Source organism: Paraburkholderia sp. IW21, assembly GCF_041321145.1.
Taxonomy (GTDB): Bacteria; Pseudomonadota; Gammaproteobacteria; order Burkholderiales; family Burkholderiaceae; genus Paraburkholderia.
Map to the genome: position 1 here is coordinate 55625 of NZ_JBGGWA010000014.1, position 56676 is coordinate 112300.

A 56676-nucleotide genomic window follows, 5' to 3' on the forward strand; every position below is an offset into this window, starting at 1 on the left:
TGTGCGACTTGCCGGAAAAGCGCGCGCTGAACTCGATCCATTCGTTGCCCATCTGCAACTGGCTGGTCGCCTCGAAGCTGATGTTCAACACGATCTCGTTATCGCGCACGAACTGACGCGGCACGCGCGTCTGATTGTCGACCCGGACCGCAATATGCGGCGTGTAGCCATTATCCGTGCACCATTCGTACAGCGCGCGCAACAGATAGGGCTTGGTGGAAATCTCTTGCATCTACAGTCCTCTTACCAGGTATGGGCGCGCGCGGATAACAGCCGCGTCGCGGCGCCCTTACCCCAAAAGCCAAACTCAACGACGCATCACCTTTTCCGAAGGCGTCAGCGCTTCGATATAAGCCGGGCGGCTGAAAATGCGCTCGGCGTACTTCATCAGCGGTGCTGCGTTCTTCGACAGTTCAATGCCGTAATGATCCAGACGCCACAGCAACGGCGCGATCGCGACGTCGAGCATCGAGAACTCTTCGCCGAGCATGTACTTGTTCTTCAGGAAGATCGGTGCGAGCTGCGTCAGGCGGTCGCGAATCGCGAGACGCGCCTTTTCGTGATTCTTCTCGGCGGCCTTGCCCTTTTCGTTTTCGAGCGTGCCGACGTGGACGAACAGTTCCTTTTCGAAGTTGAGCAGGAACAGGCGGGCGCGGGCGCGCTGCACCGGGTCGGCCGGCATCAGTTGCGGGTGCGGGAAGCGCTCGTCGATATATTCGTTGATGATGTTCGATTCGTACAGAATCAGGTCCCGTTCGACAAGAATCGGCACTTGACCATACGGATTCATCACAGCGATGTCTTCCGGCTTGTTAAACAGGTCGACGTCGCGGATCTCGAAGTCCATGCCCTTTTCGAACAACACCAGCCGGCAGCGCTGGGAGAACGGGCAAGTTGTGCCGGAATACAGAACCATCATGTTTACGTTTCCTCAAAAAGCTGAAAGGCCAGCGCGCGGAAAAACCGTACCGCGGGTTTTTCCTGGCGCCGGCCCCACGCCGGTGACAGCGTGATTATTTGATATGTTTCCAGTACGCGGCGTTCAATCGCCAGGCGAAAAAGCTCAGGATGCCGAGGAACAGCAGCACCCACACGCCAAGCTGTTTACGGGTTTTCTGCGTCGGTTCGGACATCCATGACAGGTACGACACGAGGTCGGCCACAGCAGAATCATAATCTACCGGCGACATTGTCCCCGGCGTGACCTGTTGGTAGCCGAGAAATTTGTGCACCGTTTCTCCTGTTCTTTCGTCGGTGTCGTCACCGAACTTCGCGGTACGTTGCCCCTGAAGCTGCCACAGCACGTGAGGCATGCTCACGTTTTCATACACCAGATTGTTCCAGCCGGTCGGCCGCGTCTTGTCGCGATAGAAGCTGCGCAGATACGTGTACAGCCAGTCCTTGCTACGCGCCCGCGCTTCGACCGACAAATCCGGCGGACTTGCCCCGAACCACGCTTTCGCGTCGTCCGGACGCATTGCCACGGTCATCGTATTGCCGATCTTGTCGGTGGTGAACAGCAGGTTCGACTGAATTTCGTTTGGCGTAATGCCGAGGTCGGTTAGCCGGTTGTAGCGCATCAGATTCGCACTGTGGCAATTCAGGCAATAGTTTACAAACAATTGCGCGCCATGCTGCAAAGACGCGAAATTCTCCGCGTTATCGGGCGCGCGGTCGAGAGGGAAATTCTCGTCCGCGTGCGCCGGGCCTGCGAGCAGCGCGAGCAGTGTCGCGCCGATCAGCGCGCACGTCGAAAGCAGTTTTTTCATTTCGTGTTCTCCTGGCTCGCGATTAGTGGGGCTTGAACCGCACCCGCTCGGGCGGTTGCTTGAACGTGCCAAGCCGCGTCCAGAACGGCATACCGAGGAAAAACGCGAAATAGATCAGCGCGCACACCTGTGCAATCAGCGTCGACGCCGGCGACGGCGGTTTGGTGCCGAGGAAGCCCAACGTCAGAAAAGCGAGCACGAAGATCCCGTAGAACACCTTGTGAAAAAACGGCCGGTAGCGGATCGACTTCACCGGCGAACGGTCGAGCCACGGCAGGAAGAACAGCGAGATCACCGCCCCGCCCATCACCACCACGCCCCAGAATTTCGATTCGGTGAACGCCATTGCCAGAATGACCAGCACCGCGAGCACCGGCAGGCCGAACTTCCACTTGCCGCGCGCGCGCACCAGCGCGAACAGGCCGAGCAACGCGATGATGATCATCAACACGATCTTGAACGGATCGGTGGTGGCGCGCAACATCGCATAGAAGGCCGTGAAGTACCACACCGGCGCAATTTCCTGCGGCGTTTGCAGCGGATTGGCGGGTATGAAGTTGTTCGCTTCAAGGAAGTACCCACCCATTTCCGGCGCGAAAAAGATGATCGCGGCGAAAATCATCAGGAACACCGTCACGCCCATGAAATCGTGCACCGAGTAGTACGGGTGGAACGGAATGCCGTCGAGCGGAATGCCGTCCGGGTCCTTCTTCGCCTTGATCTCGATGCCGTCGGGGTTGTTCGACCCCACCTCGTGCAGCGCCACCAGGTGAGCGACCACCAGCCCGATCAGTACCAGCGGAATCGCGATCACGTGAAACGCGAAAAAACGGTTCAGCGTGACGTCCGAAACGACATAGTCGCCGCGAATCCACAACGACAGATCCGGCCCGATGAACGGAATCGCCGAGAACAGGTTCACGATCACCTGCGCGCCCCAGAAAGACATCTGGCCCCACGGCAACAGGTAGCCGAAGAACGCCTCGGCCATCAGGCACAGAAAGATCGCGCAGCCGAAGATCCACACCAGTTCGCGCGGCTTGCGGTACGAGCCGTACATCAGCCCGCGGAACATATGCAGATAGACGACCACGAAGAACATCGAGGCGCCCGTGGAGTGCATATAGCGGATCAGCCAGCCCCACGGCACCTCGCGCATGATGTACTCGACCGACGAGAACGCGAGGGTCGCGTCGGGCTTGTAGTTCATGGTGAGGAAGATGCCGGTGACGATCTGATTGACCAGCACCAGCAGCGCGAGCGAACCGAAGAAGTACCAGAAGTTGAAGTTCTTCGGCGCGTAGTACTCGGAAACGTGCTTTTTCCAGGTGGACGTCATTGGAAAGCGGCGGTCGATCCAGCCGACCAGCCCGGTCGTCTCTACTTCGTGTTCGATCGCCATTACGCTTCTCCTTTCTCGTCCTTGCCGATCACGAGGCCGGTGGCCGACGTGAACATGTAAGGCGGGATGTCGAGGTTCTGCGGCGCAGGTTTGTTCTTGAAGACGCGGCCGGCCATGTCATAGGTCGAGCCGTGGCAAGGGCACAGAAAGCCGCCTGGCCAGTCGTCCGGAAGATTGGGCTGCGCCCCCTCCTGGAAGCGCGGCGTCGGTGTACAGCCCAGATGGGTACACACGGCGACGGCGACGAAAAGATTCTTGTGGTCGGTGCGCGAACGGAATTCGTTGTTGCAGTACTCCGGCAACGGCATCGAAAAAGGATTCTTGGTGTGGGGATCCGCTACTTCGTTATCGGCTTTCTGGACATCCGCGAGCATCCTGTCGGTGCGGTTGATGATCCACACCGGCTTACCGCGCCACGCAACGGTCTTCATGTCGCCAGGCTTGAGATCACTGATATCGACTTCGACCGGGGCGCCTGCCGCCTTGGCCTTTTCAGATGGTGCAAACGAACTAACAAAGGGTACGACAGTGGCAACGCCTCCTATGCCACCTGCTACGGTCGTCGCTATCAGCCACGTACGGCGGCCGCCATCGACGCGTTCATCTTCCTTGTCTCGCATTACACGCCCCACTTCTGAGTTGGATTTTTCCTTCACGTCGCTTCTACCGCCGCTAGTTTGCGCGAATGGAGTCGGCATTTACAAGGCCCTATTGCCAAAAACCGTGCGAAGCCCTTGATAAGTCAGGGTTTCTCCGTACGAATCGCAAACTTTTTCGCACCTCCTTTTAAGTGCTCCCTTCGCTATTCGTGCCTTTTTCCTTATCTAACGCCGAGTTTCAATTCAAACGGGATTAGGGATGTCGATAAACAGGTGTTCGATATCGAACGACTCGGACAGATGCTTGCCCACCGCCTGCACGCCGAAGCGCTCAGTGGCGTGATGGCCGGCCGCGAGAAACGCCACGCCGCTTTCCGCCGACGTATGCATCACCGACTCCGAGACTTCGCCGGTCAGGTAGACATCCGCGCCGGCATTGATGGCGGCATCGAACATGCCTTGCGCGGCGCCCGTGCACCAACCCACGCGGCGCAGTTCGCGGTCCGCGTCGCCGAACACGAGCGGCGTGCGGCCGAGGGTCTGCTCGATCTGCGCGGTGAAATGCGCGAGGGTGATCGGCATCGGAAAGGTGGCGAGCCAGCCGAGGTCGTTCTCGCCGAAGCGCGCGTCGCTGATCCAGCCCATCTTCGCGCCGATTTGCGCGTTGTTGCCGAACTCGGGGTGGTCGTCGAGCGGCAGGTGATAGGCGAACAGGTTGAGCTCATTGGCGATCAGCAGCTTCAGGCGCGCGTATTTGCGGCCGGTGATCTGCGGCGCCTCGTTGCGCCAGAAATAGCCGTGATGGACCAGCACGGCGTCCGCGCCCCAGTCGAGCGCCGCCTCGAGGAAGGCCACCGAAGCGGTCACGCCGGTCGCGAGCTTATTGATCCGGCGGCGCCCCTCCACCTGCAATCCGTTGGGGCAATAGTCCTTGAAGCGCGCGGTTTCAAGAACATTGTTCAAGTACAATTCAAGTTCGATCCGATCCATATAAACCTCTAGTCTTCAGATGCTTAGACGCTTTTGGCTGTTCTTTGCCCAAGCGGTGACCGTGCTGTTGGCGCTGATGTTCATCATTGCGACCCTCAAGCCGCAGTGGCTCCAGCGTCAAGGGCAATTCGGCAAGCAACTTGCCGAACCGATCGTCGCCCTACGGGAAGTGGCGCCAGGCATCGGCAGCGGCCCTGCACAGGCGTCCTATGCAGACGCCGCGCAAAAAGCCATGCCCGCGGTCGTCAATGTATTCTCCAGCAAGGATGGCTCGCTGCCACCCGATCCGCGCGCGAAAGATCCGCTGTTCCGCTACTTCTTCGGCGACAAGAACAAAGGCAAGCAGCAGGAGCAACCCGCGTCCAATCTCGGCTCGGGTGTGATCGTGAGTTCGGAAGGCTACATTCTAACGAACCAGCACGTCGTGGACGGCGCCGATCAGATCGAAATCGCGCTCGCCGACGGCCGCACCACCAATGCGAAGGTGATCGGCGTCGATCCCGAGACCGATCTGGCCGTGCTGAAAGTCAACATGACCAATCTGCCCACCATCACGCTCGGCCGCATGGACCAGACGCGCGTGGGCGACGTGGTGCTGGCGATCGGCAATCCGTTCGGCGTCGGCCAGACGGTGACCATGGGTATCGTCAGCGCGCTTGGGCGCAACCATCTCGGCATCAATACCTTCGAGAACTTCATTCAGACCGACGCGGCCATCAACCCGGGTAACTCGGGCGGCGCACTGGTCGACGTGAACGGCAACCTGCTCGGCATCAATACCGCCATCTATTCGCGCTCGGGCGGCTCGCTCGGCATCGGCTTCGCGATCCCTGTCTCGACCGCGCGCAGCGTGCTGGAGAGCATCATCACAACAGGTTCGGTCACGCGGGGCTGGATCGGCGTTGAGCCGCAGGACGTGACACCGGAGATCGCCGAATCGTTCGGGCTCGAGCAGAAGTCGGGCGCGATCGTCGCAGGCGTGTTGAAGAACGGGCCGGCTGATCGTGCGGGTATCAAGCCGGGCGACATCCTGGTGAGCGTGAACGGCCAGCAGATCACCGACACCACGCGTCTGCTGAACGTCATCGCACAGATCAAGCCGGGCACGGCCGCGAAAGTTCATCTCGTGCGCAAGGGCCACGACATGGATCTGGACGTGACCATCGGCAAGCGCCCGCCGCCGCCGAAGCAACCGGCAGACGACAACGGCGGCGGCGATCAGCAGGACGACGACGGCGGTTGATACAACTGCAACAGCAGCACGGCGGGCGCTAACCCGGAGCTGCGGCTTGGACAGGGACACCGTTAGCTTGAAAAGCCAGCGACATGGCAAGCCAAACGGCACCGCCGCCGCAAAGCAAAAAGGGCAGTCCATCGCGGATTGCCCTTTTTGTTTGCCCGACCCGCCCGAGCCCGACTAGCGTGACTGGCGCGTGCGGTGCGTATCGTTCAATCAGGCGGCCCGTCGTCGACGACAACCGGCTGCTGCTTGCCGACAATCAGGCGCGCCGCGATGATGCCCGCCTCGTACAACACGATTAGCGGAATCGCCAGAATCAGCTGCGAGAACACGTCCGGCGGCGTCACCACAGCCGAAATCACGAACGCGCCGACGATCACATACGGCCGGATTTCCTTGAGTTTCTTGATAGTCAGCACGTTCATGCGGACCAGCAGCACCACGACAATCGGCACTTCGAACGTCACGCCGAACGCAAGGAACATGGTCAGCACGAAGCTCAGGTAATTGTCGATATCGGTGGTCATCTCCGCGCCAAGCGGCGCGTTGTAGTGCGCCATCACGCGGAAGATGGTAGGAAACACCACAAAGTACGCGAACGCCATGCCGCACAGGAACAGCGTGTAGCTGCTGCCCACGAGCGGCCCGACCAGCTTCTTCTCGTGCTGATAAAGACCTGGCGCCACGAACGCCCAGATCTGGTACAGCACGATCGGCAGCGCGATCACGAAGGCGACCAGCATGGTCACCTTCATCGGCACGAAGAACGAGCCCGTCACATCCGTGACGATCATCTTGCCGTCCTTCGGCAGATTCTGCATCAAGGGCCGTGCTAGCAGCCGGAAAATGTCCGGCGCCCAATACACAAGGCCGACAAACACCACGATGACCGCAAGGCCGGCGCGAATGATGCGGTCGCGCAATTCAACGAGGTGGGAAATGAAGGTCTCTTCAGTGCCTTCGCCCTGGGTTTGCTGGGGGTCGCTCACACCGGCCCTCGGTTAGGGATTGTCGTTCTGATCATCAGAAAAACCGCGTCGGGCGACGCATGGTGGCCGGCGTATGCCGCGCCACGCGCGCAGCGCCCGACTGCACGCGCGTGCGGCGCGTGGTGGCGCGCTTGTACCAGGTGGGCATGGCCGTCTGCTTGACGCGCCAGTTCTTGCGTTTGGTGCCCGCAGCCGGCGTGCTGGTCTGCCAGGACGAATTGCCGACATCTTCGAGCGCGCCGCCGGCAATACTCGGCGACACCGGCGCACCGCTACTCCACGCGTCGTTCAGTTCGGATTCATGCTTGCGCAGATTGTCCTGAACGGTGTTTTCGATGCCGCTGGCCGCCGATTCGAACTCCGTTTTCATCCGACGCAATTCGTCGAGTTCGATTTCGCGCGTGACTTCGGACTTGACGTCGTTGATATATCGCTGCGCGCGGCCGAACAGCGCGCCAGCGGTGCGAGCGACGCGCGGCAGGCGCTCAGGGCCGAGTACGACCAGCGCGACGACGCCGATCAGCGCCATCTTGGTTAGACCGAGGTCCAGCATGAAGTGGAGTGTCCGTCAGTAACGCGGTTGGACCGCGGCTTAGCGGTAATCGCCGGAACGCGGCGTCTTTTCCTTCGCTTCCACATCCACTGCGCCGTTGCGCGGCAGCTCGCGTTGCTGCTGCTGCGCCTCGGCCGACGTTTCGGCTTCTTTGATGCCTTCCTTGAAGCCCTTCACCGCGCCACCCAGATCGGTGCCGATATTGCGCAGCTTCTTCGTGCCGAACACGAGCGCCACGATCAGCAACACGATCAGCCAATGCCAAATGCTCAACGAACCCATGACTACTCTCCTTAACCCCGACACCGCATTGTGATGCGGCAAAACTCGTGCGCCTTACGGCGTGAATCGAAGCACGTATGCTTCATCTATACGTTACCGCGGGCTGTTCCGATTCAACCCGCGACACGGTGTGTCATTGTGACCCGACGATTCGGTCGGCGTCGTTACAGTGCAGCAAAAACAACGACCGCGTTATTATCGTCGGCCAAAACTCGCCGCGCGCCTCGCGGCGGAAGCTTATTTGTCAGCCCATCCGCTGCCAGGGGCGCGGCCCTGCGAGGATATGCGCGTGCAAGTGATACACCTCTTGCCCGCCGCCCGGACCGGTATTGATTACCGTGCGAAAACCGGTTTCGCCACCGGTGTAGGCCGCGCCAAGCTGGTCGGCCAGACGCGCCACCAAAACAAGCATTCTACCAAGCAGAGGTGCATCGCTTTCGGTGCAATTCGACAGCGTGGCGATGTGCTTGCGCGGAATGACCAGCACATGCGTTTCAGCCGCCGGACGGATGTCGCGGAAGGCAAAAAACTCTTCGTCTTCGTGGACTTTGGTCGACGGAATCTCGCCGGCGGCAATCTTGCAGAAAAGGCAATTGGGGTCGTGGCTCATCGTATTCCTGACGCAGTGTGGCTAGAGCGCGAAGCGCGTTGCGGCAAGGTTCATGTCAAGCCCGGTCACGACCGGACGAAACTCAAAACCAGCTCCGCGGGTTCGCAAGCGGCTTGTTATCGTACAGATACAGCCAGCCTTTGATAATACGGTACAACATCCAGATGCTGACGGCCCACAGAACCGGAATGCCGATCACGACGAACAGCAGCACGCCACCGATCGCATAACCCAGCAAGGCCATCCAGAACGAGCGGATCTGCCACTCGAAATGCGCTTCGTAAGGCGTGCCCGCCACATCGGACCGCTTCACGTAGTTGATGATGATCGCGATCAGAATCGTCAGACCGCCCGTTAGCCAGTGGACCGCATACAGCGCGTACAGCACATGCGTGAGCGTGCGCAGACTGCGTTCGCGCTCCGGCTCGATCGCGTTGCGGTAAACCGGCGGCGTATAACTTTCGTGCGACTGTTCCATGCTTGCGTCCTCCCGAGGATGCGATCCTATGCGTTCAGTGCAATGTGGGTGCCGACATTCGCCTCTTCAAGACGCGGTGACAATCAATCGCCGTTCTGCTCGCGCTCGCGGCTCTTGCGCAGCGCCTTTTCCTCAATGCCCGACAGGCCTTCGCGGCGCTCGAGTTCGGCAAGCACGTCAGCCGGACTCAGGTCGAAGTGCGACAGCATCACGAGACAATGGAACCACAGGTCCGCGACTTCGCCGACCAGGGCTTTCGGTGCGCCGCCGTGGCGCGCGTCTTTGGCGGCCAGCACGACTTCGGTGGCTTCTTCGCCGATCTTCTTGAGAACCGCGTCATCGCCCTTATGGAACAGGCGCGACACGTACGAAACGTCCGGATCGCCGCCCTTGCGGCTGTCGATGATGGCCGCGAGGCGCAGCAGCGTGTCGTTGGCGGGCGGCGTGGATTGCGTGGTTTGCGTCATTTGTAGATGTGTTCGGGGTCTTTCAACACGGGATCGACGGCGGCCCAGCCGCCATCTTCCACCGTGCCTTCGAATTTCTGGAAAAAGCACGAGTGGCGGCCGGTATGGCACGCGATGCCCGAGACCTGCTCGACCTTCAGCAGCACGACGTCTTCGTCGCAATCGAGCCGCACTTCATGCACATGCTGCACGTGGCCGGACTCTTCGCCCTTGAACCACAGGCGTTGGCGCGAGCGCGAGAAATACACCGCGCGGCCGGTTTCCACGGTTTTCGCCAAGGCTTCGCGGTTCATCCATGCGAACATCAGCACGTCGTTCGACGACGCTTCCTGCGCGATAACCGGCACGAGGCCGTTCGCGTCCCACTTGACCTTGTCGAGCCAATCTACCGCTGAGGGATTCACCACGTCACAACCTCACCGAAATGCCTTGATCGGCCATGAAGCGCTTGGCCTCGCCCACGGTGTGTTCGCCGTAGTGGAAGATGCTCGCGGCCAGTACCGCGTCCGCGTGACCATTCTTGATGCCGTCGGCCAGATGCTGCAGCGAGCCGACGCCGCCCGACGCGATCACCGGAATCGACACCGCATCGGACACCGCGCGCGTGAGCGCGAGATCGAAGCCGCTCTTGGTGCCGTCGCGGTCCATGCTGGTCAACAGGATTTCGCCGGCGCCGAGTTCGGCCATCTTGCGCGCCCATTCGACCGCTTCGAGGCCGGTGGCCTTGCGGCCGCCATGCGTGAAGACTTCCCAGCGGGGCGGCTCACCCTCCGCGGACACGCGCTTCGCGTCGATTGCGACGACGATGCATTGCGAGCCGTATTTGTCCGTCGCGTCGCGCACGAGTTGGGGATTCGCGACCGCCGACGAGTTCATGCTGATCTTGTCCGCGCCCGCGTTCAACAGGCGCCGCACGTCTTCGACAGCGCGCACGCCGCCGCCGACCGTCAGCGGAATGAACACCTGCGAGGCGACTGCCTCGATGATCGGCAAGATCAGATCGCGCTGGTCGGACGTGGCGGTGATGTCGAGGAAGGTGAGTTCGTCGGCGCCCTGATCGTCGTAGCGGCGGGCGATTTCGACCGGGTCGCCCGCATCGCGCAGTTCGACGAAGTTGACGCCCTTGACCACGCGTCCAGCCGTGACGTCGAGACAGGGGATGATGCGTTTAGCTAGAGCCATGATCTTGCAATTCTGCCAATACCGCTGATGAGGCCGCTCGCCTGAACCTTCGACGAGCGGCACAGAGCCGGCGCGGCGAGCCGCGTCAGGCCGAAAGTGTGCCGAAGACATGCATGCGGCTCGACGCGCATTCAGGACGCGCCGTTGCGTCCGCTTATGGGCCGATGATGAGGCGACCGCGACGCTTGAAGCGTGCTTAAGCGTCGTCCGATTCGCGCAGCCGGTCCGCGAGAGTCTGCGCGGCCGCGAAGTCCAGATCGCCCGAGTAGATTGCCCGGCCGCAGATCACACCTTCGATGCCTTCGTCCTCGACTTCGCACAGCGACTCGATGTCCGCGAGGTTCGACAAACCGCCGCTCGCGATCACCGGAATCTTCACTGCGCGCGCGAGACGCACCGTCGCTTCGATGTTGATACCTTGCAGCATGCCGTCGCGGCCGATGTCGGTGTAGATGATCGACTCGCAGCCGTAATCCTCGAACTTGCGCGCCAGATCGGCGACTTCATGGCCGGTCAGCTTGCTCCAGCCGTCGGTGGCGACCTTGCCGTCTTTCGCATCCAGACCGACGATGATATGGCCGCCGAACGCCGTGCACGCGTCCTGCAGGAAGCCCGGATTCTTCACCGCAGCCGTGCCGATGATGACGTACGACAAACCGTCATCCAGATAACGCTCGATCGTGTTCAGGTCGCGGATACCGCCACCTAGCTGGACGGGAATCTGACCACCGACTTCCTCGATGATCGCGCGGATCGCGTCTTCGTTTTTCGGTTTGCCGGCGAATGCGCCATTCAAATCGACGAGATGCAGACGACGGGCGCCGCGGTCGACCCAATGTCGGGCCATCGCCGCCGGTTCCTCGGAAAATATCGTCGCCTGGTCCATATCGCCCTGTTTGAGGCGAACACACTGACCATCTTTCAGGTCGATGGCGGGAATCAGCAGCATAGCAATCGGGTGTTGTCTGGGAGGGGGTTGAAGGTCGGCGGCAGCGGCTGGCAGGCCAGCTCACCACGACGCCGTTTCGCTAGTTTAGTACAACTCTTTCGGCACGCTTGCGGAGCGCCGTGCAGGAGCGAATTCGTCTTGCTGCGATTGTCGCGTGCGGCAAACGTTCCGCTTGTGGCGGAACGGCGCATGGCAACAGGATGAAGAAGGGCGCTCACGGGTTCCAGTGCACGAAGTTGCGATACACACGCAGCCCAGCATCGGCGCTCTTCTCCGGGTGGAATTGAGTCGCGAAGATGTTATCCCGCGCCACCGCCGAGGTAAAGGGCACACCGTATACTGTTTCCCCCGAAGTATGGGCGGCGTTGTCCGGCACAACGTAATAGCTGTGCACGAAATAGAAGAACGCATTGTCCGCAACGCCGTCCCACAGCGGATGCGGTTGCGCCTGGCGCACGCGGTTCCAACCCATTTGCGGGACTTTGAAGCGCGAACCGTCATCCTGCACCTGGCCTTCCAGGTCGAAGCGCAGCACTTTGCCGGGTAACAGGCCCAAGCCGGGCGTGTCGCCTTCGGCGCTCCAGTCGAACAGCATCTGCTCGCCGACGCACACGCCCATCAGCGGTTTGGTGCGCGACGCTTCAACGACCGCTTCCTGCAGGCCGGATTCGGCGAGGCTGCGCATGCAGTCGGGCATCGCGCCCTGGCCGGGCAACACCACGCGGTCGGCCGAGCGGATCGCTTCCGGCTGATCGACGATCGCCACGTCCGCTTCCGGCGCGGCTTTGCGCAATGCCTGGGCAACCGAGCGCAGGTTGCCCATTCCGTAATCCACAATCGCTATCGAAGTTTTCATTTCAAGTTAGGCAGCAATGCCTTCAATCCATCGACGATGAATTCCACCGCCAGCGCCGATAACATCAAACCCATAAGCCGCGTGCCGATGTTGATACCCGTGCGACCTACCCAGCGGGCAATCGGTTCAGCGAGCCGCAGCGAAAAAAAACAGATCGCCGCCAGCACCGCACCGATCGCAACGAGGCTCAGCCGGTCGTACCAGTGCGCCGAGCCGGCCGCGTAAATGATCGTGGTGCTGATCGCGCCCGGGCCGGTCAAAAGCGGAATCGCCAGCGGCACGACCGCGATGTTGTCCTTCTGCTCGGCTTCATGGCGCTCCTCCGCCGTCGAACGGCTGTTGCCGATCTGCGCGTTCAGCATGTTGATCGCCATCAGCAGCATGATGATTCCGCCGCCCACTTCGAGCGAACCGACCGAAATGCCGAAGAAACTGATGATCTGCTGTCCGAGCAGCGTGGTCACCGCAATCACGCAGAACACTGAAATCGCCGCGATGCGGATGGTTCTGCGCCGCTCCACGTCGCTCTGATGCGCCGTCAGGCTCATGAAGAACGGGATGGCGCCGACCGGGTTGATCAACGCCAGCAACGAAATAAACGACTTCAGAATGTCCATCGCTCACCGGGCACGCGCGAGCGCAGCCGGTCCTGGTTCTGTTCTTGATAAATGAGCTGGTAAATAGGCGCTTAAAGGCTGCCCTTGGTCGACGGAATCTGCCCCGCCGCGCGTTCGTCCAGTTCGACGGCCATGCGCAATGCACGTCCGAACGCCTTGAACACTGTTTCCATCTGATGATGGGCGTTCAGGCCGCGCAGGTTGTCGATATGCAACGTGACGCCGGCGTGGTTCACGAAGCCGCGGAAAAATTCGATGGAAAGATCGACGTCGAACGTGCCGATGCGCGCGCGGGTGAACGGCACATGGAATTCGAGGCCCGGACGGCCGGAAAAGTCGATCACGACGCGCGACAACGCTTCGTCGAGCGGCACATAAGAATGACCGTAGCGGCGGATGCCCTTGCGGTCGCCGATCGCCTTGGCGACAGCCTGACCCAGCGTGATGCCGGTGTCTTCGACCGTGTGGTGGTCGTCGATATGCAGGTCGCCATGCGCTTCGATGTCGAGATCGAACAATCCATGCCGCGCGATCTGGTCGAGCATGTGATCCAGAAACGGCACGCCAGTGGCCAGCTTCTGCTGACCGGTGCCGTCCAGATTGATCTTCACACGGATCTGCGTTTCGCTGGTGTTGCGAACGACTTCCGCAAGGCGCATGGTAATTCCTCGAATCTAAGCTAGAAAGCGATGGTGGTTTGGGATGGGAAAACGGCGGGCCGCACGTACTTTTCGCTGTAAGCGAAAAGCGCTCACGCGGCCATTCGGCACGCCGTTCAGTGCAGCACGAGTTTCAGTCCGGCGATCAATTGGGCGTTTTCTTCCGGCGAACCGACGGTCAAACGCACACAATTGGCCAGCAATGGATGCATTTTACTCACGTTTTTGATCAAAACCCGCGCCGCCAGCAGCGTTTCGAACATAACGGATGCATCGGGCACCCGCACCAGCAGAAAGTTGCCGGCACTCGGGAACACTTCGGCGCCCGGCAATTCAGCCACGGCCTGCGCGAGTTTCGTGCGTTCCGCGCGCAGTTGTTCGGCCTGAGCGTCGAGCACGTCTACATGGTCGAGCAGGAAATCGGCGGCGGCTTGCGTCAGCACGTTGACGTTGTACGGCGGGCGCACCTTGTCGAATTCGGTGAGCCAGGCGGGTTTTCCAGCCAGATAGCCGAGGCGAATCCCAGCCAGGCCGAGCTTGGACACCGTACGCATCACGACGACGTTGTCGAATGCGTCGGCGCGCGGCAGCCAGCTTTGCTGCGCGAACGGCTGGTACGCCTCGTCGATCACCACGAGGCTCCTGTTCGCCGCGGCGATGATGCGTTCCATGTCCGCCTCGTCGTACAGCGTGCCGGTCGGATTGTTCGGATAGGCCAGATAGACGATCGCCGGCTCATGCTCGGCGATCGCGGCCAGCATGGCCTCGCTGTCGAGTGTGAAATCGGCCTTCAGCGGCACGCCGATGAATTCCATGTTCGCCAGCCTGGCCGACATCTGATACATCACGAAACCCGGCGCCGGCGCGAGCACCTTGGCGCTCGGCTTCGCGCACGCCATCGACACCATGCTGATGATTTCATCCGAACCGTTGCCGAGCAGCACGTCGCAGCCGGCCGGCACGTCCATCACGCGCTTGATCTTTTCGATCAGCGCTTCCGGACGCGGCGCGGGGTAACGGTTCAGCGCGACACCGGCCAGATGCTCGCCCAGATGCGCGGCGAGGACCGGCGGCAGCGGGAACGGATTTTCCATCGCATCGAGCTTGATATAGCCCGTGGCGTCCGGAACCGGATAGCTTGTCATCGCGAGCACGTCGCGGCGGATGATGTCTTGAGGTGTCGTCATAAGTCAGTGGATCGGGCCGCAAGGGCGACGCCGGCCAGGCATCGGCGGCGTGCGGACTGCTCCGGGTCGGTCTGTATTGTCGTTATTTAACGGGAAACCGCGCGAAATCCGTCGGTGGAGTTCGCGGGCATCGGCTCGATGCCCGCCTGCTCCTTTGTCAGGACCGCCACGTTCCGCCGCGCTGGCCGCTGTTAGCCGCGCTCGCTGTTTTGCCGCATCCGGTATTCCGCACTGCGGGCATGCGCCTGCAGGCCTTCGCCGTAAGCGAGTTCGGCGGCGATCTCGCCGAGCGTCTGCGCGCCTTCCGCGCTGACCTCGATCACGCTCGAACGCTTGAAGAAATCATAGACGCCCAAAGGTGACGAGAACCGTGCGGTACGAGACGTAGGCAACACGTGGTTCGGCCCCGCGCAGTAGTCGCCGAGGCTTTCGCTGGTGTAGCGGCCGAGGAAAATCGCACCGGCATGGCGGATCAGTTGGCCCCATTGGTGCGGTTCCAGCGCGGAGATTTCGAGGTGTTCCGGTGCGATGTCGTTGGCAATCGCGCAGGCTTCAGCCATATCGCGCACCTTGATCAACGCGCCGCGCCCTTCGAGCGATGCCTGAATCACGTCCCGGCGCGGCATGGTGGGCAACAATTCGTTGATCGCCTCATGCACGCGGCCGATGAACGCGTCGTCCGGACACAGCAAGATGGATTGTGCGAGTTCGTCGTGCTCGGCTTGCGAAAACAGGTCCATCGCGACCCAACGCGGATCGGTCGTACCGTCGCACAGCACGAGAATTTCCGAGGGCCCGGCGATCATGTCGATGCCGACTGTGCCAAACACACGGCGCTTGGCCGATGCGACATACGCGTTGCCAGGGCCGCAGATCTTGTCGACGGCGGGCACGGTTTGCGTGCCGTATGCCAATGCGCCCACCGCCTGCGCGCCGCCGATCGTAAACACGCGGTCCACGCCGCCCAGCAAGGCAGCCGCCAGCACCAGCGGATTCTTCACGCCGTCAGGTGTCGGCACGACCATGACGATTTCGCGCACGCCGGCCACGCGCGCCGGAATCGCGTTCATCAGCACCGACGACGGATACGCCGCCTTGCCGCCCGGCACGTAAATACCCGCGCGGTCCAGCGGCGTGACCTTCTGGCCGAGCACGGTGCCGTCGGCTTCCGTGTACTGCCAGCTATGGCTGCCGCACTCGATCTTCTGCTTCTCGTGGTAGCCGCGCACGCGCGCCGCCGCCGCTTCGAGCGCCGCGCGGCGCTTCGGTTCGAGGCCTTCGAGCGCTGCTTCGAGTTCCGCCATCGGCAACTCGAGCGCGTCGACGCTCTTCGCCTCGACACGGTCGAAGCGGTTCGTGTACTCGAGCACCGCAGCGTCGCCGCGCGCCTTCACGTCGTTCAGAATCTGCGCGACCGAGCGCTCGATTGCTTCGTCTTCGCTCGCCTCGAACGCGAGCACCGCGTGCAGCGACGTGTGAAAGTCGGGCGCACTGGAATCGAGTTTGCGAATCTTGATAGACATACGGGTATCCGTTTCGGTAAGGCGCGCGTTAATAGCTCGACCACGCGCGTGGTCAAACTGTTCAGGCCGCCGCAGCACCGGCCTTCGAGGCGCGTTCGAACGCATCGAGAATCGGCCGCAGCGCGGCGCGCTTGAGCTTCAGCGCCGCCTGGTTCACAACGAGGCGCGACGAAATCTGCATGATCTCCTCCACCTCGACAAGATTGTTCGCGCGCAAGGTATTGCCCGAGCTCACCAGGTCGACGATCGCGTCGGCGAGGCCAACCAGCGGCGCCAATTCCATCGAACCGTATAGCTTGATGAGGTCGACATGCACGCCCTTGGCGGCAAAATGCTCACGCGCGGTTTCCACATACTTGGTCGCCACGCGCAGGCGCGCGCCTTGACGCACCGCGTTCGCGTAGTCGAAACCGGCCGCCACCGCGACCGACATCCGGCAGCGCGCGATATCCAGGTCGACCGGCTGATACAGCCCGCTGCCGCCGTGTTCGAGCAGCACGTCTTTGCCTGCCACGCCGAAGTCGGCTGCGCCGTATTCGACATAGGTGGGCACGTCGGTCGCGCGCACGATGATCACGCGGACGTTCGCGTCGGTAGTCGGCAGAATCAGCTTGCGCGAGGTTTCCGGGTCTTCGGCGACTTCAATGCCGGCCGCGGCGAGCAGCGGCAGCGTCTCTTCGAAGATACGCCCTTTCGACAAAGCCAGCGTAAGCGGTGCGCTCACGGCCGGCGACGACGACGTTTGCGGCATCGAACTCATGCCTGGCTCCCGGGGATGCGGCGCACCCTGGCGCCGATGGCGTTGAGCTTGGTCTCCATCCGGTCGTAACCGCGATCCAGGTGATAGATACGGTCGATCAGCGTTTCGCCTTCGGCGCGCAACGCGGCGATCACGAGACTCGCCGACGCGCGCAGATCAGTCGCCATCACTTTCGCGCCGGAGAGCTTTTCGACGCCGGTCACGAGCGCGGTGTTGCCGTCGATCGTGATGTTCGCGCCCAGGCGGTTCAATTCCTGCACGTGCATGAAGCGGTTCTCGAAGATCGTCTCGACAACTTGCGAGGTGCCGTCCGCGAGCGTATTCAGCGCCATGAACTGCGCCTGCATGTCGGTCGGGAACGCCGGGTATTCCGAGGTGCGGAAGGTGACGGCGCTCGGACGCTTGTCCATGCGCACGCGCATCCAGTCGTCACCTTCTTCGATCATGACGCCGGCTTCGCGCAGCTTTTCGGTCACGGCTTCGAGGATCAGCGGACGCACCTTACGCAGCGTGACATCGCCACCGGCGGCAGCGACCGCGCACAGGAACGTGCCGGCTTCGATCCGATCCGGGATCACCGTGTGCTTCGCGCCATGCAGCTTGTCGACACCCTGGATCACCAGACGATCCGTGCCGATGCCTTCGATCTTCGCGCCCATCTCGACCAGCAGATGCGCAAGGTCGCCGACTTCCGGCTCGCGTGCCGCGTTCTCGATCACCGTCTCGCCTTCGGCCAACACCGCTGCCATCAGCAGGTTTTCCGTGCCGGTGACGGTGATCATGTCGGTCACGATGCGCGCGCCCTTCAGACGCTTCGCGCGGGCTTCGATAAAGCCGTGCTCGATCGTGATCTCGGCGCCCATCGCCTGCAAACCCTTGATGTGCTGATCCACCGGACGCGCGCCGATCGCGCAGCCGCCCGGCAGCGATACGCGAGCGTGACCGAAGCGCGCGACCAGCGGGCCGAGCACAAGGATCGACGCACGCATCGTCTTCACCATTTCGTACGGTGCGACGAGATTGTCGACGTTCGATGCGTCCAGCGTCACGCGCCCCTCGCCGCTCTCGATGCGCACGCCCATCTGGCCAAGCAGCTTGAGCATCGTGCGTACGTCCTGCAGATCGGGCACGTTGTCCAGATGCACCGGCTCCGCGCTGAGCAGACCCGCGCACAGGATCGGCAACGCCGCATTCTTCGCACCTGAGACGACAACTTCACCCGACAGCGGGTAGCCACCTTCAATGACGAGTTTATCCATGCCTGTCAGTTCCTGATTGACCCGGACTTCGGCCGGGTCTGCTTTGCTTGTGTTCGACGCGCCGCTACCGGCGTCGCGCCCTTCTTGAGTAATTCGCACTAAATTTCCAGATTACGCGGTCTGCCATTCGGCGGGCGTCAGCGTCTTCATGCTGAGCGCGTGGATTTCTTCGCGCATGCGGTCGCCGAGCGCCGCGTACACGAGTTGATGGCGCTGAATCAGCCGCTTGCCTTCGAAGCTCGGCGAAACGATGGTCGCAAAGAAATGCTGACCGTCGCCTTCGACTTCGAGATGCTGGCAAGCGAGCCCAGCCGCAATGTATTGCTTGACCTGTTCGGGAGTCGGCAACATGAGAGAAGCTCCTGATCAGTGGCGCAGTTTGTAGCCGGAGGCGAGCATGCGCATCGCCACCACGGCCAGCACCACAAAGAAACCGGCAACGATCGCGAGGCTCACGAGCGGATTGATATCCGACATCCCGAAGAAACCGTAGCGAAAGCCGTCGATCATGTAGAAGAAAGGATTGAGCCGCGACACTTCGCGCCACACCGGTGGCAGCGTATGCGTCGAGTAGAACACGCCCGAAAGGAACGTGAGCGGCATAATCAGAAAGTTTTGAAACGCAGCAAGCTGATCGAACTTTTCGGCCCAGATCCCGGCGATCAAACCGAGCGTGCCGAGGATCGCCGCGCCGAAAATCGCGAACACGATGATGTACAGCGGCCCGCTGAAGCTGATCGGCACGAACCAGATTGTCACGATGAACACGCCGAAGCCGACCGCCAACCCGCGAGCGACAGCAGCGAGCACATAGGCGCCGAACATCTCATAGTGCGACAGCGGCGGCAGCAGCACGAACACCAGGTTTCCAGTGATCTTGGACTGAATCAGCGACGACGAACTATTCGCAAACGCATTCTGCAACACGCTCATCATCACGAGACCCGGAATCAGGAAACTTGTGTATTCGACGCCCGGATAGACCTCCACGTGACCGCGCAACGCGTGGCCGAAAATCGTCAAATAAAGCAGCGCGGTGATGACCGGCGCCAGCACGGTCTGGAACGACACCTTCCAGAAACGCAGGATTTCCTTGTAAAACAGCGTGCTGAAACCACTGTAGCCGCTCATGCGAGCCCCTCGATCACTTCCGGACCGTTCATCACCTGAACGAACACATCTTCGAGGTCGGCTTTGCGGACCTCGATTTCTTCGAATGTACAGCCCGCTGAACGGCACTGCGCAAGAATCCGCTCGACGTCGTCATAGCTAGCAAGCCGTAACAGATGCTGCCGGCCACTGCCGTTGCCCACGCCGCTTTCCACTTCGAGCGGACGCAACTCAACCGGCAACACGCCTTGCGTGAAGCGCAGGAACAACTGCGTGCCGGCAAAGCGCTGCAGCAGCGTGCTGGTGCGCTCGAGCGCGACCACTTCGCCTCGCCGCAACATCGCAATGCGGTCGCACAGCGATTCGGCTTCTTCCAGATAATGCGTGGTCAGTACGATCGTGTGGCCTTCGCGATTCAGGCGCGAGATGAATTTCCACAAGGTTTGACGCAACTCGACGTCGACGCCGGCAGTCGGTTCGTCCAGCACGATCACCGGCGGCCGGTGCACCAGCGCCTGCGCGACCAGCACGCGGCGCTTCATGCCGCCCGACAGCGCGCGCATGTTGGCGTCGGCTTTGTCGGTGAGGTCGAGATTGGCCATGATTTCGTCGATCCACGCGTCGTTATTGCGCAGGCCGTAGTAGCCGGATTGAATACGCAGGGTTTCGCGCACGGTGAAGAACGGATCGAACACGAGCTCTTGCGGCACCACGCCGAGCGCGCGGCGCGCGTCGCGGAAATCGCTGACTACGTCATGTCCGCGCACCGCGATGCTGCCTTCATCGGCGCGCGCGAGACCGGCGAGGATGCTGATGAGCGTAGTCTTGCCCGCGCCGTTCGGACCGAGCAGTCCGAAGAACTCGCCTTCTTCCACTGCGAGGCTGACGCCCTTGAGCGCCTGCAAGTCCTTGTAGCGCTTCTTGACGTTACGAATTTCTATGGCTGACATGACTGTGGGCCGCGTGCAGCGGCGCCTAAAGGAGCCCTGAGGGGGCGCAACAAGCTGGGAGAAACGGAATTGGGGCCGGTTATGGTGCCCCAAAAAACGTTTGATTATAGGGCAAAAATCCGCGGCCCCGAGTCTGCCGGGGGGATTGGAAGCGACGCTACTGGAGCGTCAATGTCGCGCCGGCAGAAGGGTGTCGACGCCGTAGGCTTGCGCGAGGCTGGCGAGGCCAGCTGGCAGGTTGACGATCTCAAACGTGACGCCGCGTGCCCGGGCGGCACGCACCCACGCGAGCAGGACGGCTAGCGCGGACGAATCGAATTGCGCGAGCGGTGCGCAATCCACACCGTTCGCGCCCGCAGCGATACGCTGCAAACCCGCCGCGAGCGCGGTTTTTGCGCTCGCGTGGGTCAGTGTCGCGCCGCTTTCGAAGCAGCTTGCGACGGCGTTCAGCACTTCGCTCACGACTGCTTGCCCGCAGCCAGTTGCTGATTGCGCTGCGTGAGGAACTGGATCAGTCCTTCCACGCCCTTCTGCTGGATCTGCTCGTTGAACTGCTGCTGATATGCCTGAATCAGCCATGCGCCGAGCACGTTGATGTCATACACGCGCCAGCCTTGCGCCGTCTTGTACAGACGATAGTCGAGTTCGATCGGCGAACCGTTGTTCATCACCACCGAGCGCACTACCGTATCGGTATCGCCCGGATTCATGCGGAACGGCTTGTACTGGATCTGCTGGTCGCGCACTTGCGCAAGTGCGCCCGAGTACGTGCGAATCAGCAGCATCTTGAACTGGTCGACCACCTGGTTTTGCTGCTCAGGCGTCGCGGTGCGCCAGTTGCGGCCCATCGCGAGTTGCGTGGTACGACGGAAATCGGTGTACGGCAGGATCTTTTCGTTGACGAGCGCCGTGATGTGCGAGAGGTCGCCTTGCTGGATCGACTTATCGGCGCGCACCGCGTCGATCACCTGCTGGGTAACCGTCTTGATCAAGGTGTCCGGCGAACTGCTGTCCACCGTTTGTGCCGACGCACCGGCACTGAGGAACGAAAACAACGCAGCGAACAACGGAATCAGGAAGAATTTTTTCATATCGAGCCTTGCCTTAAAATTAGTGCAACCGTTTGAGCCGACATTAGCACGCGAGTTCAGCAACAATCCATGCGCAAACTGCGAGAGTCGTTTCGAGGTGTTACGGCTGTACGATCAACGCAATTTGAATGAGGGGAAGTTGAAACGCGACGGTGGGACCAGTTGGCCAGCCGGAATCTGCGTGGTTTCCGGTCCGCCGTTCAGGTCGAGCGGCGGCGTTTGGACGCTGCCAGAGGCGGCTTCCGGCGCAGCCGCCGTGCCGGTCTCGGCGCCAGCCGGTGCAGCCGCCGCAGCGCCGTCCACGTCGTCGTACTTCGGCAGCGGTGCTTCGTCGCCGTAGTTCGGCAGCGCCTGCGCCTGCTTGCCGTCCGACAGCAAGTATTGGCGACGCTGCAGATACGCATTGCGCACGAACGAGTACTTGTCGAGCGCGGCGCCTTCCAGCACGTCGCTCGCGTTCAGCAGATTCGCGCGCGTGTTGACCACGTTCAGCCCATACAGCGCCCAGCTCAGGCCCGGCGGATTGATGTAGCTGAGCGGGTTCACATAATAGTTGCCGAGCGAGCCGACCGCGTCGCGCACCGTGCTCGGCCCGAACAGCGGCAGCACGAGATACGGGCCCGCCGGCACGCCGTAATGGCCGAGCGTCAGGCCGAAGTCGTTGTCGTGCTTGGGCAGCTTGGCGAGCGTCGCCACGTCGAACAGACCGCCGACACCGAACACCGTGTTGATCACGATCCGCATGATGTCTTCGACGCCATCGGTAATCTTCAATTGCAGCAAATTGTTCGCCGCGATGTAGACGTCGCCGATGTTCGAGAAGAAGTTGGTGACGCTTTCACGCACCGGCTGCGGCGTCGCCCAGACGTAGCCCCTCGCGACTGGCTTCAGCGCGTATTGGTCGAGCTTGTCGTTTACGGTGAAGATTGTGCGGTTGAAGCCCTCGATCGGGTCGCCCTTGGTCGGCGTCTGCACGGTCGTGCAGGCCGCGAGCGCGGCAGCCGCCAGCGCGAACGTCGCTATCTGGACGGTGAACACGCCCCTTTTGCGTATGGTCTGCATTTTTGTTCTCCTTATTGACCGGCTGCGCCGGACGCAGGCAGAGCCGGTGCCGCGGGTGCGGGCGCGGCCGAACCCGGGGCCGGCTTGGATGCACCCGAGTCCGCGGCCTTGCTATACAGGAATTGTCCGATCAGGTTTTCCAGCACGATCGCGGATTGTGTCATCGAAATCGTGTCACCCGCTTTAAGCATCTCGCTGTCCCCACCGGGCTCGAGCCCGATGTATTGCTCGCCGAGCAGACCCGAGGTCAGGATTTTCGCCGAGGTGTCTTTCGGAAACGGGTATTGCTTGTCGATATCGATCGTGACGACGGCCTGATACGCGTTATTGTCAAAGCCGATCGACGCAACCCGCCCGACCGTCACACCCGCGCTCTTCACCGGCGCGCGCGCCTTCAGCCCGCCAATATTGTCGAACTTGAGCTTGACCGGGTACGTTGCCTGAAACGACAACGAGCTCATGTTGCCGGCCTTCAGCGCGAGAAACAGCAACGCCACGAAACCCAGCACCACGAACAGGCCGACCCAGAAGTCGAGAGCAGTCTTTTTCATCGTCATCCCAAAGTGAATCCGCCACACTGCTCCCGCTCCCGTCACGCGCAACCCGAGGCGCGCCCGTTGAAAGGATACGTGCAGCGCAGTCTTAGCTGAACATTAACGCGGTCAGCAGAAAATCGAGGCCGAGCACCGCAAGCGACGCGTACACGACCGTCTTGGTCGTGGCGCGCGACACGCCTTCCGGCGTCGGTTTGGCTTCATAGCCCTGAAACAGCGCAATGAACGTTACGGCGAGGCCGAACACCACACTCTTGACGACCCCGGCGCCGACATCGCGCCAGACATCGACGCCGCTTTGCATCTGCGACCAGAACGCACCGGAATCGACGCCAATCAGCAGCACACCCACCACATAACCGCCGAACACGCCGACCGCGCTAAAAATGGCGGCCAGAATCGGCATGGAAATGATGCCCGCCCACAAGCGCGGCGCCACCACCACCTTGACCGGATCCACCGCCATCATTTCCATCGCGGTCAACTGTTCGCCTGCCTTCATCAAGCCGATTTCGGCGGTGAGCGACGTGCCGGCGCGGCCTGCGAACAGGAGTGCCGTGACCACCGGGCCGAGTTCGCGCACCAGCGAAAGCGCGACCAGCAGCCCCAGCGCCTGTTCGGAGCCGTAGCGGTTCAGCGTGTAGTAGCCCTGCAAGCCGAGCACGAAGCCGACGAACAACCCCGACACGGCGATGATCACCAACGAATAATTGCCCACGAAGTGGATCTGCTTCGTGACAAGACGCGGCCGGCGCAGCAGCGGGAAAAATTCGAGCAGCAGCCGGAAGAAGAAACGCGTGGCGTAGCCGGCCGTGCCCAGCCCGTCGAGTACCGAGCGGCCGATCGAACTGATCATGAATGACCTCCGCCGATGCCGAAGTCCGCCGCGAGCGGCGTCTTGCTGGAATAGTGGAACTTGAACGGCCCGTCCGGCGCGCCGTCGATGAACTGGCGCACCGTGGGATCGGTCGACGCGCGCAGCTCAGCCGGCGTACCTTCGGCGTGAACCCCGCCGTTGGCGACGAAATAGACGTAATCGGCAATCGCGAACGACTCCGGCACGTCGTGCGTGACCAGGATGGACGTGGCGCCAAGTGCCTGATTCAGCGCGCGAATCAGGTTCGCGGTGATGCCGAGCGAGATCGGATCGAGGCCGGCGAACGGCTCGTCGTACATCATCAGCTCGGGGTCGAGTGCAATCGCGCGGGCCAACGCCACGCGCCGCGCCATCCCGCCGGAAATCTCCGACGGCAGCAGATCGCGCGCGCCGCGCAGGCCCACCGCGTTGAGCTTCATCAACACGAGGTCGCGGATCAGTTCCTCGGGGAGCTCGGTATGCTCGCGCAGCGCGAAAGCGACGTTTTCGAACACCGACATGTCGGTGAACAGCGCCCCGAACTGGAACAGCATGCCCATTTTGCGGCGCAGCGCGTACAGGCCGTCGCGCGTTTGCGCGCCGATGTCCTGGCCTTGAAACAGGACCTCGCCGCGCTGGGCGCGCACCAGACCGCCGATCAAACGCAGCACCGTGGTCTTGCCGCAACCCGAGCCGCCCATGACCGCGACGACCTGGCCACGCTTGAAGCGCAAATTCAGGTTCGACAGGACGAGCCGGTCGCCATAACCGAAGTCGACGTCGCGCAGCTCAAGTAGGGTCTCGGGGGAGGAAGACACGAAACTGACAGTCCTTTTACACGGAAGGCCGAATTATAGGGCCATCATGCAAAAGTTGCCGTGAGGGTCCCCGTCTCTTTATGGAACGTGACGATTATTGCGTAAACGCATGTTGCAGCGCAGAAACCGCGGCAGCCGGGTCAGCGGCCTCGGTCACGGCGCGCACTACGGCGGCACAGCCCACGCCCGTCGCCAGCACGTCCGGCAATACCTGCATGTCGATCCCGCCAATCGCGACCAGCGGCACGACGCCGTCAAGCATCCGCACATACCGTGCCAGACGCTTGAGGCCTTGCGGCGCGGTCGGCATGGCCTTGGTGGTGGTCGGGAATACCGCGCCCAACGCAATGTAGCTGGGCCGGAAGTGCAGTGCCTTCAGGATTTCGTAGAAACCGTGCGTCGACAAGCCGAGCCGGATGCCTGCCGCAGCAAGCGCGGACAGGTCGGCGGTATGCAGGTCTTCCTGCCCGAGGTGGACGCCATAAGCGCCCGCTTGCAGCGCAGCTTGCCAGTGATCGTTGATGAAAACCTGAGCGTCGTGCTGCCGGCCCGCAGCGACACAGCGGGCGATTTCCCGCTTCAGTTCGTCGGCGGGTTCGGCCAATTTGCGGCGCAACTGGACCGTTTTCACGCCGAAAGCCACCACCCGCTCGACCCATTCCGCGGTCGGCAGAACCGGGTAAAGACCGAGCCGCTCGGGACAACGCGCGAACGCCTGCGCGGGTGCGGCAGGCAGCCCCGCAAGACGCGGGAAGCGCGCGATATTGGCCGGAAATGCGTCGTCCGCTTTGGTTTCGTCGCCGTCGCGCCACGCGAGCGCCAGGACCAGCGCGTCGTGTGGATCGAAACCGCAGTCCAGAAACGCGGCCAGCGCGGGAATCCAGTCTTCAGGCAGATGACCTTCCAGACGGTATTTTTCGCCGCCCAGATGCAACGCGGCCTTGTTCTCCGCAGCGACGATCACGCCGGCGCCTTGCACTTGCCAGCGCGCTATCTGCTCGCCATGCTGCTGCGCGTCGGCGACGATGATCAGGTCGCGGCCATCGGGCTCGTCGGGCGCGGTCAGGCAGATGCGCCACGGCGCGTGCGTCGGCGGCCACTCGCCCAGGCGGGCGCGGATCCGCTCGGTGGCTTCGGTGAGTTCGTCGGCGGGCGGCCAGAAGAGGTCGCGTTGGGTCAAAGGCAAAGTTTGCGTCATGCGCCGCTCCCGTCCTGGTGCCAGAACGGCATGCCGACCACCGGCGTGCTCGCGTGCGCACTTTCGCGTTCGGCCATCGGCCCCGCCAGAAACGCCTGGCGCCCCGCGTCGACGCCCAGCGCGAAGGCGCGCGCCATCGCATCGGGATGCGTGGCCTGCGAAACGGCGGTGTTCAGCAGCACGCCGTCGAAGCCCCACTCCATCACCTGCGCGGCGTGCGACGGCACGCCGAGCCCTGCATCGACGATCAACGGCACATCCGGCAGCCGCTCGCGCAGTACCCGCAGGCCATACGGATTGATCACGCCCTTGCCGGTGCCGATCGGCGCGCCCCACGGCATCAGCGCCTCGCAGCCCGCATCCAGCAGACGGCGGCCGATCACCAGATCTTCGGTGCAATACGGCAGCACCTTGAAGCCGTCCTTGATGAGTTGCGCAGCCGCTTCGATCAGGCCAATCGGGTCGGGCTGCAACGTGTAGTCGTCGCCGATCAGTTCGAGCTTGATCCACTCGGTGTCGAAAATTTCGCGCGCCATATGCGCGGTCGTCACCGCCTCGCCGACGGTCAGGCAGCCGGCCGTATTCGGCAACAGCGGCACGCCGTGGCGCTTGAGCAGATCGAAGAAGCCGGCTTCGGCGCCGCCTTCGTTCATCTGCCGGCGCAGCGCGACGGTCACCATGCCGGGCCGCGCGGCGTCGATCGAATCCGACAGCGATTGCAGCGACGGATAGCGCGAGGTGCCGAGCAACACGCGGCTCGCGAAGGTTTCGCCGTAGAGCGTGAGCGCGTCGGCGGTTCGGGGGGAAGTCATTTGCATAATGCTGGTCTCCGGCAATGCGTGGCGCGGGTCTTAGCCGCCGGCCACGGGTTGCACGACATCGAGCTTGTCGCCCGGCTGCAGCGCGCGCGCCGCATGCTGGGTGCGCGCGACGAAATCGCCGTTCAATGCGACCGCGAACGGCGGACGCGCGCCGTACGCGACGAGCGCATCGGCGACAGTCGCGCCTTCGGGCAGCGACAACGGCTTCTGATTGATGTGAATGTCCATGGTGTTCGAATACGCTTCAATCGAGGGCGGAAACGGCGTGGCATTCGCTTGTATGCCGCTGTTGTTCACAAACTGTCGTGCAACGCTCATGCCGGCTCCCGCGTGGAATCCAGTTGAAACAGCTCGCTCCAGCGCGCCGCACTTTGCCAGTCGACGAACGCGTCGGCGTCGCCAATGCGGCCGTCGAGGAGCGCCGCGGCGAAGCGCGCGGCTTCGTCGGCGACTTCGGGCACGATCATGTAGCCGTGCCGGTACAGGCCGTTCACGCGCAACGTCTGCGCGCCATCCCACAGCAAAGCTGGACGGTGGTCCGGCAAAGTCGGGCGGCACTGCGAATTCAGTTCGAGGATGCGTGCCTCGCCGAAACCGGGGTGCACGGAAAACGCCGCGCTCAGCAGTTCGAGCGCCGAGCGCACGCTGACCGGCGACATGTCCTCACCTTCTACTTCGGTTGCGCCGATCACGTAGAGATCGTCCTGCTTCGGCGCGATGTAGAGCGGATAGCGCGGATGCAGCAGCCGCACCGGCCGCGTCAGTTTGATACCGGGCGCATGCACCCTTGCGACTTCGCCGCGAATGCCGCGCAGCGTGGGCAGCACCGGCTTCGCGCCCAAACCCCGGCAGTCGATCGTGACACGCGCCGGCGGCAGCGCATGGTCGTCGACCGGGGTGTTCCAGTGCGTCTCGACGCCGCGCTGGGCGAGGCCTGCAGCGAGCGCGGCAAGCACCTGCCGGTTGTCCAGTTGGCCTTCGCGCGGCAGCAGCCAGCCCTGATTGAAGCGGCCCGCGAGTGCGGGCTCGGCGGCTCCGACCTGAGCACCCGCAAGCGCCACGAAACCGCCGTCGAGCAGTTCGGCTGGGGCATTTGAGCGCACACGGCGTTCGAACAGCGGTGCTTCAGTGCGGTCGGCGTGATGCCATACGACCAGCGTGCCATTGCGCTGGAAAAACACCGGTTCGGGCAATTCGGCCAGCACTAGCGGCCAGGTGTCGAGCGAACTCGCGCCGAGACGCGTGATCAGCAGTTCCGCACTGGCGGCTTCGGCAAGCGGCGCCAGCATCGCAGCGGCGACCCACGCGGCGGACTGCGTACCCGCTGCATCACCACGCTCGTAAAGCGCCACGCGATGCCCCTGGCCGGCGAGACGCCATGCGACCAGACGCCCGCAAAGCCCGCCGCCGAGCACTGCGAAATCGGGTTGAGCAGGACGATTCATCGCGCGCACTCCGTGTCACAACGGCCAGCAAGGCTAAAGCAGCACGACGCGCCGACATAGCCGACGAAAGCGTGGCGAAGAGCAAAACACATATCTGAAGAATAGGCGGTCATCGAGTCCTTTCCGTACGGTCAACATACGCACGTACCCAGGACGAAACCGGCGGGTGAGGCCGGCCGGGCGACACGCGCGTCCAAATGACGGACGCCGCCCGGCGGGGAATGGAAGACTGGCTGCTTCCGGAAACTTCCCGCGCCGGTATTACCCGGATCGGGTGCAAAGGGTCTCTCTCAGCCTTGCAGCCGCTGCATGAAAATCATGCAGCCTGTGTGCAAAGCACCCCTGTTTCGTCGAAGGTCATTAGACCATAAAAGGCGCGGGGCCCGCAAACCCTTGGCCTGTGCCGTCTCATGCTGCTGATCCGGCACCGTCTTTCAGTTCATCGCTGCGGCCGATGGCAGCGCTCTGGCACAATGCCACAAGCGGATGTCGCAGGAGCCAGGCACCGGCGCCCCGCTTCGCCGCCCGAGCGAAGGGCGGAAATTAATTTTCGCTTAAGGGCTTGGCGCCAGAATCGGACGCCCACCCGGTCGTGCGTTCGTCGAGCACGACGTCTGGGGCATGCACCGCAAACCCGCCGTGGGCCGGCCTGAAAAGGCCAGCCTTGATGGGCCAGCACTACATCAGGATGCTCATGACACCGAATACCTCTTCCAGCCGCGCGCTGCCGCCGGACGAAAAAGTCTCCGCCTGGAGCCTGATCAAACCCTACTGGGTCTCCGAAGAACGGAACACGGCGTGGGCGCTCCTCATTACGATCATCGTGATGAATCTGCTCGTCGTGTGGATCAACGTGCGCCTGAACCGCTGGAGCGCCGACTTCTACAACGCGCTGCAAACCAAAAACGTGCACGACTTCCCGCACCTGCTGATGGTGTTCTCGGGGCTCGCGTTCGGCTTCATCATCCTCGCGGTGTATGGCCGCTATCTGCGCCAGATGCTCGGCTTCCGCTGGCGTCAGTGGCTGACCACACGCTACCTGAACGAGTGGCTGCACGACAGCGCCTTCTACCGGATCGAACGCGACCGGCTCACCGACAACCCCGACCAGCGGATCAGCGACGACCTGCAATCCTTCGCCACCAGCACGCTCACGCTAACGCTCGATCTGCTGTCCACGGTCGTCACGCTGGTGTCGTTCATCACGATCCTGTGGTCGCTGGCGGGTGCGCTGACCGTCTCGCTCGGCGGCATGCCGGTGCAGATTCCCGGCTACATGGTGTGGGCCGCTGCGCTTTACGCGGTGGTCGGCTCGTTGATCATCCAGAAGGTCGGCCATCCGCTCGTGTCGATCAACTACCAGGCGCAGAAAGTCGAGGCGGATTTCCGTTTCGGCCTGATCCGTCTGCGTGAAAACGCCGAGCAGATTGCCTTCTACAACGGCATGGAAACCGAGAAGACGAACGCACGCTCGCTGTTCGGCCGCATCCGCGACAACTGGTGGCAGGTGATGAAGTACACCAAGCGGCTTACTTTCGTGCTGAGTTTCTACGGCCAGATCGCGATCATCTTTCCGCTGGTAGTCGCGGCGCCCCGCTACTTCGCGGGCGCTTTCACGTTCGGCGTGCTGATGCAGATTTCGAGCGCGTTCGGCACCGTCAGCGATTCGTTTTCGTGGTTCATCAACAGTTACGGCACCTTGGTCGAATGGCGCGCTACCGTGAACCGGCTGCGTGAATTCAAGCGCATTGTGCATGCGCCGCGCCTAAAGGAATCGGTGTCGCCGGCTACCGCGCATGGCGGCATCAACCTGCATTTCGTCGACGAGGACAAGCTCTCCACCGAAGGCCTCCAGCTTGCGTTGCCGAACGGCAACCCGCTGTCGCGCATTCGCGATATCGCGATCAAGCCTGGCTCACGCTGGCTGGTACGTGGTCCGTCCGGTTCGGGCAAGAGTACGCTGATGCGCGCGCTCGCCGGCTTGTGGCCGTTCGGCGACGGTTCGATCGACGCCCCGGTCAACGCACGCATGATGTTCATCCCGCAGGTCAGCTACATGCCGATCGGCACGCTGAAAGCCGCGCTCACCTATCCGTCCGCTGGCGACGTCTACACCGATGACGAATGCCGCGAAGCGCTCGTCACCTGTCACCTGTCGGAGTACGCCGACCGTCTGCAGGAATCGGGGCACTGGACCCGCATTCTCTCGCCGGGCGAACAACAGCGTCTCGCCGGCGCGCGCGTCTTGCTGCACAAGCCGGACTACCTGTTTCTCGACGAAGCGACCAGCGCGCTCGATTCAGTGAACGAAGCACGTCTCTATCACCTGTTCACCGAACGGCTGCCGAAGGCGGCGATCGTCAGCGTTGCGCATCGCGAATCGCTGGCGGCGTTCCATGGCGAAACGCTCGAGGTCGAGCGCTCGGGCGAACCGGTCGCCGCATGAGCGGCATGAGTAACGTTGATCGCGATCGCGTCGTGTTGATCACCGGCGCGGGCTCGGGTATTGGCGCGGCACTGGCACGACGCATCGCCGCGCCGCGCACCGCCTTGATGCTGCATGCACGCGGCGCCGACGACGAAGCGCGCCAGCGCTTTGGTGTACCGCTTATGTACCGCCTTGTCGTCTCCACCTCTTCCTGCATGCAGTGGCCAGTTTCCGCACCGACTTAAGGGCGAAAACTGGCCGGAGACGCTTAGCGCGGCAGTTCCGAATGACCCATCAGGAACGCATCGACCGAGCGTGCGCACTGACGGCCTTCGCGGATCGCCCACACCACCAGCGACTGGCCACGGCGCATGTCGCCGGCGGTGAACACCTTGTCCACCGACGTGTAGTACGCCTTGTCGCCTTCGGTCGACGCACGCACGTTGCCGCGCGCATCCTTGTCGACGCCGAACGCTTCGAGCACCGGCGAGACCGGCTGCGTGAAACCCATGGCCAGCAGCACCAGATCGGCCTTCATTTCGAACTCGGAGTTCGGCACTTCCTGCATCTTGCCGTCCTTCCATTCGACGCGCGCGGCAATCAGCTTCTCGACCTTGCCGTTCTTGCCTTCGAGACGCTTGGTCGCAACCGCCCAATCGCGCGAGCAGCCTTCGTCATGCGACGACGATGTGCGCAGCTTGATCGGCCAGTACGGCCATACCAAAGGCTTGTTCTCTTCTTCCGGCGGTTGCGGCAGCAGTTCGAATTGCGTGACGCTCTTCGCTCCATGACGATTCGACGTACCCACGCAGTCCGAACCCGTATCGCCGCCACCGATCACGACCACGTGCTTGCCCTTGGCAAGCAACTGGTTCGCGACCTTGTCGCCGGCGTTGACCTTGTTCTGCTGCGGCAGGAATTCCATCGCGTAGTGGATGCCTTCCAGCTCGCGACCCGGCACCGGCAGATCGCGCGGCGTTTCCGAACCGCCGGCGATCACCACGGCGTCGAACTGTTCTTTCAGTTCAGCCGGCGTGATGGTTTCCTTCGCCGTGTTGCCGATGTGTCCCGGTAGCGAATCCGCGCGGCCGACAAACACGTTGGCGCGGAACGTCACGCCTTCGGCTTCCATCTGGCGCATGCGGCGATCGATCAGCCACTTTTCCAGCTTGAAGTCAGGAATGCCGTAACGCAGCAAACCACCGATGCGGTCGTTCTTTTCGAACACAGTCACATCGTGCCCCGCGCGCCCGAGTTGCTGCGCGACAGCCAAACCGGCGGGGCCAGAGCCGACCACCGCGACCTTCTTGCCGGTCTTGTGCTTTGGCGGCTGCGGTGCAACCCAGCCTTCCGCCCAGGCCTTGTCGATAATCGCGTGTTCGATCGACTTGATGCCGACCGGGTCGTCGTTGATGCCGAGCGTGCACGCCGCTTCGCACGGCGCCGGGCAGATGCGGCCCGTGAACTCGGGGAAGTTGTTGGTCGAGTGCAGCACTTCAATCGCGTTCTTCCAGTCCTGATGGAACACCAGGTCGTTGAAGTCCGGAATGATGTTGTTCACCGGGCAGCCGTTGTTGCAGAACGGAATGCCGCAGTCCATGCAACGCGCGCCTTGAATCTTGGCTTCGTCGTCGGTCAGTGCCGCGACGAATTCCTTGTAGTGCTTCACACGCGTGAGCGGAGCTTCGTACGCCTCGTGGCGGCGCTCGAACTCGAGAAAACCGGTTGCCTTGCCCATGTGGTTCTCTTCTCTATCTGTATCAGGTGAGGTGATCTACACCCGCCGCGCCTCGAACTATCGAGCGGCGGCAGGTACGGCTAAATGTGACGTCTTTTGCGCTGACGGCCAGCGAAGCGACTCTGCGACACGTCAGGCGGCGAGCACTTCCTTGTTCGCCTTCTTCGCTGCCATCTCGCCCAGCGCGCGCTTGTATTCGGTCGGGAACACCTTCACGAATTGACGGCGCGACGCATCCCAGTTTTCGAGCAGCGCCTTTGCACGCGGCGAACCCGTGAACTGGAAGTGACGTTCGATGAGACCCTTGAGCAGGGCTTCGTCGGTCGTGCCGCTGTGCCACAAGCCCTTGTCGACCGTGCGTTCCTGTTCGGCCTGTTGCAAGACCGGATCGAGCACGACCATCGACTTGTTGCACTTGCCCGCGAACGTGCTGTCCGGATCGAACACATAGGCAATGCCACCCGACATACCGGCCGCGAAGTTACGGCCCGTTTCGCCGAGCACGATTACCGTGCCACCCGTCATGTATTCGCAACCGTGGTCGCCCGTGCCTTCGACAACCGCCGTCGCGCCCGAGTTACGCACGCAGAAACGCTCGCCTGCGACACCGCGGAAGAACGCTTCGCCTTCGATCGCGCCATACATCACCGTGTTGCCGCAGATGATGTTCTCTTCCGACTTGCCGCGGAAATCATTCGTAGGACGGATGATGATGCGCCCGCCCGACAGGCCCTTGCCAACGTAGTCGTTGCCGTCGCCGACCAGATCCAGCGTGATGCCTCTCGCGAGGAACGCGCCGAAACTCTGACCCGCGGTGCCCTTCAGCTGGATGTGAATGGTGTCGTCGGGCAGGCCGTCGTGGCCGTACTTCTTCGCGATCGTGCCGGACAGCATCGCGCCGACCGTACGGTTCACGTTGCGCACCGGCTGGATGAACGAGACGTGCTCGCCCTTCTCGATCGCGACCTTCGCCTTCTCGATCAGCGTGTGATCGAGCGCTTTCTCCAGCCCGTGGTCCTGCACGTCGACGTGCTTCTTCGCCACGTCTGCCGAAACCTGCGGCTGATAGAACACGCGCGAGAAGTCGAGACCCTTCGCCTTCCAGTGTTCCACGCCCTTCTTCATGTCGAGCAGTTCGGCGTGGCCGATCAGGTCGTCGAACTTGCGGATGCCCAGTTGCGCCATGATTTCGCGTGCTTCTTCCGCAACGAAGAAGAAGAAGTTGACGACGTGTTCCGGCTGGCCCTGGAATTTCGCACGCAGCACCGGGTCTTGCGTCGCAACGCCGACCGGGCAGGTGTTCAGGTGGCACTTGCGCATCATGATGCAGCCTTCGACGACGAGCGGCGCCGTCGCGAAGCCGAATTCGTCCGCGCCGAGCAGCGCGCCGATCACGACGTCGCGCCCGGTCTTCATCTGACCGTCGGCCTGCACGCGGATACGGCCGCGCAGCTGGTTCAGCACCAGCGTCTGCTGCGTTTCAGCCAGACCCAGTTCCCACGGCGTGCCGGCATGCTTCACCGACGACAGCGGCGATGCACCCGTGCCGCCGTCATGGCCGGCGATCACAACGTGATCGGCCTTCGCCTTGGCGACACCCGCTGCCACCGTCCCGACGCCCGATTCCGACACCAGCTTCACCGAAATGCTCGCCGCCGAGTTGGCGTTCTTCAGGTCGTGAATCAGCTGCGCCAGATCTTCGATCGAGTAGATGTCGTGGTGCGGCGGCGGCGAAATCAGGCCGACGCCCGGCACCGAGTAACGCAGCTTGCCGATGTATTCCGAGACCTTGTGGCCCGGCAACTGACCGCCTTCGCCCGGCTTCGCGCCCTGCGCCATCTTGATCTGAATCTGATCAGCCGACGCCAGGTATTCCGCCGTCACGCCGAAACGGCCCGACGCCACCTGCTTGATCTTCGAGCGCAGCGAATCGCCGTCCTTCAGCGGAATGTCGACGATCACTTCATCGCCGATCACCGACTTCATGGTGTCGCCGTTCTTGATCGGAATGCCGCGCAGTTCGTTGCGGTAACGGTTGACGTCCTCGCCGCCTTCGCCCGTGTTCGACTTGCCGCCGATGCGGTTCATCGCGACAGCCAGCGTGGCGTGAGCCTCGGTCGAGATCGAACCCAGCGACATGGCGCCGGTGGCGAAACGCTTGACGATATCTTTCGCCGATTCGACTTCGTCGAGCGGGATCGCCTTGGTCGGATCGAACTTGAATTCGAACAGACCGCGGAACGTCATGTGGCGCTTGGTCTGATCGTTGATCAGATGCGCGTATTCCTTGTACGTCTGATACGAGTTGCTGCGTGCCGAGTGTTGCAGCTTGGCGATCGCATCCGGCGTCCACATGTGTTCTTCGCCGCGCACGCGATAGGCGTACTCGCCGCCCGCGTCGAGCATGTTCGCGAGCACCGGGTTGTCGCCGAACGCGTCGCGATGCAGACGGATTGCTTCTTCCGCGACGTCGAACAGGCCGATGCCGCCGACCTTCGACGAGGTGCCCTTGAAGTACTTCTGCACCAGGTCTTCAGCGAGACCGACGGCTTCGAAAATCTGCGCGCCGGTGTACGACATATAGGTCGAAATGCCCATCTTCGACATGACCTTCTGCAGGCCCTTGCCGACTGCCTTGGTGAAGTTGTAGACCGCCTTTTCCGGCGACAGGTCACCCTTCAGGCCCGCTGCGAGCTGGCCGAGCGTTTCCATCGCGAGGTACGGATGCACGGCTTCCGCGCCGTAGCCCGCGAGCAACGCGAAGTGGTGCGTTTCACGCGCCGAGCCGGTTTCCACGACCAGGCCCGCGCTCGTGCGCAGACCGTGCTGAACGAGGTGCGTGTGGATCGCGGCGGTGGCCAGCAGCGCTGGAATCGCGACGTTGTCGCGGTCGGTCTTGCGGTCCGACACGATCAGCATGTTGTAGCCGGACTTGACCGCATCGACAGCTTCCGCGCACAGCGAGGCGAGGCGCGCTTCGATGCCTTCCTTGCCCCACGCCACCGGATAGCAGATGTTCAGTTCGTACGAGCTGAACTTGCCGCCCGTGTACTGATCGATCGCGCGGATCTTGGCGATGTCCTTGAAGTCGAGCACCGGCTGCGACACTTCGAGACGCATCGGCGGGTTGATGTTGTTCGTGTCCAGCAGGTTCGGCTTCGGACCGACGAACGACACCAGCGACATCACCATGTTTTCACGGATCGGGTCGATCGGCGGGTTCGTGACTTGCGCGAACAACTGCTTGAAGTAGTGATAGAGCGTCTTGTTCTTGTTGGACATGACCGCCAGCGGCGAGTCGTTGCCCATCGAACCGACGGCTTCTTCACCGGCTTGCGCCATCGGCGCCATCAGGAACTTGAGGTCTTCCTGCGTGTAGCCGAACGCCTGCTGACGATCCAGCAAGGCAGCGGGTTCGCGGCGTTCCGTCGCGACGTCTTCGGCCTTCGGCTCGATTTCGTCGAGCTTGATACGCACGGCGTCGATCCAGCTCTTGTACGGCTTGGCGTTCGCGAGGTTGTCCTTCAGTTCCTTGTCGTCGATGATGCGGCCGTGTTCCATGTCGATCAGGAACATCTTGCCCGGCTGCAGACGCCATTTCTTGACGATCTTCGATTCGGGAATCGGCAACGTGCCCGCTTCCGACGCCATGATCACGAGGTCGTCGTCGGTGACGATGTAGCGCGCCGGACGCAGACCGTTACGGTCGAGCGTGGCGCCGATCTGACGGCCGTCGGTGAAGGCGATCGCAGCGGGGCCGTCCCACGGCTCCATCATCGCGGCGTGGTATTCGTAGAACGCGCGGCGATTGTCGTCCATCAGCGTGTGCTGTTCCCAGGCTTCCGGGATCATCATCATCATTGCGTGGACGAGCGGGTAGCCGGCCATCACCAGCAGTTCGAGACAGTTGTCGAACGATGCCGTGTCGGATTGACCCGGATAGATCAGCGGCCACAGCTTCGGCAGATCGTCGCCGAGCACATGCGAGGCAATCGCCCCGGTGCGGGCGTTTAGCCAGTTGACGTTGCCCTTCACCGTGTTGATTTCGCCGTTGTGGGCGATCATGCGGTACGGGTGAGCCAGTTCCCACGCCGGGAACGTGTTGGTCGAGAAGCGCTGGTGCACCAGCGCCAGCGCCGACACCGTGCGGTCGTCCTGCAGGTCGCGGTAATACACGCCGACCTGGCCTGCCAGCAGCAGCCCCTTATAGACGACCGTGCGCGCCGAGCATGACGGCACGAAGTATTCCTTGCCGTGCTTGAGTTTGAGCGCCTGGATGCGGTGGCTCGCGGTCTTGCGGATCACGTACAGCTTCCGCTCGAGCGCGTCGGTCACCATGATGTCCTTGCCGCGGCCGATGAAAATCTGGCGGATCAGCGGCTCGCTCGCCTTGACGGTGGGCGAAATCGGCATGGTGTGGTCGACCGGCACATCGCGCCAGCCCAGCACGACCTGGCCTTCGGCTTTCACCGTACGTTCCAGTTCCTGTTCGCAGGCGAGACGCGATGCGTGCTCCTTCGGCAGGAAGACCATGCCGACGCCGTATTCGCCATTCGGCGGCAGCACCACGCCCTGCTTGGCCATTTCCTCACGATAGAAACCGTCCGGAATCTGGATCAGGATGCCCGCGCCGTCACCCATCAGCGGATCGGCGCCGACGGCGCCCCGGTGGTCGAGGTTCTCGAGAATCTTCAGGCCTTGCTGAATGATCTCGTGGCTTTTCTTGCCCTTGATGTGAGCGACGAAGCCGACGCCGCAGGCGTCATGTTCGTTTTGCGGGTCGTACAGACCTTGCGCGGCGGGAACCGGGTGAGTCGGTTGCTGGTGGTCGTTCATGGGGACACCGTCTGTGAGGGGCCGGACAGGCCGTTAAACCGTTTTTCTATTGCCGCAGTGCGCACCGCAACCGCGTCGGCGACGCCGTACGCTTGACTTTGCGCGTACCAAAAACGCCGGAATTCGGAATATACGCGACGAATCAACGGAATAGCAAATAAAACGTGATGGTCGATCCCCAATTATCAAGTTGGTGCATCGCGGCTATTATTTATTGGTGCCATATCAAAAAGGTGCAAAAGAAAACGGCATGCGAAGATGCCGTTTCGGATGCAGCCCTTTGATGCGAAACGCTCTATTGAGTCTGTGGCGTTTGTCGTACCTTGCGCGGCCGCCCGCGCGGCAACGGCGAAACACGCCGGTTGGCGGCCCGCGCCGCCCACTCCCGATACGTATCGCTGCCCAAAACCCAGCCTTTCAAGGTGGCCTGCTGAAGCTGACTGGCTTCGCGTTCGTCGAGCGGCTGCTCGCACAGCTCGCGGTACGCGCGCTGGCGTTCGAACGGCGTGTTGCCGAGCGACCAGTACAACGGATGATCGGTAATGAGGCTGTCGAGCGTCAAGCCGATGTGGTGACGATAGCTCGACCAGCGGTAGTCTTCCGGCGCGCTCACGAGTTGCGCGCGTACCGGACACATTTCGACAACGCGGCTCGCCAGCAGGAAGTAGCGCTCGCCTTCGATCACCGTGGCGCGGTAGCGCCCCTCCCACAACGTGCCGCGCCGCGCGTATCGCCGGTTGAAGTGGGCGACGTAGCGGCGTCCCACCGCCTGCATCGCCTTCGGCAGACTCGACTCCTCAGTCGGCGTGACGAGCAGTTGCACCGCGCCCGGCATCAACGCATACGCGTGAATGGATAAGTGGTGGTCGCGCGAAGCCGCTTTCAAACAGTCGATGAAAAGCTCGTAGTCCTGGTCGTCGACGAATGCGGGTTGCTGATCGAGTCCACGGAGGATGACGTGCTGCGGCTGGTCAGGAACATAGAGACGTGCAAGCCGTGCCATGCTGGAGTATCCAATAGTCGCGTTGGTACATACCCGAAGGTCCGAAGAACCGCAAGCGCCCGGGGTTCGGCGCAGCGCGGCTAAGCCAGAAACCGCACGGAGCCTAGGGAGAAAGCTCTAGCTGCCGCGTATGGTTTGTTTCAAACGTTCTAGTCATAATGAGCGGGCCTTTTCTGGAGGAGCACATATGAAATTAAAACAGGCCGTAACGGGGATCGCGGCGCTAGCCTGCATGACAACGGCAGCGCACGCGCAATCGGCCGGCAGCTTTTACGTCACGACAGGCTGGTTCCATCTTGCACCTCAATCGAGCAGCGAGCCGTTGAGAGTGACAAGCATAGGCGGCAGCCCCACCAATATCACAGAACCCAACACCGGCGCGTCACTGAGTTCGGCCGACACCATCGGCCTGACTGCCGGCTACTTCATCACCGATCACATCGCAACCGAATTCGTGATCGGCTACCCGCCTTCGTTCGACCTGAACGGTACGGGCAGCCTCGAACAATTCGGCAAGCTGGGCCAAGCCAAACAGTGGAGCCCGACTCTGCTGTTCAAGTACTACTTCAATGCCCCGACAGCCACGTTCCGCCCGTATCTCGGCGTGGGTGTGAGCCGCATCTGGTTCACCGACGAAAGAATCACCAATGGCGCATTCGAGGCGAACGTTCTGCATGGTCCGACCAGCGTGTCTACGGATAGTTCGTGGGAGCCGGTGTTTAATGCGGGTTTCACCTACGCGTTCAACCAGCACTGGTTCGCGGGCGTCTCGATTTCGTACCTGCCGCTCAACACGACCGCCAAGCTGAACACCGCCGCAAACACCCCGGTCGGCACGTTGAATGTGCAATCGCAAACCAAGATCAAGCTGAACCCGATCGTTACCTACGTCAACATCGGTTACCGTTTCTAACGCCTCCCGAAATTGGGGCCGTTAAGGTAGGGTAGTCGAATTTCCGTGGCTTGGACAACGCCGTCATTCATCCAATGGCGGCGTTTTTTATTTTGTGCCGGCTTTCGGGCAAATCTTCGCTGCGCGCAAAGCGTTCGCACCGATCAAGCAGCCGCGTTTGTAAATTTGACTCACGATCAAGGTCGCTCGTGCAATATCTACTGAGGAAATGGAGGCCTCGCTTCACGGGGCATAGGGCCTGCGCGGTTTGGCACCGAAGTTGCGTTCCCATGGAGTTTCCTGCGTAGCAACGTGAACCTGCGCCGCAGCGTGGGACCTTTTTCACCCTCATCGACGGAGCGACCATGACAACACTTCCGAACACGCGAGACGCCCTCGGCGAATCCTGGACCACCACCAGCCGCCGTGCGCGGCGTATCGCTCGCCATAGCCGCCATGCGGCCGAAGATATCGCGGGCGAATTGCGCACGCTGATGTCGGAGCTCGAATCCACCCTGGCAGACGGCACCCAGGCCGACGCCGTGGCACTGCGCAGCAAACTGCGCAAGCAGCTCGATGTCGCGCGCGACCGTTTAAACGATACCCGCGACGCCATGCGCGAACGCGCTGAAGTGGCGATTTCCGACGCCGACGATTACGTGCGTGAAAACCCGTGGCAGACGATTGCAATCGTCGGCGGCGTTGCACTGATTGCAGGCGCGCTATTCGCGTCGCGGTCGCGCTAGGCTAGGCGCGTTGCGGTAAGCGCATTGCGTTAAGCGGCGAGCCAGGCGCCACCTCGGTGGCACTGCTTGCAGGCATGGCACGGCACCGGCGCCAGGTTCAGGCGCCGGATTCTGCTAACACGTCTGAGTGGCGCCTCTTCCCGTTGGAGCAGGCGCGCACCGGCGCAAATCTGGCGTGGCGCCGATGTCCGAGGGCGCCGGTCCGGTGCCCATGCGTACTGGCGTCAGTCCGATCAGTTGTCGTCGATCACGAACAGCCGCTGGTACTCCTTTACCGCATATCGATCCGTCATGCCCGCTATGTAGTGGGCGATCAGACGCGGTTGCAGCGATGCGTCGGTGGATTGATAACTCGGCGGCAACAGCCGCGGATCGTCCGTGAACGCATCGAACAGCCCGACCACGACGCGTCGCGCCTTGTTGGCCATGCGCATCACGCGATAGTGGCGGTAGAGGTTCTTGAACAGAAAGCGCTTGAGCGTCGCGGCCTGCGACGCGATCGCTTCGCTATGCGCAACCAGCGGCGGTGCGGTGCGCACCTCGTTCAGCGAAGCCGGCGCATGCCTCGCAAGATTGAGTGTGGTCGTGTCGATCAAATCGACGATCAGCGTATTGATAATGCGGCGCACCGTCTCGTGAATCAGCCGGCGCCCTTCGATTTGCGGAAAGTCGCCACGCGCCGCCGCGTAGTGGGTTTGCCATAATTCCACTTCGGCGAGCTGCTCAACCGTGAGCAAGCCCGAGCGCAAGCCGTCGTCGACGTCGTGATTGTTGTATGCGATCTCATCGGCGACATTGGCGATCTGCGCTTCTATGGACGGCTGCCGTCCTTCGAGAAAGCGCTCACCCAACGCGCCGAGCCGCCTCGCGTTCTCACGCGAGCAATGCTTGAGAATGCCTTCCCGCGTTTCGAAGCAGAGATTCAGACCGTTGAACGCGCCGTAGTGCTCTTCCAGATCGTCGACTACCGCAAGGCTTTGCAGGTTGTGCTCAAAGCCACCGTGTTCGCGCATGCATTCGTTGAGCGCGTCCTGACCCGCGTGGCCGAACGGTGTATGGCCGAGGTCGTGCGCCAGCGAAATGGCTTCGACGAGGTCTTCATTGACGCGCAGATTGCGCGCCACCGAACGCGCGATCTGCGCGACTTCCAGACTATGAGTGAGACGCGTGCGAAACAGATCGCCCTCGTGATTCACGAACACCTGAGTTTTGTACTCGAGCCGGCGGAACGCCGTCGAATGGACGATGCGGTCGCGATCGCGTTGAAATTCGGTGCGCGCGCTCGGCGCGGCCTCGGGATAGCGGCGGCCGCGCGACTGCGCGGAATGCGCCGCATACGGCGCGAGATGCGCTTCGAGTGCTTCCTGCGAAGGCACGCCGCTCACGGCCGTGCCTGCCGGGTCATGCTTTACATCGTCGCTGCGCCTGTCAGTCACCGGATTCTCCGAAACATGGGGGGCGCCTCGTGACGCTGGTGCGTGATGCTTTGCTGCAATGCCTCGCCGTGTCTAAACGGCAGCGGCCAGCGTGGCGTGCACCTCGGCGTCGGGCGCCTGGGTGATCAGCGTCTCACCGAAACGCTTCAGCAGAATGAATTTGATCGCGCCGGCTTCAGCCTTCTTGTCGACCCGCATGAGTTCGACATAGCGCGAATCCCCGAGTGCGGGCGCCCGGGTCGGCAAATGCGCGGCAACGATCACGTCGACCAGACGCTTGCGCGCGGCTTCGTCGAGATAGCCCATGCGCACCGACAGGTCCGCGGCCATCACCATCCCACAGCCGACCGCCTCGCCGTGCAGCCATTCGCCGTAGCCGAGCCCGGCCTCGATCGCATGGCCGAAGGTGTGGCCGAAATTGAGGATCGCGCGCAATCCGCCTTCGCGCTCGTCCTGCGCCACAACCGACGCCTTGATCTCGCATGAGCGCTTGACCGCCTCGGTCAGCGCTTCGGGCTCGCAGCGATTGAGCGCCTCGATGTTCGCTTCGATCCAGCTGAAGAAACCGGCGTCTGCAATCGCGCCGGTCTTGATCACTTCGGCCACACCCGCCGCCAGTTCGCGCGCCGGCAACGTGCGCAACGCGCCGATGTCGGCGATCACGGCCTGCGGCTGGTAGAACGCGCCGATCATGTTCTTGCCGAGCGGATGATTGATGCCCGTCTTGCCGCCCACCGACGAATCGACCTGCGACAGCAACGTGGTCGGCACCTGGATGAACGGCACGCCGCGCATGTAGCAGGCCGCGGCAAACCCCGTCATGTCGCCGATCACGCCGCCGCCCAAGGCGATCAGCGTGGTCTTGCGGTCCGCGCGCGAGCCCAGCAGCGCGTCGAAAATCAGGTTCAGCGTTTCGAGGTTCTTGTAAGCCTCTCCGTCCGGCAAAACGACCGTGGACACCTGCTTGCCGAGCGGCGCCAGCGCCGCGCGCAGCTGGTCGCCGTAAAGCGGCTCGACCGTGGTATTCGTGACGATGGTGACCGAACTGCCGGCGATATGCGGCGCGAACAACGCGGTCTGGCCGATCAGATCGGCCCCGATATGGATGGGGTAGGCGCGCTCGCCCAGTTCGACTTTGACGGTAATCATACGGTCCATTATGACGCAGGATGTTTGGCGACGCCGGCCATCTCGAGCTGCATCAGAACCATGTTGACGAGTCCGTTGACCGAAGGCCGGCCGGTTTCGATCACAAAATGCGCGCATTCCCGGTATAGCGGATCGCGCACTTCGTAGAGCGCTTCGAGCCGCGCTTTGGGGTCTTCGGTCTGCAGGAGCGGGCGGTTTTTGTCGCGCCGGGTGCGTAGCCACAGATCGTGCGGATTGGCGCGCAGATAGATCACCACCCCGCGACTTTGCAGCGCTTCGCGGTTTTCCGGCCGCAGCACCGCGCCGCCGCCCGTTGCGAGCACGATATTGTCGCGCCCGGTCAGATCGGAAATCACGTGTGCTTCGCGATCGCGAAAGCCTGCCTCGCCTTCCAGTTCGAAAATCACTGGGATGCGCGCGCCCGTACGCGCCTCGATTTCATGATCGGAATCGAAGAACGGGCGATCGAGACGGCGCGCAATGGCCCGGCCCACGGTGGTTTTGCCTGCCCCCATGAGCCCTACAAAAAATACATTGGCGTGTGCGTCCCGCGCTTGCAACGGTGTCCTCTGGCTAATCCGGTATGGTTCGTGCCGCAGCTTACTGGCAAAGCGGCTGCCTTGTCGAGCCTGCAAGCCGCCGCTGGAGAGCGGCGGCAGCGTGCCCCTAATTTGTCTGAACGACGCGCGGCGTGATGAAAACTGCCAGTTCACTGCGCTGATCCCGATGGGCCCGATGGCGGAAAAGTGCGCCTAAAACCGGTATTTTGCCCAGGACCGGCACCCTCGTCACATCGTCCCGGTCGTCGGTTGCGTAAATTCCGCCGATCGACACCGTACCACCATCTTCTACTTCGACGCGCGTTTGCACGTGTTTGGTGTTGATCGCGGGCCCGGCGTCGGTCTGCTCGCCGACGCTGTCTTTGGCGACGTCAAGGTCCAGCACCACCCGGCCGTCCGGCATGATTTGCGGCTCGACCTCCAGTTTGAGCGTGGCACGGCGAAACTGCACGCCCGACACGCCCTGCCCGACTTTCGCCTGGTACGGCAGCTCGGTGCCCTGCTCGACGACCGCTTTCATCCGGTCTGCCGTCACGACCCGAGGGCTCGAGACGATTTCGCCCCGCCCTTCGGCCTCCAGCGCGCTGAGCTCGATGTTCAACAGCCGCGTCGCCCCGGCTGCGAATAACGTCAGCCCGGCGGTCGCGGCGTCGAAACCGGAAATCGGCCGGGCCGACAGATCGTACAGGGTGCCTTCCTTGCCGCCGGTCAGGCCCCTCGCGCTGCCGTCGGCGTTGGCGGCAGCCAGCGAGAGCCGCACGCCAAGATTGCGCGAGAAGCCATGCTCGCCCTCGACGATACGCGCTTCGATCAACACCTGACGGGTCGGCCGGTCGACGGAAGCGAGCAGCGCCGTGATTTGAGCGAGGCGTCCTTCGAGATCGGTGACGAACAGCAGGTTGGTGCGCGGATCGGCGGTCGCAGCACCGCGTTTGGACAGCACGCGTTGATTGCCGGCGCCGGTCAGCAGGCGCCGCACGTCCTCGGCGCGCGCGTAGTGCAGTTCGAATGTGCGGCTTGCAAGCGGTTCCAGATCGGCAGCGCGGGCGTGAGCTTCGAAGCGCTGCCGTTCACGCGCGGCCAGATCCGCGATCGGCGCGACCCAGATCACGTTGCCGTGGCGCTCCATCGCCAGACCGTTGACGTCGAGCAAGGTGTCGAACGCGGCACGCCACGGTACCTTGTCGAGCCGCAGTGACACGGCGCCCCGCACTCTCTCGCTCGCGACGATGTTCAGTCCGGTGAACTGGGCGAATGCGTTGAGTACGGCACCGAGTTCGGCGCGCTGGAAGTTCAGAGAGATCGGTTTGTCGTCGGCCGCGAGTTTGGGGTCTGCAGGCGTTTTCGGCGCGTCGCTGAGGCGCGTGAGCGGAGGCAGTGGCACCGGCGGACCTTCGAGTGCCGGGGATCCGGCGGTGTCGTCGCGCGCCGAGGCTGCGGATCGCCTCCGCAGCGGCACTGAACCGTCGGCGTCACCGGCCAGGTCGTCGGCGCGTTCAAGGTCGGCGGCTAACGGCGCACGCGGCACACCGGGCTCCTCGGCGGAATCGTCGCGGAACGGGTTGGACACTTCGGCGCCGCCGCCGCCCGGCAGCGGCGGTACGTTGTATCGAGCATCGAGCGACGCAATAGTATCGTCGCGCGGCATGTACGTGGGCAACGGTGGCGGCGAGGCGTGCGCCAGACCGACGCTTATCGCCATGCCGACAACCAGGCTTCCAGTCAGGCCGCGACACACACCAAGACCAGACCAACCACGGGCGTCGGCGCACGAAGTCGTCACGCGGAATGGCTTCATCGGCCTCATCAGGACGCCTCCGTCAATGCCAGCGTGCGCGTCGCGCCGCCTTTCGCGAGCGTAATGCCGAGCGCGTCGAGCCGCGTAACGCGCTCGGTACCGAGTCGCTGTCCGGGGGCGACCGTCGTCGCACCGTCGGGCGTATCGAGCAGGGCCAGACCGCGCGTGCGATCGTGCAATAAGCCAACGAGACGCAGTTGCGAAGCGTCAGATTGCTGCTCGCCGAATGCCAGCATCTGCGGGAGCGAGAACGGGTCGAAGAACACAATGTCTTCTTCGGCATCCGAATCGAGGCTTTCGTCGGCGAATGCGTCCGCTGAGGCCGTTGAAGGGACCGGCCTCAGCGTGCTGAACACGTGCAGCGTTGCGCTCATTGCAAGTGAAGCGGCATCCCGTTTGACCGTCACATCGACGGGGACGATCAGCACAGGCAAGTCCGAAAGACCGCGCAGAAACGCCATCAGGTGTACGAAATCCGTGTGCGCGGTGATCCGTATGGGGCGCATGCTTTCGACGCCTGCACCGCTGGCAGCCGCCGGTTCTATTGCGAGCAACGCGACGCTGTTCTGAGCAGCCAGTTCGGACACGATGCGCACGTCGTCCGCGGAAGTCCATGACATAGGCACAGGCGCGGCCGGCGTGGCGGCGGCTGCGCGCCGCAGCGCGGGCAATTGCGCCAGTGCGCGCCGTGCATCCGCCAGATGCCGTGTTGCCGCGCCCAATGCCGTCCGGCTTGCCTCGACGCCGCTGAGATCAGCCACCACCCAGCCATGCGCGCCAAGTCCGAACATCACCGCAGCGATCAGCAATGCGACGATCCAGCGACGCCGCCGGCTCCATGCATCGAGCGGTAAGCGCACACGCTTTAGCCACTGGGAAAAAGATTGCCGCGCGCTTGCCGCGCCATCGAACTCAACGAAGATCGTACTCATTTCGCACCTCTTGATTGTTCAGACTTGATTGAAGTTCGCGCAGCTGAGCCGCGCGTGTGAGCCGTTTTCTGCAGGGGTTCGTCCCAGCGCAGATGAGCGCCGAATTCAATCGGGCCGGTAACGCTTGCCGCCGCAAGCGGACCGTTGCGTGCCGCGGAGCGATGCAGGTCGCTCACCTCCGCGCCCTTCACACCGCGGATCGCACTCAAGCGCTTGAGCCACTCGGCCGACGCGATATGTCCGCGCGAGGTCGCCAGCAATTCCGTCTCGCGCTCGCGCTGACGCAACTGCTGTAGCACCACGCCATCGCCGGGTTCGAAACTCAACGCATCGAGCAGATCGCGCAAATGCGTAAGCGGTTCGGACAAGCTCATCGCACGCACCGCGCCTTTGCGTTGCTCGTCTTGCGTCCGCAGTAACCTGGCGTGCTCGGCGAGCGGCACGGCCAGTTGCGTGAGCGATTGTTCGATCGACGCGCGCTGCGTATCGAGCCGCGTCCGTTCAAATGCCTGCCATCCGGCCACTGCGAGCACGGCTGCAGAACCGGCGAGCGCAGCGGCAACCCATTCGAGCAGGCAGCGTCGCCGCGCAAGCCGCGCGTTGCGCTGCCGATACGGCAGCAGATTGAAACCGCCCAGCCATGGCCGTGTGAAGCGGGTACGACATGAAGAGGCCTGCGTGCCCGGGCCGGCTGGATGCACACGGGCGCGCGTCATTCGAGCACCCCGCGCAAAGCAAGCCCGAATGCGACTGCGCCAACAGGCTCGTGCAACAACGGATCGCTCAACTGCCGCGCGAAACCGCCAAGCGCGGCGCACTCGAACGGCAGCACAGTGCAGCCCAGCACGTCCGCTATGTCCGCGATCGAGAAACCCACGCCGTCGAGTAAGTCGACCTCGCCGCTCAACAACGCACAGTCGAGTACGGGGCCGTGGACGAGATCGCGTAGCGCGTCGGCGAGATCCGAGTGCTCGGGTGCCGGATAACGAATCTCGCCGACGATACTGTCGTCGACGATGCGCCAACCGTACACGCCGTCCGTGCCGATCCACAGCGCGACATACGGTTCGTGTGGATCGAGTTCGTGGCTCGCCGCGTAACGCATCGCGCGCAGCGCCGCATGCGGCTCGCCGTCGATCGCGGTGAGCGAGATGCCGGCAGTCGCCGCGCATTCGATACGTGCTTCGAGATGCTGGCGGGCGGTCGCGGCGATAGTCACCGAACGAACCGGTGAATGCGTCTCGTCGACGAACCAGTCGACAGCCAACGCATGCCGCTCAAGTCCCGCAATGCGCTCCACTTCACTCATCACCCCGGGCTCGAGTTCGGCCAATTCATGCCCGCCATCCTCCGCGCAACCGCTCAGCGCGGCGAGTCGTGCGAGCGGCACGGTGGTGGTCAGCGTGGCCGAGGCAGGCAGTGCCATTGCGCATCGCAAAGCATGCGTCGTACATGCACGCGGCAGACCCGCGAACGCATCGCGCAAAGCACGCGCCACCGCTTGCCGGTCGGCGATGTCCGTGCCGGCCATCGCGCCGGGGCCAAGCGGCACGGTATTCGCGTATTCGATATGCAGCGCGGCGCTTGAGCGCGAACGCTGACTCACCACGATCAGACGCACCGCCTGCGAACCGACATCGATCCCCGCAGCAAAACGTTGCGCACCGAGTTGCACGCCTTGAAGCCACGAACTTTTAAACGTCATCACGCCCTCCCTCAGACTCACGCGGCGAACCATTCGAACGCGAGTAACGAGGAAGAATTGTGCGTATCCGCGCCGCCGCGCGACACTCAGCCGAATGGCTAACGTTGCGCGACACGCGCCCTCTATGCCGTCAAAGCGTCTACAGTGAAGTCATTCCCGCACGGCGCGCAGGCTTGTCAAAAACTGTCAGTAAGCATGTCGAAAGCTGAAAAGCGAGGCGGCTATAATCGCGGGACTGTTTTTTGGTGTCCATATGCAATCCACGTCTCCTACGTCCCCGCCGCCCGCGCCGCAGAAGCGCAAACGCCCGTTGTGGCTCAAGCTCATCATTGGCTTTGTAGGGCTGATCGTCGCAGGCATTCTGTGTGTGCTGCTGGTGCTCGGTTACGCATTGGTCGTGGCGACGCCTAATCTGCCCTCGCTCGAGGCGCTCACCGACTACCGGCCCAAGGTGCCTCTGCGCATCTACACGGCCGACCACGTGCTGATCGGCGAATTCGGCGAAGAGCGGCGCGACATCGTCCATATCCAGGACGTGCCCGATAGCCTGAAGAAAGCCGTACTGGCGATCGAAGACGCGCGCTTCTACGATCACGGCGGCGTCGACCTCACAGGCATCGCACGAGCCGGCTTCGTCGCGCTGACCAATGGCCACGCCACGCAAGGCGCCAGCACGATCACCATGCAGGTGGCGCGCAACTTCTTCCTCTCGAGCGAAAAGACCTACACACGCAAGATCTACGAGATGCTGCTCGCGTACAAGATCGAGTCGAAGCTGACGAAAGATCAGATTCTCGAGGTGTACATGAATCAGATCTATCTCGGCCAGCGCGCGTATGGCTTTGCAAGCGCGGCGCGGGTGTACTTCGGCAAAGATCTGAAGGATCTGACGCTGGCGGAATCGGCCATGCTGGCCGGGCTGCCAAAGGCGCCGTCGGCGTATAACCCGGTGGTCAATCCGAAGCGTGCAAAGGTGCGCCAGGAGTACATCCTGCAGCGCATGTACGAACTGCACTACATCACTCAGGACCAATACGACGAAGCGCGCAAACAGCAACTAGTCGTCAAGGGCGCGGGCAAGGAGTTCAGCGTGCACGCGGAGTACGTCGCGGAAATGGTGCGGCAGATGATGTACGCACAGTATCGTGAGGAAGCGTACACGCGCGGATTGGCCGTCGTGACCACGATCGACTCGGCCGATCAGGATGTTGCTTATCGGGCGCTGCGCAAAGGTCTGATGGACTACGAACGTCGCCATGGATACCGCGGCCCCGAAGCGTTCATCGACTTGCCGTCGGATGCGGACGACCGCGAACAGGCTATCGACGACGCACTGCTCGAACATCCCGACAACGGCGAGATCATCGCCGCGGTGGTGACGTCGGCGAGTCCGAAACAGGTACAGGCAACCTTTATAGACGGCAACGTCGCGACCATTCAAGGCGAAGGACTGCGCTTCGCGCAGTTCGCGCTCGGCACGCGTGCGCAGCCGAATCAACGCGTGCGGCCCGGCGCGATCATTCGCCTCGTGAAGAACGACGACGGCAACTGGTCGATCACGCAATTGCCACAAGTGGAAGGCGCGTTCGTTTCCGTGATTCCGCAAGATGGCGCGATTCGCGCGCTGGTCGGCGGCTTCGACTTCAACAAGAACAAGTTCAACCACGTGACCCAGGCGTGGCGTCAGCCGGGTTCCAGCTTCAAGCCGTTCATCTATTCCGCTTCGCTCGAAAAGGGGCTCGGACCGGCAACGGTGATCAACGACGCACCGCTCTTTTTCAGCGCCGCGGAAACCGGCGGCCAGGCATGGGAACCGAAGAACTATGGCGGCGGTTTCGATGGTCCGATGACCATGCGCACCGCGTTGCAAAAGTCGAAGAACCTCGTGTCGATTCGCATCCTGAACCAGATCGGCACCAAGTACGCACAGCAATACATCACGCGTTTCGGATTTGACGCGGATCGTCACCCGGCTTATCTGCCAATGGCGCTCGGCGCGGGTCTCGTCACGCCGTTGCAGATGGCAGGCGCGTTCTCGGTGTTCGCCAACGGCGGTTATCGTGTCAACCCGTATCTGATCTCCGAAGTCACCGATCAGCGCGGTCTCGTCGTGGCGCACGCGCAGCCGCTAGTGGCCGCGCAGAACGCGCCGCACGCGATCGAGCCGCGTAATGCGTACGTGATGAACAGCCTGCTGCAAAGCGTCGCGCAACGCGGCACGGGCGCGAAGACCAATATACTGAAGCGCACCGACCTCGGCGGCAAGACGGGTACGACCAACGATTCGCGCGATGCGTGGTTCGCCGGTTATCAGCACACGCTCACGGCCATCGCATGGATCGGCTACGACAACCCGCGCAGTCTCGGCGATAAGGAAACCGGCGGCGGTCTCGCGTTGCCGGTGTGGATCGACTACATGGCACGCGCGCTCAAAGGCGTGCCGGACTACAAGATGCCGATGCCCGACGATGTGACCGAACTCGGATCGGAACTATATTTCGACGATTTCACGCCGGGACATGGTTTCGTTGCAACGGTCGGCATCAGTCAGTCAGCGCTGGATGCCGATGCGAGCGGCGCGTCCGAAGCAGCGCCGGAACAGGTCGGCGAGCAGGAAAAGCAGGACATCATGAATCTGTTCCGCGGACACTAACGCAGTACCAAGGTCCGTCAAGAAACGAAATCGCCGCGCTCGATGCGCGGCGGTTTCGTTTGGGTGATTTATTCAGCCGCGGCTTTTACGCTTCGAAGTGAACCGGCTCACCTGCCTGCTGCGTCGCGTACTCCGACAGCGCGGCAAAAAACTCCGTGCCGCTGCGCGTATCGCGCCACTCGCCGTCGATGAAACGGAAGTGGAAACCACCCGCTTTCGCGGCGATCCAGATCTCGCTCATCGGCGGCTGCAGGTTGACGATGATCTTCGAGCGGTTCTCGAATTCGAGGGTCAGGACATTGCCGCTGCGCTCGAGTTCGATGTCGGCTTCCGTGTCGTCGAGCGCGCGTTCGATGGCGGCTAGCGCGGCTTCCGCGCGGGTCAGGTAATCACTATCGGACATGCTAAACTCCATCGATTATTTATTCAGGGACAGTCATGCGAGTCGTATCTCGGATGCGCGCGGCGGCGCCCGGCCGCGCGATTGTAGCGGGTTTAGCCATTCTCGCAGGTTGTGCACTCGCCGGCTGCGGGCAACGCGGTTCGCTCTATTTGCCAACCGTGCCACCGCTACCGGCCAAGCCGATCGATCGCACGCAACCGCCGTCGCCGGATGAAGTAAAACCGGGCACTGAAACTAACCCGGAGATGGGTGAGGTACCGGATACGTCTGGCGCACCGCTCTCGTTGTCGCCGGAAAGCGAACTCGCCGCGCCGCCCGCATCTACTGCATCTGCTGCTACGGCGACCCCGCTGCCTGCCTCCGCCGCCACACCCGTTCAATAAGACTTTCGCATGACTCGATCCGCATTTGACTACATCGACGGCGTGTTGCACGCCGAAGGCGTGTCCGCCGTCTCACTTGCCGAGCAGTTCGGCACGCCGCTGTACGTCTATTCGCGCGCTGCGCTCACCGAAGCGTGGAACGCTTACGCAGGCGCTTGCGCCGGCCGCCGCGCGAGCGTGCACGTCGCTGTCAAGGCCAATAGCAATCTCGCGGTGCTGAATGTGTTCGCGCGCCTTGGCGCCGGCTTCGACATCGTGTCGGGCGGCGAACTGGCGCGCGTGCTGGCAGCCGGCGGCAAAGCGGAAAACACGGTGTTTTCCGGCGTCGGCAAGAATGCGGACGAGATGCGTCAGGCGCTCACGGCCGGCGTCAAGTGCTTCAACGTCGAATCGATTCCCGAGCTCGATCGCCTGAATGCGGTCGCCGCGGAAATGGGCAAGCAGGCCCCGGTCTCGCTGCGCGTGAATCCGGACGTCGACGCGAAAACGCATCCGTATATTTCCACCGGCCTGAAGTCGAACAAGTTCGGCGTTGCGTTCGAAGATGCGCGGGCTACGTATCAAGCCGCTGCTGCGATGACGCATCTCGACGTGGTCGGCATCGATTGCCATATCGGCTCGCAGATCACCGAGGTCGCGCCGTATCTGGACGCGGTCGACAAGGTTCTGGAACTGGTCGAACAGATCGAGCAGGACGGCGTGAAGATTCGCCATATCGACGTAGGGGGCGGTCTCGGCATCACGTACGACGACGAGACGCCGCCGGAAATCGGCGACTTCGTGCGCACCGTGCTGGATCGGATCGAGGCACGCGGTCATGGGCATCGCGAGGTGTACTTCGAGCCCGGCCGTTCGCTGGTCGGCAATGCCGGCGTGCTGCTGACGCGCGTGGAATTTCTGAAGCCGGGCACGGAAAAGAATTTCGCCATCGTCGACGCGGCGATGACCGATCTGGCACGCCCTGCCATGTACGAGGCGTATCACGCGATCGACGCTGTGGTTAAGCGTGAGGTGCCCGCGCACGTGTATGACGTGGTCGGTCCGGTTTGCGAAAGCGGTGACTGGCTGGGCCGCGAACGTCTGCTGGCGGTCGAACCGGGCGATCTGCTCGCGATCCGCTCGGCCGGCGCGTACGGCTTCGTGATGAGCTCGAATTACAACACGCGGCCGCGTGCAGCAGAGATGATGGTTGATGGTACACAAGCGCATGTGGTTCGCGCACGCGAAGAGGTGAAGCAGCTGTTTGCAGGCGAAACGATCTTGCCGGCGTAAACGTCAGAACCCGGGTTTCTAAAAAAAGGCGATGCCACTGCGGCATCGCCTTTTTCTATTTGCGCGCGTTACGTGGGGACGTACACGTCAGCGCGTCTTCACCCTCCGCTCACGCAGCCATAAGACCAAACGCCAACCGAGCAACGCGACCATGATCGCGCCGTAAATCTTCGGCAAAATCAGGTCATGCTTGCCGGCCTTCATCCACCAGAAGTGCAGGATGGCGAGCGCGCCGATCACGTAGATCGCGCGATGCAGCGTTTGCCAGCGGCGGCCGAGTTTGCGAACCATCGCGCGCGGCGACGTCACGGCCAATGCAATCAGCAACACGAACGCAGCGAAGCCGACGGTGATGAACGGGCGCTTGCCGATGTCCTTGAGAATCGCCGCCACGTCGAACCACTTGTCGAACCACAGGTACGTGGTGAAGTGCAGCGTTGCGTAGAAGAAGGCGTAAAGGCCAAGCATCCGGCGAAACCGGAGCAGCGCAGCGATGCCGGTCAGTCGGCGCAATGGCGTCACGGCCAACGTGATGCACAGGAAGACGAGCGTCCACAGACCGGTCGAGCGTGTGACGAATTCGATCGGATTCGCGCCAAGCCGATCGGTCACGCCGAACAGCACGATGCGCGCGAGCGGATACCACGAGGCAATGAACACCGCGATCTTCGCCGGCACGATCCAGCGCGCGCCACTCGCGGACCGCTTCACCGTCGAAGCCGATTGCGCTCGCGGCGCTTTGCGTTCGGTTTGAGTAACAGGTTGCGTATCGGATGCCATGACGCGTCGTCGCTCAGAAGTTTTTCTTCAGGTCCATGCCCTGATATAGCGACGCAACCTGATCGCCGTAGCCGTTGAATATCAACGTCTTGCGCTTGGGCGTGAAGAAACCGTCTTCGCCGATGCGCCGTTCAGTGGCCTGACTCCAGCGCGGGTGATCCACGTTCGGATTTACGTTGGAATAGAAGCCGTATTCGCTCGACGCATACGTGTTCCAACTGGTCGGCGGCTGCTTGTCGAGGAAGCGGATCTTCACCAGCGACTTCGCGCTCTTGAAGCCGTACTTCCACGGCACCACCACACGGATCGGCGCGCCGTTCTGATTCGGCAGCACTTGGCCGTAGAGACCCATCGTCAAGAGCGTCAGCGGATTCATGGCTTCGTCCATACGCAGACCTTCGGAGTACGGCCAGTCGAGCACCGGCGTCGACAGCCCGGGCATTTGTGACGGATCGGCCAGCGTGATGAATTGCACATACCTGGCGTTGCCGTTTGGCTGCACGCGCTTGATCAGCTCCGAAAGCGGCACGCCGATCCACGGAATCACCATCGACCACCCTTCGACACAACGCAGCCGGTACACGCGCTCCTCGAGCGGCGCGAGCTTCAGCAATTCGTCAATGTCATACACCTTCGGATTCCTGATCTCGCCCTCGACGCTCACCTTCCACGGATGCGCCCGCAACGTGCCGGCGTTATGCGCCGGATCCGCTTTATCGGTGCCGAACTCGTAGTAGTTGTTGTACGTGGTGATGTCCTTGTACGGCGTGATCTTGTCGAGCGCGACGAACTTCGCGTTGGTCTTCGCGGCCAGCTTCTGTGCCTTCGGATCCGGCGATGAATATGCCGCCAGCGCCTCGCCGTTCACCCCGATCAGGCTGCCGAGCGCCACCGCCCCCGCAACCTGCAACACGCGCCGCCGGTTCTCGAAGACGCGCTGTGGCGTGATTTCGCTGCGTGCGATGTCATCGCCGATGAGTTGAATTCTGTCACTTCGCTTGATCCACATCGTGCTGCTCCTTCGGCCCATCGGGTTGCACATCTTACGGGGCCATATTGATGATCGGCTCGTTTGGCAAATCGCCCTGTCATCCTTAGGTACTCTTCTAACGAACATTCTGGATGCAGTAAATATTCCGCCGGCCATAAAAAAACCGCCGGTGCGAAGCACTCGGCGGCTTTTAGTCGGTTCAGAACGGCAGATCTTACAGCTTGCCGTAGCTATGCAGCCCCGACAGGAACATATTGACGCCGAGGAATGCGAAGGTCGTCACCAGCAGGCCGGTCAGCGCCCACCATGCCGCGACTGCGCCGCGCAGCCCCTTCATCAGGCGCATATGCAGCCAGGCCGCGTAGTTCAGCCACACGATCAGCGCCCACGTTTCCTTCGGGTCCCAGCTCCAGTAACCGCCCCAGGCTTCCGCCGCCCATAGCGCACCGAGGATCGTTGCGATCGTGAAGAACGCGAAACCGACGGCGATCGACTTGTACATCAGGTCGTCGAGCACGTCGAGCGACGGCAGGCGGTCTGCCAGCACGCCGCGCTCTTTTGCCAGATACGCGACGCCGACCATCGCCGACAGCGCAAAACTGCCATAGCCGATGAAGTTCGCCGGCACGTGGATCTTCATCCACCAGCTTTGCAGCGCGGGAACCAGCGGCTGGATCTGCTGCGCGTCGCGAGAGACCGAATACCACATCAGGAAGCCGACCGCCGCGCTGATCACCAGCAGCACGAATGCGCCCAGTGCGCGGGTGTTGTAGTGCTGCTCGTAGTACAAATAGAGCAGCGCGGTGATCAGGCTGAACAGCACGAACACTTCATACAGGTTCGAGATGGGAATATGGCCGACGTCCGCGCCGATCAGGTACGACTCGTACCAGCGCACCATCAGACCGACGAAGCCCATCACCACCGCGGCCCATGTCATCTTCGAACCGATCGCGGCGCCGGTTGGCGAACGCGACAGCAAGCCGATCCAGTAGAACACCGTGGCGAACACGAAAAGCGCGCACATCCACAGAATCGCCGACTGGCTCGACAGGAAATACTTCAGAAAGAATGCGCTATCCGCGCGCGTCAGATCGCCGTGATAAATCTGAATCGCCAACAGCGACAGTGCCGCGATGCCGACCATCAGCGGACGCACCGGCTTCCAGCGCCAGCCGAGCACGACGAACACCGGCACGGCGCAGCACAGCACCAGCTTGTCGTAGTAATTCATGAACGGGTGATAGCGCGACAGCGCGAACCCCGCGCCCGCGACCATCGCGACGGCGAACAGCCAGTCGACGATACCGAGCCGTTTCAGAAACGGCCGCTCGTCAAACTGTGCGACGTTGAGTGCCTCGCCCGCGAACGCCTTCTGGGGCCGCGAGGGTGACGAGGAGGATGAGGAAACCTGAGTCAAGTCCATGATCTTACCGGGTCGAATCTTGGGAGCGTGCGGACGGCGCGCCAGCATTGCCGGGTTTGTCGGAGGCGCCGGCGGCGTCGGATGCTTCAATGAGTTGGGCGCCCAGAGCGGCGCCGACAGCGTCGCGCGTTTGGACGAACTCCTTTTCGAAGTCGAGCGTTTTGCGCGCGCTCGACATTGCCATCACGACATTCGTGCCGTGATCGGTATCTTTGAGCCAGAACCAGAGGCGCCGTTCGCGGACGTAGAACATCGAAAAGATGCCCAACACGAGGAGCAGGCTGCCAAGATACACGACTTTTTTGCCCGGCGCGCGCGTCAACTGAAATACCGAAGCTTGCACCTGCTTGAATGAGTCAAGCTGCAAGTAGACCGGCGATCCATACAAAAAGCTGTCAGATATCGCATTGATCGAGCTTTGGACGAAGCGGCTGGCGTCCGCACTGGCCTGTGCATCGGGCTCACCGAGCTGCTCGCGCGACAGTTGCCACAGATCCCATGTCGAGCCTTCCAGCATGCGCAGCAGCAACCCTGCGGCCTTTTCCTGCTCGCCCTTGGGCACCGAGTGATCGATAAAACCGGCAATCGCCTGGAAACCGCCGACGATCTGCCCGTTCGGCATCTTGATGCCGTTGTCCGCGCCGGCAAACAGGGTCAGGACGCGTAGCGCACTTTCTTCCAGATGCTGCTGCAGCTCGACATTCGAGCCCGGCACCGAGCGCAGCGCGAAACGGTGCGCAGCGGCTGCGCGCATGGCCGGATTTTCGAGCGTGGCGCGCAGGTTCATCCATTCCTTGACGGAGCCCCCGGTGTCGGCGGGAATGCGCAGGTAGCGGAACGGGTCGTCCGGATTCAGGCGCATGCCGGCGAGGAACATCTTTTCGCCCGCTACGTCTACCGGCAACATGTAGTTGTTGTACTCGCGCGCCTGGCCGTTCTTGTCGCGCACCTTGTATTGCACCGACGGGCCGACGTTATGCAAATCGAGCGGCTTCGAAGTCTTCGCACCCGACCCGAGGCGCTCGTCAAACGCTTCTTTCAGCGTGCGATGCGCGGCGACGCCGCGGGTATCGTTCTGACCGCTGCCGTTCGAGATATTTTCGACGTTGATCGCGCGGAAATCGGTGAATTCGACAGTCTGCCCGTCAGCCAGCGGCGTGGCCGTGCTCAACGGCGAGTTACCGCCGATCGTGCCCCCGAAGGGCGCGGGCTTCGCGCTGTTGCCTGTCATCGGAAATGCGGTCATCTTCATCTGCGAACCGCCGTCCT

57 protein-coding genes, 1 pseudogene and 1 riboswitch (2 of these 59 only partly in view) are annotated in these 56676 nt (G+C 62.3%); of the genes and pseudogenes, 8 read left to right on the forward strand and 50 right to left on the reverse strand.

Annotation, left to right across the window (positions count from 1 at the left end; genetic code table 11):
• From ACAX43_RS27600 to ACAX43_RS27625, 6 genes are all read right to left on the reverse strand, one after another.
• A protein-coding gene (locus ACAX43_RS27600; protein WP_370711572.1) for a ClpXP protease specificity-enhancing factor crosses the window boundary here: on the reverse strand, positions 1–232 show its start. Its footprint begins 299 nt before the window's first position; only the first 232 of its 531 coding nucleotides appear in the window; it begins with the start codon at positions 230–232; the stop codon falls past the left edge of the window.
• Positions 233–307: 75 nt separating this feature from the next.
• Entirely contained in the window at positions 308–919 is a 612-nt protein-coding gene (locus tag ACAX43_RS27605) for a glutathione S-transferase N-terminal domain-containing protein (RefSeq protein ID WP_006052302.1), read from the reverse strand.
• Positions 920–1013: 94 nt separating this feature from the next.
• Positions 1014–1769 carry a cytochrome c1 gene (locus ACAX43_RS27610; RefSeq protein WP_370711573.1) on the reverse strand — a complete coding sequence of 252 codons (756 nt, stop codon included), beginning with the start codon at positions 1767–1769 and terminating at the stop codon, positions 1014–1016.
• Between the two features lie 22 nt (positions 1770–1791).
• A complete protein-coding gene (locus tag ACAX43_RS27615; RefSeq protein ID WP_370711574.1) occupies positions 1792–3171 on the reverse strand; it encodes a cytochrome bc complex cytochrome b subunit in 1380 nt (459 codons plus the stop codon).
• Entirely contained in the window at positions 3171–3791 is a 621-nt protein-coding gene (petA, locus tag ACAX43_RS27620) for a ubiquinol-cytochrome c reductase iron-sulfur subunit (protein WP_120289276.1), read from the reverse strand. Before petA ends, ACAX43_RS27615 begins: the two co-directional genes overlap by 1 nt.
• Positions 3792–4013: 222 nt before the next feature.
• Entirely contained in the window at positions 4014–4760 is a 747-nt protein-coding gene (locus tag ACAX43_RS27625; protein WP_370711575.1) for a Nif3-like dinuclear metal center hexameric protein, read from the reverse strand.
• A gap of 19 nt (positions 4761–4779) precedes the next feature.
• On the opposite strand from ACAX43_RS27625, the gene ACAX43_RS27630 reads away from it, so the two are divergent.
• Complete coding sequence (locus ACAX43_RS27630) at positions 4780–6003, forward strand: Do family serine endopeptidase (RefSeq protein ID WP_370711576.1); 1224 nt, start codon at positions 4780–4782, stop codon at positions 6001–6003.
• 206 nt (positions 6004–6209) lie between these two features.
• On the opposite strand, the gene tatC is transcribed toward ACAX43_RS27630, so the two are convergent.
• From tatC to ACAX43_RS27775, 29 genes are all read right to left on the reverse strand, one after another.
• Positions 6210–6989, reverse strand: a complete 780-nt coding sequence (tatC, locus tag ACAX43_RS27635; protein WP_370711577.1) for a twin-arginine translocase subunit TatC — start codon at positions 6987–6989, stop codon at positions 6210–6212.
• A gap of 34 nt (positions 6990–7023) precedes the next feature.
• On the reverse strand, positions 7024–7542 hold the full coding sequence (gene tatB / locus ACAX43_RS27640) for a Sec-independent protein translocase protein TatB (RefSeq protein WP_370711578.1): 519 nt from the start codon (positions 7540–7542) through the stop codon (positions 7024–7026).
• A gap of 39 nt (positions 7543–7581) precedes the next feature.
• Positions 7582–7824 (reverse strand): Sec-independent protein translocase subunit TatA, encoded by a 243-nt coding sequence (gene tatA / locus ACAX43_RS27645; RefSeq protein WP_370711579.1) that lies wholly within the window; start codon positions 7822–7824, stop codon positions 7582–7584.
• Between the two features lie 244 nt (positions 7825–8068).
• Positions 8069–8434, reverse strand: a complete 366-nt coding sequence (locus tag ACAX43_RS27650) for a histidine triad nucleotide-binding protein (protein WP_370711580.1) — start codon at positions 8432–8434, stop codon at positions 8069–8071.
• An 82-nt stretch (positions 8435–8516) separates the two neighbouring features.
• Positions 8517–8912: a DUF4870 family protein gene (locus tag ACAX43_RS27655; RefSeq protein WP_370711581.1), complete on the reverse strand. Its 396-nt coding sequence runs from the start codon at positions 8910–8912 to the stop codon at positions 8517–8519.
• Positions 8913–8995: 83 nt separating this feature from the next.
• On the reverse strand, positions 8996–9379 hold the full coding sequence (locus ACAX43_RS27660) for a phosphoribosyl-ATP diphosphatase (protein WP_370711582.1): 384 nt from the start codon (positions 9377–9379) through the stop codon (positions 8996–8998).
• Positions 9376–9786 carry a phosphoribosyl-AMP cyclohydrolase gene (gene hisI / locus ACAX43_RS27665; RefSeq protein WP_370711583.1) on the reverse strand — a complete coding sequence of 137 codons (411 nt, stop codon included), beginning with the start codon at positions 9784–9786 and terminating at the stop codon, positions 9376–9378. The genes ACAX43_RS27660 and hisI overlap by 4 nt, the downstream gene beginning before the upstream one ends.
• A gap of 1 nt (position 9787) precedes the next feature.
• Positions 9788–10561: an imidazole glycerol phosphate synthase subunit HisF gene (hisF, locus tag ACAX43_RS27670; RefSeq protein ID WP_370711584.1), complete on the reverse strand. Its 774-nt coding sequence runs from the start codon at positions 10559–10561 to the stop codon at positions 9788–9790.
• A gap of 196 nt (positions 10562–10757) precedes the next feature.
• Positions 10758–11510, reverse strand: a complete 753-nt coding sequence (gene hisA, locus ACAX43_RS27675) for a 1-(5-phosphoribosyl)-5-[(5-phosphoribosylamino)methylideneamino]imidazole-4-carboxamide isomerase (RefSeq protein ID WP_370711585.1) — start codon at positions 11508–11510, stop codon at positions 10758–10760.
• 214 nt (positions 11511–11724) lie between these two features.
• Positions 11725–12366, reverse strand: a complete 642-nt coding sequence (gene hisH, locus ACAX43_RS27680; RefSeq protein WP_370711586.1) for an imidazole glycerol phosphate synthase subunit HisH — start codon at positions 12364–12366, stop codon at positions 11725–11727.
• A complete protein-coding gene (locus tag ACAX43_RS27685; protein WP_370711587.1) occupies positions 12363–12983 on the reverse strand; it encodes a YchE family NAAT transporter in 621 nt (206 codons plus the stop codon). The genes hisH and ACAX43_RS27685 overlap by 4 nt, the downstream gene beginning before the upstream one ends.
• Positions 12984–13054: 71 nt before the next feature.
• Positions 13055–13642, reverse strand: coding sequence for an imidazoleglycerol-phosphate dehydratase HisB (gene hisB / locus ACAX43_RS27690; protein WP_006052285.1), 588 nt, complete (start codon positions 13640–13642; stop codon positions 13055–13057).
• Between the two features lie 116 nt (positions 13643–13758).
• Positions 13759–14829 carry a histidinol-phosphate transaminase gene (hisC, locus tag ACAX43_RS27695; RefSeq protein ID WP_370711588.1) on the reverse strand — a complete coding sequence of 357 codons (1071 nt, stop codon included), beginning with the start codon at positions 14827–14829 and terminating at the stop codon, positions 13759–13761.
• Positions 14830–15020: 191 nt separating this feature from the next.
• On the reverse strand, positions 15021–16352 hold the full coding sequence (hisD, locus tag ACAX43_RS27700; protein ID WP_370711589.1) for a histidinol dehydrogenase: 1332 nt from the start codon (positions 16350–16352) through the stop codon (positions 15021–15023).
• 61 nt (positions 16353–16413) lie between these two features.
• Positions 16414–17112, reverse strand: a complete 699-nt coding sequence (gene hisG, locus ACAX43_RS27705; protein ID WP_370711590.1) for an ATP phosphoribosyltransferase — start codon at positions 17110–17112, stop codon at positions 16414–16416.
• Entirely contained in the window at positions 17109–18464 is a 1356-nt protein-coding gene (murA, locus tag ACAX43_RS27710; protein WP_370711641.1) for a UDP-N-acetylglucosamine 1-carboxyvinyltransferase, read from the reverse strand. Before murA ends, hisG begins: the two co-directional genes overlap by 4 nt.
• 18 nt (positions 18465–18482) lie before the next feature.
• Positions 18483–18722, reverse strand: a complete 240-nt coding sequence (locus ACAX43_RS27715) for a BolA family protein (protein ID WP_063497505.1) — start codon at positions 18720–18722, stop codon at positions 18483–18485.
• Positions 18723–18737: 15 nt separating this feature from the next.
• Positions 18738–19502: an ABC transporter permease gene (locus ACAX43_RS27720; protein WP_370711591.1), complete on the reverse strand. Its 765-nt coding sequence runs from the start codon at positions 19500–19502 to the stop codon at positions 18738–18740.
• Positions 19499–20431: an ABC transporter ATP-binding protein gene (locus ACAX43_RS27725; RefSeq protein WP_370711592.1), complete on the reverse strand. Its 933-nt coding sequence runs from the start codon at positions 20429–20431 to the stop codon at positions 19499–19501. The genes ACAX43_RS27720 and ACAX43_RS27725 overlap by 4 nt, the downstream gene beginning before the upstream one ends.
• 168 nt (positions 20432–20599) lie before the next feature.
• Positions 20600–20893, reverse strand: coding sequence for a lipid asymmetry maintenance protein MlaB (locus ACAX43_RS27730; RefSeq protein WP_370711593.1), 294 nt, complete (start codon positions 20891–20893; stop codon positions 20600–20602).
• Positions 20890–21522 (reverse strand): phospholipid-binding protein MlaC, encoded by a 633-nt coding sequence (locus ACAX43_RS27735; protein ID WP_370711594.1) that lies wholly within the window; start codon positions 21520–21522, stop codon positions 20890–20892. The genes ACAX43_RS27730 and ACAX43_RS27735 overlap by 4 nt, the downstream gene beginning before the upstream one ends.
• Before the next feature lie 114 nt (positions 21523–21636).
• A complete protein-coding gene (locus ACAX43_RS27740) occupies positions 21637–22584 on the reverse strand; it encodes a VacJ family lipoprotein (RefSeq protein ID WP_370711595.1) in 948 nt (315 codons plus the stop codon).
• 11 nt (positions 22585–22595) lie between these two features.
• Positions 22596–23135, reverse strand: coding sequence for an outer membrane lipid asymmetry maintenance protein MlaD (gene mlaD, locus ACAX43_RS27745; protein WP_370711596.1), 540 nt, complete (start codon positions 23133–23135; stop codon positions 22596–22598).
• Positions 23136–23226: 91 nt separating this feature from the next.
• Complete coding sequence (gene mlaE, locus ACAX43_RS27750; protein ID WP_370711597.1) at positions 23227–23994, reverse strand: lipid asymmetry maintenance ABC transporter permease subunit MlaE; 768 nt, start codon at positions 23992–23994, stop codon at positions 23227–23229.
• Positions 23991–24812: an ABC transporter ATP-binding protein gene (locus ACAX43_RS27755; protein ID WP_370711598.1), complete on the reverse strand. Its 822-nt coding sequence runs from the start codon at positions 24810–24812 to the stop codon at positions 23991–23993. The genes mlaE and ACAX43_RS27755 overlap by 4 nt, the downstream gene beginning before the upstream one ends.
• Before the next feature lie 94 nt (positions 24813–24906).
• Positions 24907–26010 (reverse strand): thiamine phosphate synthase, encoded by a 1104-nt coding sequence (gene thiE, locus ACAX43_RS27760; protein ID WP_370711599.1) that lies wholly within the window; start codon positions 26008–26010, stop codon positions 24907–24909.
• On the reverse strand, positions 26007–26822 hold the full coding sequence (locus ACAX43_RS27765) for a thiazole synthase (protein WP_370711600.1): 816 nt from the start codon (positions 26820–26822) through the stop codon (positions 26007–26009). The genes thiE and ACAX43_RS27765 overlap by 4 nt, the downstream gene beginning before the upstream one ends.
• Positions 26823–26861: 39 nt before the next feature.
• Entirely contained in the window at positions 26862–27059 is a 198-nt protein-coding gene (gene thiS, locus ACAX43_RS27770) for a sulfur carrier protein ThiS (protein ID WP_370711642.1), read from the reverse strand.
• A gap of 86 nt (positions 27060–27145) precedes the next feature.
• Positions 27146–28276 (reverse strand): FAD-dependent oxidoreductase, encoded by a 1131-nt coding sequence (locus ACAX43_RS27775; protein WP_370711601.1) that lies wholly within the window; start codon positions 28274–28276, stop codon positions 27146–27148.
• A 230-nt stretch (positions 28277–28506) separates the two neighbouring features.
• A riboswitch (TPP riboswitch) is annotated at positions 28507–28630 on the reverse strand.
• A gap of 340 nt (positions 28631–28970) precedes the next feature.
• Here ACAX43_RS27775 and ACAX43_RS27780 point away from each other — a divergent pair.
• Both ACAX43_RS27780 and ACAX43_RS27785 read left to right on the forward strand, forming a co-directional pair.
• Positions 28971–30722 (forward strand): ABC transporter ATP-binding protein/permease, encoded by a 1752-nt coding sequence (locus ACAX43_RS27780; RefSeq protein ID WP_370711602.1) that lies wholly within the window; start codon positions 28971–28973, stop codon positions 30720–30722.
• Positions 30719–30871 (forward strand): annotated as a pseudogene (locus ACAX43_RS27785) (short-chain dehydrogenase); the annotation flags it as partial. The gene ACAX43_RS27780 and the pseudogene ACAX43_RS27785, both read left to right, overlap by 4 nt.
• Before the next feature lie 101 nt (positions 30872–30972).
• On the opposite strand, the gene ACAX43_RS27790 reads toward ACAX43_RS27785, so the two are convergent.
• From ACAX43_RS27790 to ACAX43_RS27800, 3 genes are all read right to left on the reverse strand, one after another.
• Entirely contained in the window at positions 30973–32442 is a 1470-nt protein-coding gene (locus ACAX43_RS27790; RefSeq protein WP_370711603.1) for a glutamate synthase subunit beta, read from the reverse strand.
• 132 nt (positions 32443–32574) lie between these two features.
• Positions 32575–37278: a glutamate synthase-related protein gene (locus ACAX43_RS27795; RefSeq protein ID WP_370711604.1), complete on the reverse strand. Its 4704-nt coding sequence runs from the start codon at positions 37276–37278 to the stop codon at positions 32575–32577.
• Positions 37279–37573: 295 nt separating this feature from the next.
• The gene (locus ACAX43_RS27800; protein ID WP_370711605.1) at positions 37574–38281 is read right to left on the reverse strand and encodes a transposase; all 708 of its coding nucleotides are present in this window, start codon (positions 38279–38281) and stop codon (positions 37574–37576) included.
• 187 nt (positions 38282–38468) lie between these two features.
• On the opposite strand from ACAX43_RS27800, the gene ACAX43_RS27805 reads away from it, so the two are divergent.
• Both ACAX43_RS27805 and ACAX43_RS27810 read left to right on the forward strand, forming a co-directional pair.
• Entirely contained in the window at positions 38469–39194 is a 726-nt protein-coding gene (locus ACAX43_RS27805; protein ID WP_370711606.1) for an OmpW family protein, read from the forward strand.
• Positions 39195–39538: 344 nt separating this feature from the next.
• Positions 39539–39919 (forward strand): YqjD family protein, encoded by a 381-nt coding sequence (locus tag ACAX43_RS27810; protein WP_370711607.1) that lies wholly within the window; start codon positions 39539–39541, stop codon positions 39917–39919.
• A gap of 233 nt (positions 39920–40152) precedes the next feature.
• Here the strand turns inward: ACAX43_RS27810 and ACAX43_RS27815 are convergent, their stop codons facing one another.
• The 7 genes from ACAX43_RS27815 to pilM all read right to left on the reverse strand — a co-directional run bounded on the left by ACAX43_RS27815 (position 40153) and on the right by pilM (position 47499).
• Positions 40153–41304 (reverse strand): deoxyguanosinetriphosphate triphosphohydrolase, encoded by a 1152-nt coding sequence (locus ACAX43_RS27815; protein ID WP_370711643.1) that lies wholly within the window; start codon positions 41302–41304, stop codon positions 40153–40155.
• Positions 41305–41427: 123 nt separating this feature from the next.
• Positions 41428–42513 (reverse strand): 3-dehydroquinate synthase, encoded by a 1086-nt coding sequence (aroB, locus tag ACAX43_RS27820; RefSeq protein ID WP_370711608.1) that lies wholly within the window; start codon positions 42511–42513, stop codon positions 41428–41430.
• Positions 42513–43064 (reverse strand): shikimate kinase, encoded by a 552-nt coding sequence (locus tag ACAX43_RS27825; protein ID WP_370711609.1) that lies wholly within the window; start codon positions 43062–43064, stop codon positions 42513–42515. The genes aroB and ACAX43_RS27825 overlap by 1 nt, the downstream gene beginning before the upstream one ends.
• Positions 43065–43170: 106 nt before the next feature.
• Positions 43171–44766, reverse strand: coding sequence for a type IV pilus secretin PilQ (locus ACAX43_RS27830; protein WP_370711610.1), 1596 nt, complete (start codon positions 44764–44766; stop codon positions 43171–43173).
• 104 nt (positions 44767–44870) lie between these two features.
• Complete coding sequence (locus ACAX43_RS27835) at positions 44871–45794, reverse strand: hypothetical protein (RefSeq protein ID WP_370711611.1); 924 nt, start codon at positions 45792–45794, stop codon at positions 44871–44873.
• A complete protein-coding gene (locus ACAX43_RS27840; RefSeq protein WP_370711612.1) occupies positions 45791–46510 on the reverse strand; it encodes a fimbrial assembly protein in 720 nt (239 codons plus the stop codon). Before ACAX43_RS27840 ends, ACAX43_RS27835 begins: the two co-directional genes overlap by 4 nt.
• Entirely contained in the window at positions 46507–47499 is a 993-nt protein-coding gene (pilM, locus tag ACAX43_RS27845; RefSeq protein ID WP_370711613.1) for a type IV pilus biogenesis protein PilM, read from the reverse strand. The genes ACAX43_RS27840 and pilM overlap by 4 nt, the downstream gene beginning before the upstream one ends.
• A gap of 253 nt (positions 47500–47752) precedes the next feature.
• On the opposite strand from pilM, the gene ACAX43_RS27850 reads away from it, so the two are divergent.
• On the forward strand, positions 47753–50152 hold the full coding sequence (locus tag ACAX43_RS27850) for a penicillin-binding protein 1A (protein ID WP_370711614.1): 2400 nt from the start codon (positions 47753–47755) through the stop codon (positions 50150–50152).
• Between the two features lie 85 nt (positions 50153–50237).
• Here the strand turns inward: ACAX43_RS27850 and cyaY are convergent, their stop codons facing one another.
• Positions 50238–50555: an iron donor protein CyaY gene (cyaY, locus tag ACAX43_RS27855; protein WP_063497525.1), complete on the reverse strand. Its 318-nt coding sequence runs from the start codon at positions 50553–50555 to the stop codon at positions 50238–50240.
• Between the two features lie 35 nt (positions 50556–50590).
• On the opposite strand from cyaY, the gene ACAX43_RS27860 reads away from it, so the two are divergent.
• Positions 50591–50938: a lipoprotein gene (locus ACAX43_RS27860; RefSeq protein ID WP_370711615.1), complete on the forward strand. Its 348-nt coding sequence runs from the start codon at positions 50591–50593 to the stop codon at positions 50936–50938.
• A gap of 9 nt (positions 50939–50947) precedes the next feature.
• On the forward strand, positions 50948–52210 hold the full coding sequence (lysA, locus tag ACAX43_RS27865) for a diaminopimelate decarboxylase (protein WP_370711616.1): 1263 nt from the start codon (positions 50948–50950) through the stop codon (positions 52208–52210).
• 87 nt (positions 52211–52297) lie between these two features.
• On the opposite strand, the gene msrQ is transcribed toward lysA, so the two are convergent.
• The 4 genes from msrQ to ACAX43_RS27885 form a co-directional block, all read right to left on the reverse strand.
• Positions 52298–52990, reverse strand: a complete 693-nt coding sequence (gene msrQ / locus ACAX43_RS27870; protein ID WP_370711617.1) for a protein-methionine-sulfoxide reductase heme-binding subunit MsrQ — start codon at positions 52988–52990, stop codon at positions 52298–52300.
• Between the two features lie 13 nt (positions 52991–53003).
• The gene (msrP, locus tag ACAX43_RS27875) at positions 53004–53999 is read right to left on the reverse strand and encodes a protein-methionine-sulfoxide reductase catalytic subunit MsrP (protein WP_370711618.1); all 996 of its coding nucleotides are present in this window, start codon (positions 53997–53999) and stop codon (positions 53004–53006) included.
• Positions 54000–54195: 196 nt separating this feature from the next.
• Positions 54196–55407 carry a c-type cytochrome biogenesis protein CcsB gene (ccsB, locus tag ACAX43_RS27880; RefSeq protein ID WP_370711619.1) on the reverse strand — a complete coding sequence of 404 codons (1212 nt, stop codon included), beginning with the start codon at positions 55405–55407 and terminating at the stop codon, positions 54196–54198.
• Positions 55408–55411: 4 nt separating this feature from the next.
• A protein-coding gene (locus tag ACAX43_RS27885) for a cytochrome c biogenesis protein ResB (RefSeq protein ID WP_370711620.1) crosses the window boundary here: on the reverse strand, positions 55412–56676 show its 3' portion. It continues 958 nt past the right edge of the window; only the last 1265 of its 2223 coding nucleotides appear in the window; the start codon falls outside the window, past its right edge — the gene reads right to left on this strand; its stop codon occupies positions 55412–55414.

Excerpts from the sequence above, each read along its gene's own strand:
- petA (WP_120289276.1), bottom strand. The coding sequence starts at position 3,791 with ATGCGAGACAAGGAAGATGAACGCGTCGATGGCGGCCGCCGTACGTGG.
- ACAX43_RS27830 (WP_370711610.1), bottom strand. The coding sequence starts at position 44,766 with ATGGCGATAAGCGTCGGTCTGGCGCACGCCTCGCCGCCACCGTTGCCC.
- ACAX43_RS27725 (WP_370711592.1), bottom strand. The coding sequence starts at position 20,431 with ATGTCAGCCATAGAAATTCGTAACGTCAAGAAGCGCTACAAGGACTTG.
- hisF (WP_370711584.1), bottom strand. The coding sequence starts at position 10,561 with ATGGCTCTAGCTAAACGCATCATCCCCTGTCTCGACGTCACGGCTGGA.
- mlaE (WP_370711597.1), bottom strand. The coding sequence starts at position 23,994 with ATGATCAGTTCGATCGGCCGCTCGGTACTCGACGGGCTGGGCACGGCC.
- ACAX43_RS27790 (WP_370711603.1), bottom strand. The coding sequence starts at position 32,442 with ATGGGCAAGGCAACCGGTTTTCTCGAGTTCGAGCGCCGCCACGAGGCG.
- aroB (WP_370711608.1), bottom strand. The coding sequence starts at position 42,513 with ATGGACCGTATGATTACCGTCAAAGTCGAACTGGGCGAGCGCGCCTAC.
- thiE (WP_370711599.1), bottom strand. The coding sequence starts at position 26,010 with ATGACGCAAACTTTGCCTTTGACCCAACGCGACCTCTTCTGGCCGCCC.
- tatA (WP_370711579.1), bottom strand. The coding sequence starts at position 7,824 with ATGGGTTCGTTGAGCATTTGGCATTGGCTGATCGTGTTGCTGATCGTG.
- hisG (WP_370711590.1), bottom strand. The coding sequence starts at position 17,112 with ATGAGTTCGATGCCGCAAACGTCGTCGTCGCCGGCCGTGAGCGCACCG.
- hisC (WP_370711588.1), bottom strand. The coding sequence starts at position 14,829 with ATGACGACACCTCAAGACATCATCCGCCGCGACGTGCTCGCGATGACA.
- ACAX43_RS27775 (WP_370711601.1), bottom strand. The coding sequence starts at position 28,276 with ATGAATCGTCCTGCTCAACCCGATTTCGCAGTGCTCGGCGGCGGGCTT.
- ACAX43_RS27660 (WP_370711582.1), bottom strand. The coding sequence starts at position 9,379 with ATGACGCAAACCACGCAATCCACGCCGCCCGCCAACGACACGCTGCTG.
- ACAX43_RS27765 (WP_370711600.1), bottom strand. The coding sequence starts at position 26,822 with ATGACTTCCCCCCGAACCGCCGACGCGCTCACGCTCTACGGCGAAACC.
- msrP (WP_370711618.1), bottom strand. The coding sequence starts at position 53,999 with ATGTGGATCAAGCGAAGTGACAGAATTCAACTCATCGGCGATGACATC.
- ACAX43_RS27835 (WP_370711611.1), bottom strand. The coding sequence starts at position 45,794 with ATGAGTACGATCTTCGTTGAGTTCGATGGCGCGGCAAGCGCGCGGCAA.
- mlaD (WP_370711596.1), bottom strand. The coding sequence starts at position 23,135 with ATGAAAAAGACTGCTCTCGACTTCTGGGTCGGCCTGTTCGTGGTGCTG.
- ACAX43_RS27735 (WP_370711594.1), bottom strand. The coding sequence starts at position 21,522 with ATGAAAAAATTCTTCCTGATTCCGTTGTTCGCTGCGTTGTTTTCGTTC.
- ACAX43_RS27625 (WP_370711575.1), bottom strand. The coding sequence starts at position 4,760 with ATGGATCGGATCGAACTTGAATTGTACTTGAACAATGTTCTTGAAACC.
- cyaY (WP_063497525.1), bottom strand. The coding sequence starts at position 50,555 with ATGTCCGATAGTGATTACCTGACCCGCGCGGAAGCCGCGCTAGCCGCC.
- thiS (WP_370711642.1), bottom strand. The coding sequence starts at position 27,059 with ATGGACATTCACATCAATCAGAAGCCGTTGTCGCTGCCCGAAGGCGCG.
- ACAX43_RS27605 (WP_006052302.1), bottom strand. The coding sequence starts at position 919 with ATGATGGTTCTGTATTCCGGCACAACTTGCCCGTTCTCCCAGCGCTGC.
- ACAX43_RS27685 (WP_370711587.1), bottom strand. The coding sequence starts at position 12,983 with ATGGACATTCTGAAGTCGTTTATTTCGTTGCTGGCGTTGATCAACCCG.
- ACAX43_RS27630 (WP_370711576.1), top strand. The coding sequence starts at position 4,780 with ATGCTTAGACGCTTTTGGCTGTTCTTTGCCCAAGCGGTGACCGTGCTG.
- lysA (WP_370711616.1), top strand. The coding sequence starts at position 50,948 with ATGACTCGATCCGCATTTGACTACATCGACGGCGTGTTGCACGCCGAA.
- msrQ (WP_370711617.1), bottom strand. The coding sequence starts at position 52,990 with ATGGCATCCGATACGCAACCTGTTACTCAAACCGAACGCAAAGCGCCG.
- ACAX43_RS27655 (WP_370711581.1), bottom strand. The coding sequence starts at position 8,912 with ATGGAACAGTCGCACGAAAGTTATACGCCGCCGGTTTACCGCAACGCG.
- hisB (WP_006052285.1), bottom strand. The coding sequence starts at position 13,642 with ATGCGCCTTGCGGAAGTCGTTCGCAACACCAGCGAAACGCAGATCCGT.
- ACAX43_RS27800 (WP_370711605.1), bottom strand. The coding sequence starts at position 38,281 with ATGGCACGGCTTGCACGTCTCTATGTTCCTGACCAGCCGCAGCACGTC.
- ACAX43_RS27810 (WP_370711607.1), top strand. The coding sequence starts at position 39,539 with ATGACAACACTTCCGAACACGCGAGACGCCCTCGGCGAATCCTGGACC.
- ACAX43_RS27740 (WP_370711595.1), bottom strand. The coding sequence starts at position 22,584 with ATGCAGACCATACGCAAAAGGGGCGTGTTCACCGTCCAGATAGCGACG.
- ACAX43_RS27610 (WP_370711573.1), bottom strand. The coding sequence starts at position 1,769 with ATGAAAAAACTGCTTTCGACGTGCGCGCTGATCGGCGCGACACTGCTC.
- hisH (WP_370711586.1), bottom strand. The coding sequence starts at position 12,366 with ATGAAAACTTCGATAGCGATTGTGGATTACGGAATGGGCAACCTGCGC.
- ACAX43_RS27795 (WP_370711604.1), bottom strand. The coding sequence starts at position 37,278 with ATGAACGACCACCAGCAACCGACTCACCCGGTTCCCGCCGCGCAAGGT.
- ACAX43_RS27615 (WP_370711574.1), bottom strand. The coding sequence starts at position 3,171 with ATGGCGATCGAACACGAAGTAGAGACGACCGGGCTGGTCGGCTGGATC.
- ACAX43_RS27860 (WP_370711615.1), top strand. The coding sequence starts at position 50,591 with ATGCGAGTCGTATCTCGGATGCGCGCGGCGGCGCCCGGCCGCGCGATT.
- tatB (WP_370711578.1), bottom strand. The coding sequence starts at position 7,542 with ATGCTGGACCTCGGTCTAACCAAGATGGCGCTGATCGGCGTCGTCGCG.
- ACAX43_RS27840 (WP_370711612.1), bottom strand. The coding sequence starts at position 46,510 with ATGACGCGCGCCCGTGTGCATCCAGCCGGCCCGGGCACGCAGGCCTCT.
- pilM (WP_370711613.1), bottom strand. The coding sequence starts at position 47,499 with ATGACGTTTAAAAGTTCGTGGCTTCAAGGCGTGCAACTCGGTGCGCAA.
- ccsB (WP_370711619.1), bottom strand. The coding sequence starts at position 55,407 with ATGGACTTGACTCAGGTTTCCTCATCCTCCTCGTCACCCTCGCGGCCC.
- ACAX43_RS27715 (WP_063497505.1), bottom strand. The coding sequence starts at position 18,722 with ATGTTGCCGACTCCCGAACAGGTCAAGCAATACATTGCGGCTGGGCTC.
- hisD (WP_370711589.1), bottom strand. The coding sequence starts at position 16,352 with ATGTCTATCAAGATTCGCAAACTCGATTCCAGTGCGCCCGACTTTCAC.
- ACAX43_RS27805 (WP_370711606.1), top strand. The coding sequence starts at position 38,469 with ATGAAATTAAAACAGGCCGTAACGGGGATCGCGGCGCTAGCCTGCATG.
- ACAX43_RS27720 (WP_370711591.1), bottom strand. The coding sequence starts at position 19,502 with ATGAGCGGCTACAGTGGTTTCAGCACGCTGTTTTACAAGGAAATCCTG.
- ACAX43_RS27650 (WP_370711580.1), bottom strand. The coding sequence starts at position 8,434 with ATGAGCCACGACCCCAATTGCCTTTTCTGCAAGATTGCCGCCGGCGAG.
- hisA (WP_370711585.1), bottom strand. The coding sequence starts at position 11,510 with ATGCTGCTGATTCCCGCCATCGACCTGAAAGATGGTCAGTGTGTTCGC.
- ACAX43_RS27850 (WP_370711614.1), top strand. The coding sequence starts at position 47,753 with ATGCAATCCACGTCTCCTACGTCCCCGCCGCCCGCGCCGCAGAAGCGC.
- ACAX43_RS27780 (WP_370711602.1), top strand. The coding sequence starts at position 28,971 with ATGACACCGAATACCTCTTCCAGCCGCGCGCTGCCGCCGGACGAAAAA.